This window comes from Leifsonia soli, from assembly GCF_013408745.1.
Lineage (GTDB): Bacteria > Actinomycetota > Actinomycetes > Actinomycetales > Microbacteriaceae > Leifsonia > Leifsonia soli.
The window spans coordinates 2,829,162-2,882,802 of the sequence record NZ_JACCBJ010000001.1; the positions used below are offsets into that span (position 1 = coordinate 2,829,162).

General features: G+C 70.7%; 63 protein-coding genes (2 of these 63 only partly in view). 26 read left to right on the forward strand and 37 right to left on the reverse strand.

Annotated features, from left to right (window positions below):
* Both BJ963_RS13585 and BJ963_RS13590 read right to left on the reverse strand, forming a co-directional pair.
* On the reverse strand, window positions 1-589 hold the 5' portion of the coding sequence (locus BJ963_RS13585; RefSeq protein WP_179457188.1) for a phosphatase PAP2 family protein. 236 nt of this gene lie to the left of the window's left edge; only the first 589 of its 825 coding nucleotides appear in the window; the start codon lies at window positions 587-589; its stop codon lies off the left edge, out of view.
* Between the two features lie 68 nt (window positions 590-657).
* On the reverse strand, window positions 658-1,545 hold the full coding sequence (locus tag BJ963_RS13590; RefSeq protein WP_179457189.1) for a DNA-methyltransferase: 888 nt from the start codon (window positions 1,543-1,545) through the stop codon (window positions 658-660).
* A 31-nt stretch (window positions 1,546-1,576) separates the two neighbouring features.
* Between BJ963_RS13590 and BJ963_RS13595 the strand changes: the two genes are divergently transcribed.
* Window positions 1,577-2,455 (forward strand): hypothetical protein, encoded by an 879-nt coding sequence (locus BJ963_RS13595; protein WP_179457190.1) that lies wholly within the window; start codon window positions 1,577-1,579, stop codon window positions 2,453-2,455.
* A gap of 295 nt (window positions 2,456-2,750) precedes the next feature.
* Here the strand turns inward: BJ963_RS13595 and BJ963_RS13600 are convergent, their stop codons facing one another.
* Window positions 2,751-3,227, reverse strand: coding sequence for an ATP-dependent zinc protease family protein (locus BJ963_RS13600; RefSeq protein ID WP_179457191.1), 477 nt, complete (start codon window positions 3,225-3,227; stop codon window positions 2,751-2,753).
* A 26-nt stretch (window positions 3,228-3,253) separates the two neighbouring features.
* Between BJ963_RS13600 and rimK the strand changes: the two genes are divergently transcribed.
* Window positions 3,254-4,480 carry a 30S ribosomal protein S6--L-glutamate ligase gene (gene rimK, locus BJ963_RS13605; protein WP_089907017.1) on the forward strand — a complete coding sequence of 409 codons (1,227 nt, stop codon included), beginning with the start codon at window positions 3,254-3,256 and terminating at the stop codon, window positions 4,478-4,480.
* Between the two features lie 15 nt (window positions 4,481-4,495).
* Here rimK and BJ963_RS13610 read toward each other — a convergent pair whose 3' ends face one another.
* Window positions 4,496-5,074 carry a helix-turn-helix domain-containing protein gene (locus tag BJ963_RS13610; protein WP_179457192.1) on the reverse strand — a complete coding sequence of 193 codons (579 nt, stop codon included), beginning with the start codon at window positions 5,072-5,074 and terminating at the stop codon, window positions 4,496-4,498.
* Between the two features lie 66 nt (window positions 5,075-5,140).
* Here BJ963_RS13610 and BJ963_RS13615 point away from each other — a divergent pair, with 66 nt between their 5' ends.
* Window positions 5,141-6,127: an NAD(P)/FAD-dependent oxidoreductase gene (locus BJ963_RS13615; RefSeq protein WP_179457193.1), complete on the forward strand. Its 987-nt coding sequence runs from the start codon at window positions 5,141-5,143 to the stop codon at window positions 6,125-6,127.
* On the opposite strand, the gene BJ963_RS19230 is transcribed toward BJ963_RS13615, so the two are convergent.
* Window positions 6,087-6,680, reverse strand: a complete 594-nt coding sequence (locus BJ963_RS19230) for a PrsW family glutamic-type intramembrane protease (RefSeq protein WP_246298313.1) — start codon at window positions 6,678-6,680, stop codon at window positions 6,087-6,089. The genes BJ963_RS13615 and BJ963_RS19230 overlap by 41 nt on opposite strands.
* A 20-nt stretch (window positions 6,681-6,700) precedes the next feature.
* Here BJ963_RS19230 and BJ963_RS19235 point away from each other — a divergent pair, with 20 nt between their 5' ends.
* Window positions 6,701-6,907 carry a hypothetical protein gene (locus tag BJ963_RS19235; protein WP_246298064.1) on the forward strand — a complete coding sequence of 69 codons (207 nt, stop codon included), beginning with the start codon at window positions 6,701-6,703 and terminating at the stop codon, window positions 6,905-6,907.
* Between the two features lie 131 nt (window positions 6,908-7,038).
* Here the strand turns inward: BJ963_RS19235 and BJ963_RS13625 are convergent, their stop codons facing one another.
* On the reverse strand, window positions 7,039-7,602 hold the full coding sequence (locus BJ963_RS13625) for a TetR/AcrR family transcriptional regulator (RefSeq protein WP_179457194.1): 564 nt from the start codon (window positions 7,600-7,602) through the stop codon (window positions 7,039-7,041).
* A 105-nt stretch (window positions 7,603-7,707) separates the two neighbouring features.
* On the opposite strand from BJ963_RS13625, the gene BJ963_RS13630 reads away from it, so the two are divergent.
* Complete coding sequence (locus tag BJ963_RS13630; RefSeq protein WP_179457195.1) at window positions 7,708-8,613, forward strand: SDR family oxidoreductase; 906 nt, start codon at window positions 7,708-7,710, stop codon at window positions 8,611-8,613.
* A 35-nt stretch (window positions 8,614-8,648) separates the two neighbouring features.
* Here the strand turns inward: BJ963_RS13630 and gadC are convergent, their stop codons facing one another.
* The 5 genes from gadC to BJ963_RS13655 all read right to left on the reverse strand — a co-directional run bounded on the left by gadC (window position 8,649) and on the right by BJ963_RS13655 (window position 13,870).
* Window positions 8,649-10,298: a glutamate/gamma-aminobutyrate antiporter GadC gene (gene gadC / locus BJ963_RS13635; RefSeq protein ID WP_179457196.1), complete on the reverse strand. Its 1,650-nt coding sequence runs from the start codon at window positions 10,296-10,298 to the stop codon at window positions 8,649-8,651.
* A 59-nt stretch (window positions 10,299-10,357) separates the two neighbouring features.
* Window positions 10,358-11,791: a glutamate decarboxylase gene (gene gad / locus BJ963_RS13640; RefSeq protein ID WP_246298065.1), complete on the reverse strand. Its 1,434-nt coding sequence runs from the start codon at window positions 11,789-11,791 to the stop codon at window positions 10,358-10,360.
* Between the two features lie 202 nt (window positions 11,792-11,993).
* Window positions 11,994-12,368, reverse strand: coding sequence for an META domain-containing protein (locus BJ963_RS13645; RefSeq protein WP_246298066.1), 375 nt, complete (start codon window positions 12,366-12,368; stop codon window positions 11,994-11,996).
* 69 nt (window positions 12,369-12,437) lie between these two features.
* Window positions 12,438-13,124 (reverse strand): esterase/lipase family protein, encoded by a 687-nt coding sequence (locus BJ963_RS13650; RefSeq protein WP_179457197.1) that lies wholly within the window; start codon window positions 13,122-13,124, stop codon window positions 12,438-12,440.
* Entirely contained in the window at window positions 13,121-13,870 is a 750-nt protein-coding gene (locus BJ963_RS13655; protein ID WP_179457198.1) for an alpha/beta fold hydrolase, read from the reverse strand. Before BJ963_RS13655 ends, BJ963_RS13650 begins: the two co-directional genes overlap by 4 nt.
* Before the next feature lie 135 nt (window positions 13,871-14,005).
* On the opposite strand from BJ963_RS13655, the gene BJ963_RS13660 reads away from it, so the two are divergent.
* From BJ963_RS13660 to BJ963_RS13675, 4 genes are all read left to right on the forward strand, one after another.
* Window positions 14,006-14,407, forward strand: coding sequence for a ChaB family protein (locus BJ963_RS13660; RefSeq protein WP_179457199.1), 402 nt, complete (start codon window positions 14,006-14,008; stop codon window positions 14,405-14,407).
* A gap of 2 nt (window positions 14,408-14,409) precedes the next feature.
* Complete coding sequence (locus tag BJ963_RS13665) at window positions 14,410-14,583, forward strand: hypothetical protein (RefSeq protein WP_172824153.1); 174 nt, start codon at window positions 14,410-14,412, stop codon at window positions 14,581-14,583.
* Window positions 14,584-14,652: 69 nt separating this feature from the next.
* Window positions 14,653-15,591 carry a helix-turn-helix domain-containing protein gene (locus BJ963_RS13670; protein WP_179457200.1) on the forward strand — a complete coding sequence of 313 codons (939 nt, stop codon included), beginning with the start codon at window positions 14,653-14,655 and terminating at the stop codon, window positions 15,589-15,591.
* A 136-nt stretch (window positions 15,592-15,727) separates the two neighbouring features.
* Window positions 15,728-16,624, forward strand: a complete 897-nt coding sequence (locus tag BJ963_RS13675; RefSeq protein ID WP_179457201.1) for a glucose 1-dehydrogenase — start codon at window positions 15,728-15,730, stop codon at window positions 16,622-16,624.
* A gap of 13 nt (window positions 16,625-16,637) precedes the next feature.
* Here the strand turns inward: BJ963_RS13675 and BJ963_RS13680 are convergent, their stop codons facing one another.
* From BJ963_RS13680 to BJ963_RS13710, 7 genes are all read right to left on the reverse strand, one after another.
* Entirely contained in the window at window positions 16,638-16,973 is a 336-nt protein-coding gene (locus BJ963_RS13680) for a histone-like nucleoid-structuring protein Lsr2 (RefSeq protein ID WP_179457202.1), read from the reverse strand.
* Window positions 16,974-17,047: 74 nt separating this feature from the next.
* Complete coding sequence (locus BJ963_RS13685) at window positions 17,048-17,587, reverse strand: DUF6328 family protein (RefSeq protein ID WP_179457203.1); 540 nt, start codon at window positions 17,585-17,587, stop codon at window positions 17,048-17,050.
* A gap of 31 nt (window positions 17,588-17,618) precedes the next feature.
* On the reverse strand, window positions 17,619-17,825 hold the full coding sequence (locus tag BJ963_RS13690) for a CDGSH iron-sulfur domain-containing protein (protein ID WP_089906989.1): 207 nt from the start codon (window positions 17,823-17,825) through the stop codon (window positions 17,619-17,621).
* Window positions 17,822-18,859, reverse strand: coding sequence for an iron-containing redox enzyme family protein (locus tag BJ963_RS13695; protein ID WP_218857091.1), 1,038 nt, complete (start codon window positions 18,857-18,859; stop codon window positions 17,822-17,824). Before BJ963_RS13695 ends, BJ963_RS13690 begins: the two co-directional genes overlap by 4 nt.
* A gap of 31 nt (window positions 18,860-18,890) precedes the next feature.
* Window positions 18,891-19,865 (reverse strand): glycosyltransferase family 2 protein, encoded by a 975-nt coding sequence (locus BJ963_RS13700; RefSeq protein WP_179457204.1) that lies wholly within the window; start codon window positions 19,863-19,865, stop codon window positions 18,891-18,893.
* 113 nt (window positions 19,866-19,978) lie between these two features.
* Window positions 19,979-20,284: a hypothetical protein gene (locus BJ963_RS13705; RefSeq protein WP_179457205.1), complete on the reverse strand. Its 306-nt coding sequence runs from the start codon at window positions 20,282-20,284 to the stop codon at window positions 19,979-19,981.
* Between the two features lie 161 nt (window positions 20,285-20,445).
* Window positions 20,446-23,403: a hybrid sensor histidine kinase/response regulator gene (locus tag BJ963_RS13710; protein ID WP_179457206.1), complete on the reverse strand. Its 2,958-nt coding sequence runs from the start codon at window positions 23,401-23,403 to the stop codon at window positions 20,446-20,448.
* A gap of 259 nt (window positions 23,404-23,662) precedes the next feature.
* Between BJ963_RS13710 and BJ963_RS13715 the strand changes: the two genes are divergently transcribed.
* Window positions 23,663-24,310 carry a response regulator gene (locus BJ963_RS13715; protein WP_179457207.1) on the forward strand — a complete coding sequence of 216 codons (648 nt, stop codon included), beginning with the start codon at window positions 23,663-23,665 and terminating at the stop codon, window positions 24,308-24,310.
* A 274-nt stretch (window positions 24,311-24,584) separates the two neighbouring features.
* On the opposite strand, the gene BJ963_RS13720 is transcribed toward BJ963_RS13715, so the two are convergent.
* A complete protein-coding gene (locus tag BJ963_RS13720; protein ID WP_089916442.1) occupies window positions 24,585-24,803 on the reverse strand; it encodes a hypothetical protein in 219 nt (72 codons plus the stop codon).
* A gap of 230 nt (window positions 24,804-25,033) precedes the next feature.
* Between BJ963_RS13720 and BJ963_RS13725 the strand changes: the two genes are divergently transcribed.
* Genes BJ963_RS13725 through BJ963_RS13735 form a run of 3 tightly spaced genes read left to right on the forward strand, consistent with a single transcriptional unit; the run spans window position 25,034 to window position 29,216 of the window.
* Window positions 25,034-26,242, forward strand: a complete 1,209-nt coding sequence (locus tag BJ963_RS13725; protein ID WP_179457208.1) for an EfeM/EfeO family lipoprotein — start codon at window positions 25,034-25,036, stop codon at window positions 26,240-26,242.
* On the forward strand, window positions 26,239-27,468 hold the full coding sequence (efeB, locus tag BJ963_RS13730; protein ID WP_179457209.1) for an iron uptake transporter deferrochelatase/peroxidase subunit: 1,230 nt from the start codon (window positions 26,239-26,241) through the stop codon (window positions 27,466-27,468). The genes BJ963_RS13725 and efeB overlap by 4 nt, the downstream gene beginning before the upstream one ends.
* 59 nt (window positions 27,469-27,527) lie before the next feature.
* Entirely contained in the window at window positions 27,528-29,216 is a 1,689-nt protein-coding gene (locus BJ963_RS13735; RefSeq protein WP_179457210.1) for an alkaline phosphatase family protein, read from the forward strand.
* 52 nt (window positions 29,217-29,268) lie between these two features.
* Here BJ963_RS13735 and BJ963_RS13740 read toward each other — a convergent pair whose 3' ends face one another.
* The 5 genes from BJ963_RS13740 to BJ963_RS13760 form a co-directional block, all read right to left on the reverse strand.
* Entirely contained in the window at window positions 29,269-30,123 is an 855-nt protein-coding gene (locus tag BJ963_RS13740; protein WP_179457211.1) for an SDR family oxidoreductase, read from the reverse strand.
* Complete coding sequence (locus BJ963_RS13745; RefSeq protein WP_179457212.1) at window positions 30,120-30,491, reverse strand: VOC family protein; 372 nt, start codon at window positions 30,489-30,491, stop codon at window positions 30,120-30,122. Before BJ963_RS13745 ends, BJ963_RS13740 begins: the two co-directional genes overlap by 4 nt.
* 53 nt (window positions 30,492-30,544) lie before the next feature.
* Window positions 30,545-31,759 carry an alpha/beta hydrolase family protein gene (locus BJ963_RS13750; protein WP_179457213.1) on the reverse strand — a complete coding sequence of 405 codons (1,215 nt, stop codon included), beginning with the start codon at window positions 31,757-31,759 and terminating at the stop codon, window positions 30,545-30,547.
* Between the two features lie 70 nt (window positions 31,760-31,829).
* Complete coding sequence (locus BJ963_RS13755) at window positions 31,830-32,234, reverse strand: NUDIX domain-containing protein (protein ID WP_179457214.1); 405 nt, start codon at window positions 32,232-32,234, stop codon at window positions 31,830-31,832.
* Between the two features lie 35 nt (window positions 32,235-32,269).
* Window positions 32,270-32,716, reverse strand: coding sequence for an SRPBCC family protein (locus BJ963_RS13760; protein ID WP_179457215.1), 447 nt, complete (start codon window positions 32,714-32,716; stop codon window positions 32,270-32,272).
* 102 nt (window positions 32,717-32,818) lie between these two features.
* Here BJ963_RS13760 and BJ963_RS13765 point away from each other — a divergent pair, with 102 nt between their 5' ends.
* Window positions 32,819-33,727 carry a 5'-3' exonuclease gene (locus BJ963_RS13765; protein ID WP_179458155.1) on the forward strand — a complete coding sequence of 303 codons (909 nt, stop codon included), beginning with the start codon at window positions 32,819-32,821 and terminating at the stop codon, window positions 33,725-33,727.
* Window positions 33,728-33,747: 20 nt separating this feature from the next.
* On the opposite strand, the gene BJ963_RS13770 is transcribed toward BJ963_RS13765, so the two are convergent.
* Entirely contained in the window at window positions 33,748-34,956 is a 1,209-nt protein-coding gene (locus tag BJ963_RS13770; RefSeq protein WP_179457216.1) for a hypothetical protein, read from the reverse strand.
* A 197-nt stretch (window positions 34,957-35,153) separates the two neighbouring features.
* Window positions 35,154-36,083: an aldo/keto reductase gene (locus BJ963_RS13775; protein WP_089916415.1), complete on the reverse strand. Its 930-nt coding sequence runs from the start codon at window positions 36,081-36,083 to the stop codon at window positions 35,154-35,156.
* Window positions 36,084-36,167: 84 nt separating this feature from the next.
* Here BJ963_RS13775 and BJ963_RS13780 point away from each other — a divergent pair, with 84 nt between their 5' ends.
* A complete protein-coding gene (locus tag BJ963_RS13780) occupies window positions 36,168-36,437 on the forward strand; it encodes a TetR family transcriptional regulator (protein ID WP_089916412.1) in 270 nt (89 codons plus the stop codon).
* Between the two features lie 35 nt (window positions 36,438-36,472).
* Window positions 36,473-37,018 (forward strand): hypothetical protein, encoded by a 546-nt coding sequence (locus BJ963_RS13785; protein WP_179457217.1) that lies wholly within the window; start codon window positions 36,473-36,475, stop codon window positions 37,016-37,018.
* A gap of 1 nt (window position 37,019) precedes the next feature.
* Here the strand turns inward: BJ963_RS13785 and BJ963_RS13790 are convergent, their stop codons facing one another.
* A complete protein-coding gene (locus tag BJ963_RS13790; protein ID WP_179457218.1) occupies window positions 37,020-37,310 on the reverse strand; it encodes a hypothetical protein in 291 nt (96 codons plus the stop codon).
* A gap of 65 nt (window positions 37,311-37,375) precedes the next feature.
* Here BJ963_RS13790 and BJ963_RS13795 point away from each other — a divergent pair, with 65 nt between their 5' ends.
* Both BJ963_RS13795 and BJ963_RS13800 read left to right on the forward strand, forming a co-directional pair.
* Window positions 37,376-37,909, forward strand: a complete 534-nt coding sequence (locus BJ963_RS13795) for a TOPRIM nucleotidyl transferase/hydrolase domain-containing protein (RefSeq protein ID WP_343037285.1) — start codon at window positions 37,376-37,378, stop codon at window positions 37,907-37,909.
* A gap of 9 nt (window positions 37,910-37,918) precedes the next feature.
* A complete protein-coding gene (locus BJ963_RS13800) occupies window positions 37,919-38,434 on the forward strand; it encodes a tetratricopeptide repeat protein (RefSeq protein ID WP_179457220.1) in 516 nt (171 codons plus the stop codon).
* Window positions 38,435-38,441: 7 nt separating this feature from the next.
* Here the strand turns inward: BJ963_RS13800 and BJ963_RS13805 are convergent, their stop codons facing one another.
* From BJ963_RS13805 to BJ963_RS13830, 6 genes are all read right to left on the reverse strand, one after another.
* Entirely contained in the window at window positions 38,442-39,365 is a 924-nt protein-coding gene (locus BJ963_RS13805; RefSeq protein ID WP_179457221.1) for an AEC family transporter, read from the reverse strand.
* Window positions 39,366-40,010: 645 nt separating this feature from the next.
* Complete coding sequence (locus BJ963_RS13810) at window positions 40,011-40,721, reverse strand: ABC transporter permease (protein WP_179457222.1); 711 nt, start codon at window positions 40,719-40,721, stop codon at window positions 40,011-40,013.
* 5 nt (window positions 40,722-40,726) lie between these two features.
* Window positions 40,727-41,635: an ABC transporter ATP-binding protein gene (locus tag BJ963_RS13815; RefSeq protein WP_218857093.1), complete on the reverse strand. Its 909-nt coding sequence runs from the start codon at window positions 41,633-41,635 to the stop codon at window positions 40,727-40,729.
* Entirely contained in the window at window positions 41,622-42,428 is an 807-nt protein-coding gene (locus tag BJ963_RS13820) for a SagB/ThcOx family dehydrogenase (protein ID WP_179457224.1), read from the reverse strand. The genes BJ963_RS13815 and BJ963_RS13820 overlap by 14 nt, the downstream gene beginning before the upstream one ends.
* Before the next feature lie 16 nt (window positions 42,429-42,444).
* Window positions 42,445-43,641 (reverse strand): YcaO-like family protein, encoded by a 1,197-nt coding sequence (locus tag BJ963_RS13825; protein WP_179457225.1) that lies wholly within the window; start codon window positions 43,639-43,641, stop codon window positions 42,445-42,447.
* Window positions 43,638-44,324 carry a hypothetical protein gene (locus BJ963_RS13830; protein ID WP_179457226.1) on the reverse strand — a complete coding sequence of 229 codons (687 nt, stop codon included), beginning with the start codon at window positions 44,322-44,324 and terminating at the stop codon, window positions 43,638-43,640. Before BJ963_RS13830 ends, BJ963_RS13825 begins: the two co-directional genes overlap by 4 nt.
* On the opposite strand from BJ963_RS13830, the gene BJ963_RS13835 reads away from it, so the two are divergent.
* Window positions 44,268-44,657 carry a hypothetical protein gene (locus BJ963_RS13835; RefSeq protein ID WP_179457227.1) on the forward strand — a complete coding sequence of 130 codons (390 nt, stop codon included), beginning with the start codon at window positions 44,268-44,270 and terminating at the stop codon, window positions 44,655-44,657. The two genes, BJ963_RS13830 and BJ963_RS13835, sit on opposite strands and share 57 nt — an antisense overlap.
* A 405-nt stretch (window positions 44,658-45,062) precedes the next feature.
* On the opposite strand, the gene BJ963_RS13840 is transcribed toward BJ963_RS13835, so the two are convergent.
* From BJ963_RS13840 to BJ963_RS13850, 3 genes are all read right to left on the reverse strand, one after another.
* Complete coding sequence (locus BJ963_RS13840; protein WP_179457228.1) at window positions 45,063-45,878, reverse strand: TspO/MBR family protein; 816 nt, start codon at window positions 45,876-45,878, stop codon at window positions 45,063-45,065.
* Between the two features lie 52 nt (window positions 45,879-45,930).
* Window positions 45,931-46,722, reverse strand: a complete 792-nt coding sequence (locus BJ963_RS13845) for a putative protein N(5)-glutamine methyltransferase (RefSeq protein ID WP_179457229.1) — start codon at window positions 46,720-46,722, stop codon at window positions 45,931-45,933.
* Between the two features lie 76 nt (window positions 46,723-46,798).
* A complete protein-coding gene (locus BJ963_RS13850) occupies window positions 46,799-47,410 on the reverse strand; it encodes a flavodoxin family protein (protein WP_179458156.1) in 612 nt (203 codons plus the stop codon).
* A gap of 105 nt (window positions 47,411-47,515) precedes the next feature.
* Here BJ963_RS13850 and BJ963_RS13855 point away from each other — a divergent pair, with 105 nt between their 5' ends.
* The 5 genes from BJ963_RS13855 (at window position 47,516) to BJ963_RS13875 (ending at window position 51,442) form a co-directional block, all read left to right on the forward strand.
* Window positions 47,516-47,854 (forward strand): hypothetical protein, encoded by a 339-nt coding sequence (locus BJ963_RS13855; protein ID WP_179457230.1) that lies wholly within the window; start codon window positions 47,516-47,518, stop codon window positions 47,852-47,854.
* Between the two features lie 82 nt (window positions 47,855-47,936).
* Entirely contained in the window at window positions 47,937-48,218 is a 282-nt protein-coding gene (locus BJ963_RS13860) for a hypothetical protein (protein ID WP_179457231.1), read from the forward strand.
* Between the two features lie 45 nt (window positions 48,219-48,263).
* On the forward strand, window positions 48,264-49,784 hold the full coding sequence (locus BJ963_RS13865) for an FAD-dependent oxidoreductase (protein ID WP_179457232.1): 1,521 nt from the start codon (window positions 48,264-48,266) through the stop codon (window positions 49,782-49,784).
* Between the two features lie 76 nt (window positions 49,785-49,860).
* Complete coding sequence (locus BJ963_RS19240) at window positions 49,861-50,511, forward strand: hypothetical protein (RefSeq protein WP_246298067.1); 651 nt, start codon at window positions 49,861-49,863, stop codon at window positions 50,509-50,511.
* Between the two features lie 25 nt (window positions 50,512-50,536).
* Entirely contained in the window at window positions 50,537-51,442 is a 906-nt protein-coding gene (locus BJ963_RS13875; protein WP_179457233.1) for a hypothetical protein, read from the forward strand.
* A gap of 9 nt (window positions 51,443-51,451) precedes the next feature.
* Here the strand turns inward: BJ963_RS13875 and BJ963_RS13880 are convergent, their stop codons facing one another.
* Window positions 51,452-51,769: a DUF7882 family protein gene (locus tag BJ963_RS13880; protein ID WP_089916380.1), complete on the reverse strand. Its 318-nt coding sequence runs from the start codon at window positions 51,767-51,769 to the stop codon at window positions 51,452-51,454.
* Window positions 51,770-52,177: 408 nt separating this feature from the next.
* Between BJ963_RS13880 and BJ963_RS13885 the strand changes: the two genes are divergently transcribed.
* Together BJ963_RS13885 and BJ963_RS13890 are read left to right on the forward strand one after the other, a co-directional pair.
* A complete protein-coding gene (locus tag BJ963_RS13885) occupies window positions 52,178-52,951 on the forward strand; it encodes an ATP-binding cassette domain-containing protein (RefSeq protein WP_179457234.1) in 774 nt (257 codons plus the stop codon).
* Window positions 52,933-53,641, forward strand: the 5' portion of a protein-coding gene (locus BJ963_RS13890; protein ID WP_179457235.1) for a transporter. Its footprint extends 863 nt past the window's final position; the window shows 709 of its 1,572 coding nt (coding positions 1-709); it begins with the start codon at window positions 52,933-52,935; the stop codon falls past the right edge of the window. The genes BJ963_RS13885 and BJ963_RS13890 overlap by 19 nt, the downstream gene beginning before the upstream one ends.

Sequence of the window (53,641 nt, forward strand, 5' to 3'; positions counted from 1 at the left end):
AGAGCACGATCCCGGCGAGGCAGCCCCAGAACGCGACCACCAGCATCCCGGCCACCACATCGCTCGGCCGGTGCCACTGCTCCACGAGAGTGGATGCGCCGGCAGCGATCGCGAAGACCGATCCGACGACCGCTGCCACCGGACGGAGGCGCGGCGACGCGACCAGGAAGACGACCAGGGCCGCAGAGGCGGCGACCGCGGTGTGCCCGGAGGGGAGCGAGTTGGACAGGCCGACATCCACGCCCTTCTCGGGCCGCGACAGGATGGTGTACTTCAGCACCTGCGTGCTCACGTTCGCCCCGATGGCCGCACCGACGGCGACCGCGAAGACCAGCCAGTTGCGCCGGACCAGCACGATCGCGATGGCCGCGACGGCCCCGATCACCACCGATGCGACCGGCAGCGCATTGAGGAACGTGTGCGCGAACTCGATCACGTCGCCCTTCCAGGCGTCCGCCCCGGCGAACGCGCGCTCATCGATCACCTGGCCGATATAGCTCTGCACGAACACCACGTAGACGGCGACGAACGAGCCGGCGGAGACGAGCGCACCCCAGAGGAAGGGGAGGGTGCGGAGGCTCGATCGCATAGTGCATCCACCCTTCCACACACGACTCTGAGATTTCCGGACGAACGCCGAGGATCGGGAGGATGCGCTCAGCCGACGAAGCGGACGCCGGGTTCGCAGGCCGCCAACCGGTCACGCATGACCGCGACGGCCGCCGGGTTGCTGTCGACCAGGAGGAACCGCCTCCCGAGAGCCGACGCCACGGCGCCGGTCGTGCCGCTTCCCGCGAAGAAGTCGAGCACCCAGTCCCCCTCGCGGCTCGACGCCTGCACGATGCGCCGCAGCACGCCCTCCGGCTTCTGCGTCGGGTAGCCGGTCTTCTCGCGGCCCGTCGGCGACACGATGGTGTGCCACCAGACGTCGGTGGGGAGCTTGCCGAGCTGCGCCTTCTCGGGAGTGACCAGGCCGGGGGCCATGTACGGCTCGCGCTCGACCGCGGCGGAGTCGAAGTGGTACGCCGACGGGTCCTTCACGTAGACGAGGATCGTGTCGTGCTTGGCCGGCCAGCGGTTCTTCGGCTTCGCACCGTAGTCGTAGGCCCAGATGATCTCGTTGAGGAAGGACTCCCGGCCGAACAGCGCATCCAGCAGCACCTTGGCGTAGTGCGACTCGCGGTAGTCGAGGTGGAGGTACAGCGTTCCGTCGTCGGCGAGCACCCGCCAGGCCTCGATGAGCCGTGGCTCCAGGAAGCCCCAATAGTCCTCGAAGCGGTCGTCGTAGCTGAGCAGGTCGCCTTTGATGCGCTCGTAGCTGCGGCCCTTGAAGCCGATCACGCTGCCCGCGCCGCCCTCGGATCGCACCGAGGTGAGGGTCTGCCGCGCCTGCGGCCGCCCGGTGTTGAACGGCGGGTCGAGGTAGATCAGGCGGAACGACGCGTCCGGGAGGTCGGCCACCACCGCGAGGTTGTCTCCCTGAACGACGGTGCTGGGCGCATCCGGATGCCACAGCGGCGGGACTGCGGGAGCGGGCTGCGACATGCGACCATTCTCGCAGCGGAGAGAATGGACTGTGCACAACCTCGGCCTCCTCTTCGACGTCGACGGGCCCCTCGCGAGTCCCGTCACCCGTACCATCGCCATCCGCAGCATCGTCACCGATCTGGTCGCGATGGCGGCAGCGGGCGTCCCGATCGCGTTCATCACCGGGCGATCCGGCGACTTCATCCGCAACCAGGTGGTGACGCCGCTGTGCGACGCCGGCCTGGGCGACGCGCTCGACCAGCAGGGGGCGCGGATGTTCGGCGTGTTCGAGAAGGGCGGCGCGTGGGCGCCGATCACGGGCGAGGGGATGGGCGAGGTCACCGTGGACGAGACCGTCGCCTTCTCGCCGGAGGCCGTCGACGCGGTCCGCCGCCTGGTGCGCGACCGCTTCGCCGACACCATGTTCTTCGACGAGACCAAGCGCGCGATGATCTCCGTCGAGCAGCGCACGGACGTGGATGCCGACACCTACGCCGAGGCGCAGTCGCGCTTCCAGGACGCCGCCTTCGACGCGCTGACCGGCCTCGGAGTCGGCCTGCGCTACGGCGACCGGGTGGCGCCGGACGCCGACGGCGCCGTGCCCTACCGGATCGACCCGACGATCATCTCGACGGACATCGAGTCGGTGCTGCTCGACAAGGACCGCGGTGCGCAGCGCGCCTTCGACTACTTCGCGGCGCGCGGGCCGCTCCCCCGCCGCTGGCGCTCGGTCGGCGACTCGCGCAGCGACTACAAGATGGCGGACTTCGTCCACGACGCGGGATACGACGTGGCGCACGTGGACGTGCGGCCCGCCGACGGCGTGCTCGACCGGCCGTACCAGGTGATCACGATCGGCGACGCCATCCACGACGATGCGGGCGCCGAGTTCCTGGCCCACTGGCGGCGCGAGCTCGGCCTCGATTGAGCGCCGCGCCCCTTCCGGCCGCCTCCCCTCCGGCTTCTCGAACGAAGGAGACGAGCCGAGTTCCCGGTGCGGATGTCCTCCGTTTCCGTACTCTCGCGGCGCGTCGAGCATCCATCGCCTCCGTTTCGCACGGCCTGCGACCGCAGCGATCTGGGTACGGAAACGGAGGCGAAGCGGGGATGGGATGGGTGATTCGGCCAGAAACGGAGGGGCTGGCGGCCGAAACGGCCGGAAACTCCTCCGTTTACGCCAGCGCGCGGCAAGGGAGGAGAAGCGGCGACGGGAGGTGCGCGCGTCAGGCGAGCTCGCGGCCGCGGTTGCGGCGGCGGATCTCGCGCGGGGCGCGGCCTCCCAGGAACGAGCGGGCCGGGTCGACCGTGAAGCCCTGGCGCAGCGCCTCGCGCCCGACCAGCATCCGGAAGCCCATCTGGTCGCGGTTGGTCAGCGTCGTCTCCGCTGTGACCGGCCGGCCTCCGAGCACGACGTCGAGCAGCACGACGATCCGCTCCTCCGTGTGACCGGACGAACTGCGCACCACGCGGCGGTCGTGCACCGGGCACTCGGCGGCGACCGCATCCCGGTCGGAGTCCTGCCACGGCTGCACCCGGAATCGCACGCGGTCGCCCGGCAGCTCCTCGATGTCGAAGGCGTGCAGGGACGAGCTGCGGGCTCCGGTGTCGACCTTCACCTTGATCCACGGCACGCCGATACCGGGAAGGCTCACCCACTCACGCCAGCCGACCATGTCGGTGGTTGGATGGAGGTCGGTCATTTCCCCATCTTCGCAGGAGCAGCCCCGTGAAACTCGCCATCCTCTCGCGCGCCCCGCACGCGTACTCGACGCAGCGGCTGCGCTCGGCGGCCGAGAACCGCGGTCACACGGTCAAGGTGCTCAACACGCTGCGGTTCGCGATCGACCTCTCCGGCGACGAACCGGACCTGCAGTACCGCGGCCGGCTGCTGTCCGACTACGACGCGATCCTGCCGCGCATCGGCAACTCGATCACCTACTACGGCACTGCCGTTGTGCGGCAGTTCGAGCAGATGGATGTGTACACGCCCAACACGGCGAACGGCATCACGAACTCGCGCGACAAGCTGCGGGCGACGCAGATCCTCTCGCGCCACAACATCGGGATGCCGCGCACGGCGTTCGTGAACAGCCGCGCGGACGTGCGCATGGCGATCGAGCGCGTCGGGGGTGCGCCGGTGGTCATCAAGCTGCTCGAGGGCACGCAGGGCATCGGGGTCATCCTGGCGCCGGAGGCGAAGATCGCCGAGTCGATCATCGAGACCCTCCACTCGACGAAGCAGAACGTGCTCATCCAGAGCTTCATCGCCGAGAGCCGCGGGCGCGACATCCGCGCGCTCGTCGTCGGCGACCGCGTGGTCGCCGCGATGCGGCGCGTGGCGAGCGGCGACGAGTTCCGGTCCAACGTCCACCGCGGCGGCACCGTCGAGAAGGTCGCACTGACCCCGGAGTTCGAGGAGGCCGCCGTCCGATCGGCGCAGATCATGGGACTGCGGGTCGCCGGCGTCGACATGCTCGAGGGCAAGGACGGCCCGCTGGTCATGGAGGTCAACTCCTCGCCGGGCCTCGAGGGGATCGAGCGGGCGACCGGGCTGGATGTGGCCGGGGCGATCATCGACTTCATCGACAACCAGGTGGCGTTCCCCGAGATCGACGTCCGTCAGCGCCTCACCGTCTCGACCGGCTACGGCGTCGCCGAACTGCTCGTGCACACCAACGCGGACCTCGTCGGCAAGACGCTCCGCGACTCCGGCCTCGGCGACCGCGACATCTCGGTGCTCACCCTGCACCGGGGCGCGTCCGTCATCCCGAACCCGCGGAGCGGCGTCGTTCTGGAGGCCGGCGACCGGCTGCTGTGCTTCGGCCGCCTCGAGGAGATGCGGTCGATGATCCCGGACCGCCGCAAGCGCCGCGCCAAGGTGCGGAAGCTGCCGAAGGAGGCGCAGGAGGCGCTGACCGAGAGCGAGAGCGGAACCGCAACCGGGACGGAGTGAGCCGCCGCGTCGGCGTCAGGCCTGCTCCGCGGTCGTCCGGGCACGGACGTGCGCGCGCTCTCCCTGCGCGCCGAACAGCGAGAGCAGCTCGACCGCCCCGCCGGTCTCTGTCCCGAACCAGTGCGGCACCCGCGTGTCGAATTCGGCCGCCTCGCCGGGCTCCAGCACGACCTCCTCGTCGCCGAGCTTCAGGCGGAGGCGGCCGCTGAGCACGTAGAGCCACTCGTAGCCGTCGTGCGTCCGCTGCCGCGGAACCGTGCGGGCGCCGGCCGGGATGACGATCTTGAAGGCCTGCAGCCCCGCGGCCTGCCGCGACAGCGGCAGCATCGTCATCCCGTCGCGCCGGATGGGCCGCGCGCGCACGCGCGGGTCGGCGGCCGGAGCCCGGACCAGCTCGTCGAGGGTCGTGCCGTAGACCCGCGCGAGGGGGAGCAGCAGCTCGAGCGTCGCCCGGCGTCGCCCGGACTCCAGGCGGCTGAGCGTGCTGGCCGAGATCCCGGTCGCCTCCTCGACCTCGGCGAGGGTGAGGCCGCGATCGTTGCGCAGGCGACGCAGGCGCACTCCGGCGGCCGCGATGGCGTCTTCCGTGTCCATCGCCCCAGTTTGCCACTTCGGCAAGAAGAGTTGCCGATTCGGGGACATAGCGTCGACACTGGCGGCATGACGGACCACTGGGGACAGCAGGACGAGACGACGGACGCCGTGGTGATCGGCGGCGGCGCGGCGGGGCTCAACGGCGCGCTGATGCTGGCGCGCTCGCGACGGGACGTGCTCGTGATCGACGCGGGCTCGCCGCGCAACGCTCCCGCCGATGGCGTCCACGGACTCCTCGGCCGGGAAGGGATGCCGCCGGCCGAACTGCTGCGGACGGGGCGGGACGAGGTGCGACGCTACGGCGGCCGCATCCTCGACGGCGAAGTGACGGACGCGGTGCGTGCGGGCGACGGATTCGTCGTCACCCTGAACGACGGCCGCACGATCGGGGCCCGTCGCCTGCTCGTGGCGACGGGGCTGCGGGACGTGCTCCCCGACATCCCCGGTCTCGCCGATCGCTGGGGACGTGACCTCGTGCACTGCCCGTACTGCCACGGCTGGGAGGTGCGCGACCGCGCCATCGGCGTCGTCGCGACCGGCGACGGCTCCGTCCATCAGGCGCTGCTGTTCCGGCAGCTCTCGGACGACGTCGTGTACCTGGCGAACGGTCACGAGCCCGACGACGCGGCCCTGGCCCGCTTCGACGCGCTGGGCATCCCCGTGGTCGCCGGACGCGTCGCCGCGGTCGAGACGGCCGACGACCGCATCACGGGCGTCCGGCTCGACGACGGCGCCGTCGTCGCCCGCGACGTGCTCGCCGTCGCGTCGCGGATGGAGGCGCGCACGCAGGGACTCGCCTCCCTGGGCCTTCGCAGCGTCGAGCTTCCCGGCGGGATGGGCACCAGCATCCAGGCGGACGAGTTCGGGCGCACGGGCGTGCCCGGCGTCTGGGCGGCAGGCAACGTCGCCGATGCCAAAGCGCAGGTCGGCGCAGCCGCGGCCGCCGGCGCACTGGCCGGCGCCCAGATCAACGCGGAGCTCGTGATGGAGGACGCCGACCGCGCCGTGACGCTCAGACGATCGGCCGCTGCGGAGGCGCCGGCGGGTCGCTGACCGCCGGGTCGCTGACCGCGGGGTCGCTGACGGCCGGCTGCCCGACGGCCGAATGCGCGACCGCCCTGGCACGTTCGGCACGCCGGTAGTGCCGCAGCACGAGCCAGAGCGTGAGGATGCCGCCGGCCGCCACCACGATCAGCACGACGATGTAGAGGATGCCGGCCAGCGCGGTCACGGCCGATGCGGTCTGAGCGCTGAGACCGCCCGCGGTGGTGAGCTCCTCGATCGCCCGGCCGTTCGCGAGGAGGGCGATCACGGCGGCCAGGTCGCTCGCCGAGTCCCACAGCCCGTGCAGGACGGCGACGCCCACGTAGGTCACCACGATCCAGATCGAGAACCGGAAGCGGTCGCGGCCGCGCGCGGCGCCGAACAGCACAGCGCCGAGCACCGCCGTCCAGAGCACGTGCCCGACGGGGGCGAGGATGGCGCGCAGCACCTCGGTCTCCAGCAGGGAGACGAGGTCGATTCCGCGCGCCGTGATCGCGGCGTTGAATGCGTATCCGGCCGACTCGAAGGCGGCGAAGCCCGCACCGACCGTCGCACCGAGCAGCGCGCCCGAAGATGCCGCCGATGAAGAACGCGAGCACGAGCTGCAGCGAGCTGACGCTGCCGCTGACGCGTTCGATGGCGAACAGGACGACGCAGAACGGGACGAGGAAGCTCCCGAGCAGAATGAGCGTCGGGATCAGGTTGGTGTTGCCCGTCACGATCGTGACGACGATCGTCAGGATACACAGGGCGAGGCCCGTGAGCAGCGTCTTCCACCACCAGCCGTGATGGTGGTGCGGGTGCGGTGCGGCCGCCGGGCCGCCCGTCCACGTCTGTGCTGTCATCCGACTCCCCTTCGCTCGATGCCGCGCCCACCGCCGACCGTGCGATCATCCTCCCACCGCGGCGGGCGCGCCCGGTCAGGCGAGCGAACGGAAGCGCGCGACGCCCTCGGCGAGCAGCTCGCGGAGGTCGAGACCGCCGTCGGAGGCGATCCAGCGCTCGAACGCGAGCCGGAACGCCGCCATCGCGGCCTCGGCGGCGATGGCCGCCTCCTCCGGCTCGAAGCCGCGCGCCGTGAGCGCGGTCGCGGAGGCGGACGCCACCGTCGCGAGCTTGAGCAGCTCGCGCTCCTGCAGGCTCGCATTGGCCGCGATGACGGCCGCGCGCCGACGTGCGAACGTCGGGTCGGGATTGCCTGCGATGAAGGCCGCCGCGGCATCCATCCCGGCGGCGGCGACGGCGAACGCGGTCGAGCCGTCCGGCTGGGCGGCGATGGCATCCAGCACCGTCTCCTGGAACGCGGCCGAGCCGGCGAACAGCACCTCGCGCTTGTCGGCGAAGTGGCGGAAGAAGGTGCGCTCGGTCACGCCCGCGCGCGCGGCGATGTCGGCCACCGTCGTCTGCTCGTATCCCGGGTCGAGGTAGAGCTCCAGCGCGGCGCGCCCGAGACGGCCTCGTGCGTCCGGCTCCCAGCGTCCCATAGGACCAGTGTAGTGATGACAGTTGCTGACATGAGTGCTACGCTGACGTCAGTCTCTGACATCGTCGGCCGTTCGACCGGCAGAGACGTACGAAAGGAGCACATCATGCGGGTATTCATCACGGGAGGATCGGGGTGGATCGGGTCGGCCGTCGTCCCGGAACTCCTCGCCGCTGGGCACGAGGTCCACGGGCTGGCCCGATCGGACGAGTCCGCCGCCCGGCTCCGCGCCGCCGGCGTCGAGCCGATCGTCGGCGGGCTGGGCGACCGGGAGGTGCTGCGCGCCTCCGCCGCCGCGTCCGACGCCGTGATCCACCTGGGCTACAACCACGACTTCGGCGACCAGGCCGGCGCCGGCCGCACCGAACGCGGCGCCATCGAGACCTTCGGCGACGCCCTCGCCGGCACCGGCGCTCCGCTGCTCTTCGCCTCTGGTGTCGCCTTCGTCGCGCCCGGCCAGGTCGCCACCGAGGAGGTCCTCGCGCCGTTCGCCGGGCCGGAGGCCCCGCGCGGCGGCGCGGAGGAGCTGGCGTTCGGGTTCGTCGACCGCGGCATCCACCCGGTCGCCGTGCGCTTCGCTCCGACCGTGCACGGCGCTGGCGACCACGGGTTCATCGCCGAGCTGGTGCGCGTCGCCCGCGAGAAGGGCGTCTCCGGCTACGTCGGAGACGGTGCCGGCCACTGGCCCGCCGTGTACCGCGGGGATGCGGCCCGCCTGGTGGCCCGTGCCCTCGAGAACGCGTCCGCCGCGACCATCGTGCACGCGGTGGGAGAGCAGGGCGTGCGCACCCGCGACATCGCCGAGGCGATCGGCGCAGGGCTCGGGCTGCCCGTCGCCTCGATCGACCCCGACGATGTCGGAGAGCACTTCGGCTGGATCGGGCGGATCTTCGCCCTCGACCTCCAGGCCTCCAACGAGCTCACCCGGCGCCGCTTCGACTGGGAGCCGACGGGCCCGACCCTCCTCGAAGACCTGGCCGCCGGCTCCTACTTCGCCCGCGCCGCCGCCTGACCCCCGCCCGCGAGGTGCTCGCGGGAGCGAGCGCCTCAGGGGGTCGCGGACGGAGGCGGAGGGGTGGACGGCGCCGGAGGGGTGGACGGCGCCGGAGCCGACGATGCCGGCGGCGCGGTGGTGCTCGGGTTCACCAGCACGTCGTCGAACGTCGCCTTCTCCGCCGCCGACCGCTGGTCCCATCCGGGACGTCTGGCCGCATAGAAGATCAGCGGGGGAACGCCCAGCAGGATGACGATCGCCGCGACCAGGGCCGGGTACGCCCATCCCGGTGCGCCCGCCGCGAAGCCCGAGGGCGGCACGAAGCCGAGGGCGAACGCCGCGAGGCAGGCGAGGAAGCCGATCGTCGCGATCAGGCCCATCGCTGGAGTGCGGTAGGTGCGCGTGACGCCGGGCTGGGTTCGGCGGAGCCGCATGGCCGCCGCGAACATCATCATGTACATGATCAGGTAGAGCGCCGCCGCCATGTCGACCAGCAGGATGAACGCCGTGTTGATGTTGGGGACGAAGATGAACAGCGCGGCGAGCAGGGTGACCACGATCCCCTGCACGTTCAGGATGCCGACCTGCACGCCCGCCTTGTTGCGGCGCTGCAGGAACGGCGGCAGGTAGCCCGAGCGGGCAGCGGCGAGCAGGCCGCGCGACGGCCCGGCGATCCAGGTGACCACCGAGGCGAACGCCCCGAGCGCGATCAGCAGGGAGATCAGCGGGGTCGCCCAGGCCATCCCCCAGGTGTCGAAGTAGGTCTGGAACGCCAGGTTGATGCCGGTGGTGAGCCCGAGCTCGGACGACGGCACCGCGACCGCGATTGCGACGGTCGGGAAGATGAAGATCCCGAGGATGAGGATCGATGCGATGAGCACCGTCTTCGGGTACCCCTTCCCGGGGCTCTTCAAATCGTTCGCGTGGACGGCGTTGACCTCCATGCCCGCGTAGGCCAGCACGTTCGACACGATCAGCACGATCGAGGCGATGCCGGTGAACGGCGGGATGATCGCCGACGCCTCGAGCGGCGTCTGGCTGGGCTGGCCCGACCCGAGCCAGATCGCGCCGAACACGATCAGCAGGAGGCCAGGGAAGATCGTTCCCGCCAGGCCCGACCACGATCCGACCTTCGCGAAGAGGTTGCCGCCGCGCAGCGTGATGAACGTCGAGAACCAGTAGATGACGAGGATCACGATGGCGGTGTAGAGGCCGGAGTTCGCCAGGTTCGGGTCGAGGAACACGAACGCCAGCGACGCTGCGATGAACGCGATCTGCGTCGGATACCAGACGACGTTCTGCACCCATTGCAGCCAGATCGCCTGGAACCCCCAGCGCTCGCCGAAGGCCATCCGCACCCAGGTGAAGACGCCGCCCTTCCAGCCGGTGGCGAGTTCCGCCGCGACGAGCGCCACCGGGATCAGGAAGAAGATCGCCGGGATGATGAACAGCGTCACCGAGCCCAGGCCGTACCCGGCCATGGCGGGGAGGCTGCGCAGGGAGGCGACGGCGACGACGGTGAGCATGGCCAGCTGGGTGATGCTCATGAACTTGGTCGCCGTCGTCCCTGGCGACCCGATCGCCGGCTTGTGCGCCACCGAGGCGAAGGGGTGCGGCTTGACGTGATCGGGCCCGGGCGCCGGCGTGCCGTCGGCTCGGGTGTGCCCCGAGGTCGCCTTCTTGGGCTCGCTGGTTGCAGTCATGGTCTTCTCCCGCTCATCTGGGGGCGCTCTGCGCCGGGTCTCGTTCGCCGGTCCGGCGGTCAGTGGGTGAAGGAGGCCGTCTGGCCCTCCGTCGGCATCGGGCCCTCGAGCTGATCGAGGTACTCGACGGCCTCGCGGATGTCGCCGATCAGCGACTCCGCCAGGTTGCGGCTCAATCCGTTGCGGACGACGATGCGCTGCACGGTCAGGTCGCTGAGGTCGTCGGGCATCGGATAGGCGGGGATCAGCCATCCCTTCAGGCGCAGCCGCTCCGAGAGGTGGTACAGGTTCCAGTTCTCGGTGTGGCCCTTCTTCAGCTGCCACGCGAAGACGGGGATGTCGGAGCCGTCGTTCCACAGCTCGAACGCGGGCATCGTGGCGATCTCCCCGGAGAGGTAGAGCGCCACATCCTGCGACGCCTTCTGCACGCGGTAGTAGCCGTCGAAGCCGAGCCGCAGGAACAGGTAGTACTGCAGCAGCACCTGGGCGCCCGGCCGCGAGAAGTTCAGCGCGAAGGTCGGCATGTGGCCGCCGAGGTACGTGACGTCGAACACGAGGTCGGCCGGCAGATCCTCGACGGTGCGCCAGACCACCCAGCCGAGCCCCGGGTACACCAGGCCGTACTTGTGTGCGGATGTGCTGATCGAGACGACCCGGTCGACGCGGAAGTCCCACGACAGCTCGGGCTGAAGGAAGGGCGCGATCATGCCGCCGGAGGCACCATCCACGTGGATCTTGATGTCGAGTCCCGTGTCGGCCTGGATGCGGTCGAGGGCCTCGGAGATCTGCGCGACCGGTTCGTACATCCCGGTGTAGGTGACGCCCATGATGGCGACGACGCCGATGGTGTTCTCGTCGACGTACTTCTCGAGCTCGTAGCCGTCGAGGACTTTGTGGTCGAGGCTGATCGGCACGTAGCGGGCCTCGACATCCCAGTAGTTGCAGAACTTCTCCCAGCACACCTGGACGGCGCTGGAGAGCACGAGGTTGGGCTTGTCGGTGGGCTTGCCCTCAGCCCTCCTGGCCTGCTGCCAGCGCCGCTTCAGCGCCAGGCCGCCGAGCATGCACGCTTCGGAGGAGCCGATGGTGGAGGTGCCGATGGCCTTCTCGGGGTCCGGCGCGTTCCACAGACCGGCGATCATCTTCCAGCAGCGCGTCTCGATCGCGGCGGTCTGCGGGTACTCGTCCTTGTCGATCATGTTCTTGTCGGCCGACTCCGAGTACAGCCGCGCGGCGTGGTCGTCCATCCAGGTCCCGACGAAGGTGGCCAGGTTGAGCCGCGCGTTGCCGTCGAGCATCGACTCGTCGTGGACGATCTGGTAGGCGGTCTCCGGCAGCGATTCGTTGTCGGGGATGCGGTCCACCGGCAGATCGGTGTCCTCGCCCGGGCGGGCGAAGATGGGGTTGAGCTGGGTGCGGTCGCTGATCCCCGTGTAGGCGGTCGTCGGCAGGTGCGAGGCCGCCGCCCGCTTCTTCGACTCTGACATGGTCATTCGCTTCACTCCTCGGACGGCGCGGGCACCGGCTCGCGCAGTGGACGTTCGCTTCTCCGTCGTCCGGCCGATCGGTCCCCGACCGGGCCGGACAGCGTCACCGTAACGATGCCGCGTTTCGGCGCGCTAGACAGTTCTCGCGGCTTTCCGCCGCAGAAGCTCCGCGAAGCGGCGTCAGGAGTCGGGCGTCGGGCGCCTGGCGTCAGGCGCCGGAGCGCTTGAGCGTGCCGATGGTGGAGCCGCTGCCGTCGAGGACGGTCATCGTGTCGCCGGAGACGTTCCCTGTCGCGGCCTTGCCCAGCCAGGTGTCGACGTTCTCGCACGCCATGAGCGTTGCGGCGATGGGCCCGAAGGTGATCTCGTCGCCGTCGATCTGGCCCTTGCCCGAGAGGGTGTTGCAGCCGTCGGAGCCGGCGAAGGTGCCGTCGTTCTGGATGTCGAGGTTGGGCTGGCCCGCCGAGGTGGAGCCCCATCGGCCCACCACCGCCTGGCCGCTCGGGGTGCCGGCGCAGCCGGCGAGCAGCAGGACCGCGGCCGCGACCGCGGTCAGGCGGTGCATCCGTCGCTGGCGCAGCATGATCCCTCCCCGGCTTCTGGCCGCCAGAGTAGCGCCGGAGCCGCGGTGGGCGACAGGGGGAATCGATCCTCAGTCGGCCGGGGCGAGCACCTCGTCGACGATGGCGAGCAGTTCGGGCCGGGCGAGGATGCGGAAGTGGCCCCCGACGTCCAGCTCGATGTTGCGGGCGCCCTCCAGCCGGCTGCCGGCGGGGACGTGCGGGTCGAACCAGCCCCAGACGGAGACGATCTGCGCGTTCACCGCCCGGTTGAGCGCGAGCCTCAGCACGCCGGGGGACGACGGCATGAGGGCCCGGACGCTCGAGACCGGGATGAATCGGGCGAGCGACGAACCGCCGAACGGTGTGGCCACGGCGACGGTGGTGCGGATGCGCGGCCCGGAGTCCGGCATCCCCATCAGGTACTTGGCGATCAGGCCGCCCTTGCTGTGCGCGACGATCACGACGTCCGTGAGGTCGTGATCGTCGAGGTGGCGCTGCACGAGCGCCGCCGCCTGCGGCACCGAGATGCGGTTGTCCTCGAGGGCGGTGACGACGTGCACGGGGTGGCCGGAGGCGTGGATGTGCTGGGCGAGCGGGCGGAGGAAGCGCCACGTCTCGAAGATGCCCGGGATGAGCACCACCGGCGCACGGTGTCCCTCGCCGGCCACGAGCCCGTCGGGCGTGCTGCGGTCGAACGCGGCGCGCAGCTGGTGACGCCCGGCGTAGAGCCAGTCCAGCGCGAGTACGCCGGCGCGGCGCAGCAGCGTGCGTCTCATCGAGGGACCCGCACGAGCCGGGTGATCAGGGCGGCAGTCCGCCAGGGGGCGCGGTGCATCACCACGTGGGCGGCCGCCGGGATGCGGGCGGCCTCCCCGCCGGTGCGTCGTGCGAGCTCGGAGACCCAGTGGTCGCGCGCGATCGGGTCGCGCGCGCCGCGAACGACCACGGTCGGCACCTGGGCGTGCTCCAGCTCCTCCTCGATGCGGTACTCCAGCATGGCGGGCAGCGTAGCGAGATACCAGGCGAGTCCGCAGTGCAGGTAGTCGCCGACGACGATGCGGTTGGCGCGGCGGTCCTCCCGCAGGGTGTCGAACGCGAGGAGGGCGCCGGCCCTCAGCGGATTGCGGTCCTGCGGGGCCATCACCGGATCGAGCAGTGCGAGCGTCTGGACGAGGTCGGGCCGGCGGGCGGCCAGGCAGACCGCGACCTGGGCCCCCATCGAATGGCCGACCACGATCGCGTCCGCGATTCGGGCATCGTCGAGCAGCGCCGCCACGGAGTCGGCGAAGTCGGCCATGGCGAGCGGGTGGCCCGGCCGGAACGGCTTCGCCTTCCCGAACCCCGGCAGGTCGATGGCGACGACCCTCCCTTCCCCGGTGAGCGCCGGCACCAGCCGCTCGAAGTACCGCGAGCTGACCCCGATCCCGTGCACCAGCAGGAAGACGGGACCATCGCCTCCGGTGTCGACGGTGACGACGGAGCGCGGCGCGGTCGGAGCGGGGGCGGGGCGGTCGTCGATCACGTCCCCACGCTACCCGCGTGCCTGCCGCTGCCGTCGCGCGGGGCCCCCGGCGGGACCCGGTTGAAAACCGGCGCGAGCGGGGTAGCTGTGGAGAGGTACTAGCCCGGACGGGAAGGGAAGGAGTACCACAGGATCATGCCCGCATCGCAGGAGCTGCCCTCCACCCTCGAGCGATCCGAGAAGCACGCCCAGGCACTCTGGTCGAAGGCGCACGACTCGGCGGTCGAGGAGTACGGGGAGGGCGAACGGGCCCACCGCACCGCCTTCGCCGCACTCAAGAACGAGTACGAGAAGGTCGGCGACCACTGGGAGCGCAAGGCCGAGAACGGGCCGTCCGACCGCAAGGCGGCCGGCGGCCGCGACACGGACGCGCCGACCGAGGAGGGGGTCGACGCGAAGGCGTCGAAGACCCACCTGCTCGACATCGCCAAGCGCCTCGACATCCGCGGCCGGACGCGCATGTCGAAGGACGAGCTGGTCGACGAGATCAAACGCGCCAACCGCCGCAAGACGGCGGCATCACGAAAGAAGGGCTAGCCATGGGCGACGTGCTCGCGTTCATCGGATGCTTCATCCTGTTCCTGGTGGGGATCTTCCTGCTGGGACTCGCCGACACCCTCCCGGCGTGGCAGGGTCTGGTGTTCTTCGCGGGCATCGTCTGCATCGCGCTCTCCTTCGGGATCCCGGTCGGCGTCCTCGGCCGTACCGAATAACGAACGTCCCCTCGGCACCCTCCTCGCCGCCCCCTCCCTTTCCTCAGAGGGGCGAGGTAGCGTTGGCGGATGGCTGACTTCTCACGGCTGCGCAGCCAGACCTCCGATCCGGCGGAGGCCGACGCGCTGGTCGCCGCGGGCGGCGGTCGTTTCGCCTTCGCGTCGGAGCCGGACGCCGGTTTCTCCTTCGAGGTGGACCAGGCCATCGACGCCTCCTTCTCCGTCGCCCGCTATGAGATCGGCGGCGAGTGGGAGAGCTCCGGGGGATTCGACGACCTCGTCATCGCCACCGTGGTCAGCGGCACGTACTTCTGGGAGATCGACGGCGACCGGGCCTCCGGAACGCGCGCGCCGTTCCTCGTGCGCCCCGGCCACGACTTCAGCTGCTCCTCCGAGAACAGCGAGGTCGTGAACATCTTCCTCTCGCCCACCACGCTGCAGGACGTCGCCAGGACCACCTTCGCCGACGACGACCTGACCGTCGTCTTCGACTCCGCCCAGACGCGGAGCGCCCGCCACTCCGAGTACATGCTCACCGCCGCGACCGTGGCCGCCGAGTACATGGAGTCGGGAACCTTTCGGCATCCGCTGGTGCGCGCCAGCCTGTTCCACACGCTCTCGCTGGCCGCCCTCAGCTGCTTCCCGCTGAGCACCGATCCCCGGGAGCGGGTGCAGACGCCTGCCGCGCAACTCGACTCCTATCGCCGCGCGGTGCGCTTCATCGACGACTACGCCTCCCTGCCCATCACGGTGACCGACATCGCCGGGGCGTCCGGCGCGACGATCGCGCAACTCCACGCCGCCTTCCGCACCAACGCGGGGACGACGGCCCAGGGCTACCTGCAGCAGGTGCGGCTGTCGGCGACGCACACCGAGCTCCAGGTGGCCGACCCCGCCACGGTCGACCTCGCCGACCTCGCCGGACGCTGGGGTTTCGCCGACCTCGACCGCTTCGCCCGCCGCTACCGCGAGACGTACGGCCGGCATCCCGCGGCCCTGCAGGCCTAGATTCCGCCGTCGAGGCGTGAGTCGTTGCCGCAATCCTCGGCGAGTGGTGACCAGATGCCGCAACTCGGGGCCTACCCCGGGATCCGGAAGCACGCAGCCCCCTGGACGCGTGCGGGTGGAGTGGTTGCGTGGAGGTATGCCAGAGAATCAGTACACCTTCGACAACCCCGTTGACCGCTACCCCGCCATCTCGCCCGACGAGGAACAGGTGCCGGAGCCCGGGCTCGAGAGCGACCTGAGCCCGCGCGCGGACCTGGGCGAGGACAGCTACGTCGGCACCGGCCGCCTCACCGGCCGCAAGGCCATCGTGACCGGAGGCGACTCCGGGATCGGCGCTGCCGCCGCCATCGCCTTCGCCCGCGAGGGCGCCGACGTGGCGATCGTGTACCTCCCGGAAGAGGAGGAGGACGCGCAGCGCGTCGCCGGCCTGATCCGCGACGCCGGCCGGACCGCCGTCACCATCCCCGGCGACCTCAAGGAGCGCGCGTTCAGCGACGAGATCGTGAAGCGGACGCTCGATGAGCTCGGCGGCATCGACATCCTCGTGAACAACGCCGGGAAGCAGATCGCGGCGGAGAGCCTCACGGACATCCCCGACGACCAGTTCGACCACACGATGAAGACCAACGTCTACGCGATGTTCTGGCTGACGCGCGCAGCACTTCCGCACCTGCCCGCGGGCGCGACGATCATCAACACCACGTCGATCCAGGCGTACCAGCCGGGCGAGCAGCTCGTCGACTACGCGACGACGAAGGCCGCGATCAACGCCTTCACGAAGGCCCTCGCGCAGCAGCTCGCGCCGAAGGGCATCCGCGTCAACGCGGTGGCGCCCGGACCGATCTGGACGCCGCTTCAGGTCAGCAAGGGACAGCCCGCCGAGGCGATCCCGGAGTTCGGCCAGCAGACGCCGCTCGGGCGCCCGGGACAGCCGGCCGAGCTGGCGCCCGCGTACGTCTTCCTCGCGTCGCCCGAGTCGAGCTATGTCATCGGCGAGACGCTCTCCGTCACGGGCGGCATGCCCACTCCGTGAGCCGGAACGAGGGTCAGCGCGCGGTCGGCCGCCCCGTCCGGAACGCCTCCACGACATCCCGCGGGATCTGACCGCGCGCGCCCACCTCGACGCCGTTCGCCCGCGCCCACTCGCGGATCGCGCGGCGCTCGTCGGCTGAGGGAGGGGCGTCGGCACCGGGTGCGGCGTTGCGGCCGGCCGCCTCGATCCATTTGGCGAAGTCGGCGCGCAACTGCTCGGCGTGCTCGGAGGACAGATCGATCACGTACGGCGTCCCCGAGAGGGAGAACTCGATGGTCTCACCCTCGCCCTCCGGAATCACGGACTGATCGAGGTCGTCGATCAACTGATAGGTGACTCGCTTCGCCATGTCCATCCCGCCACTTCGCCGATCGGATGCACCCGCGGGTGCGCTTGTCGCGAAGCCTATCGGGGAGGCGGCCGTCAGCGACCGCTGACGTGCGCCCTCCGCTGAGCCCGGATCACCAGGGGCAGCACGACCCAGATCACGATCAGCACGACGAAGACGCAGCCGGCCGCGATCACCCCGGCGGGCGGTGCGAGCAGGAAGTCGACGATGAACAGCACGATGCCCGTGAACAGCAGGGATGCCGCAGCCAGGCACACGATGAGGATCTTGCTGCCGAGACCGACCAGCTCGGTCTTCGCCTTCTGCCGGAAGAGCAGACGGTGCAGGGCGACCGGCGCGAGTGCCAGGAGCGTCACGGTCACCGCGAGGAAGACGAGCACGAGGTAGACGACGACGTCGAACGGCGCCAGCTGCTGGAAGCGCTGCTGGAACGGCAGCGTCAGCAGGAAGGCGGCGAGGATCTGCGTGCCGGTCTGGAAGACGCGGAACTCCTGCAGCAGTTCGTTCCAGTTGCGGTCGGCGCGCTGGGCCGCCGTCTCGTCGCGACCGTCGCCCGGGTCGGCGTCCTGGCCCTCGCCCTCCGGCGCGTCCCACACCTCGGGGTACTCCGTCATGCAGGAACCTTAGCCGTTGTCGCCGTCGCCCTCAGTGGTCGGTGCGGAAGTGCGCCGCCTTGTGGCTGCCGTCGCAGAACGGCTTGATCGTCGAGATGCCGCAGCGACAGAGCGCCACCGTGCGCCGGTGCTGCTCGATGGGCGTCCCGTCGGGGGTCGTCAGATCGATGTGCCCGCGCACGAGCAGCGGACCGTCCGGGCATGCGACGATCACCGGCTGCTCCTCGTGGGCGGTCATGCGGCCACCGCCAGCGGCTGACGGAGCGAGCTGCGGCCCGCCTCGAAGCTCTCCAGCAGGTGCTGCGCGGCCAGGCCGTCCACGTACAGGCAGGCCGCGGCGCCGAAGACGATGTCGGGCAGGAGCTCGGGATGCTGCTCCGCCAACCCGCCCGCGAGGTCGCGTCCGGCGATCTGCTCGTGCACCGCATCCGCCTCGACGTGCTCGTCGTAGTACCAGGTCACGTCGTCGTCGTGGCCGAGCCGCCGGAAGCCGTTGCCGTAGAAGCGGTTCGGGGTGGACGAGGTCATCTCGAACGCGGCGAGGTGGCCTGTGATCGCGCCGCGGAGGCTGCGGTTGAGGCCGAACATCGACATCATCGTGAACGACGCGAGGGTGATCGCCGGAACGTTGTCGACGTAGGCGGCGTAGCCGTCGTCCAGTCCGAGGCCGCGCATGGTGCGTCCGAAGATCTCCGCGTGGATGCGGTCGGGTCGCCCGGCTCCGTACTCGTCGGACTGCACCTCCACCAGCGCGGCCTTCGCCCGGCCGCTGAGGCGCGGGATGGCCCAGGAGTGCGGGTCCGCCTCCTTGCGCGTGTAGATGGAGCGGTGGATGACGAACTCCACCGCCTGCTCCTCCGTCGCCTTCTTGGCGAGGAACCGCGAGAGACTGGGGCCGCCGTCCTCGGAGGTCAGCTCGAACAGGTACGCGGCGACGGCGTCCGCGTTCGCCGCAGGCAGCTCGCCGACCCGGATGCGACGGCGCAGCTGGCTCTCGAAGACCCGCTCGATGGTGCGCCGGGTGCGCAGCAGCTCCGGGTTCCATTCCCACTCGTCGTCGGCATCGACGGTGTCGCCGTAGTGCAGCCCGTAGAGCAGGAAGAGGGTCAGCTGGAGGTCCTCGTCGGTGAGCAGGTCGGGGTGCGGTGCGAGCGCGGCGGCGGCGTTCCCGGTGAACCGGACGACGTCGTCCGATGCGGCGGAGGGCTCGGCCTTCAGCGCGTCCAGCAGCGCCTCGCTCACCGGCCCCCGCGGGGTGATGCGTGGTGTCATCCCTCCACGGAACCGGGGGCGGCAGACGCGGTCAAGTGGTTGCCTGAGCGGCCCTTCGGTGCATGTGGCGGCGGACGACCCGGAGCGGAGTCGCAGCACGCCGGAGCCGGCCGTCCGAGTAGCGGACGCCGCCGCGCACCCGCGCCCCCACGGCGAGCCACGCGCAGACGGCGCGCTCCGCCAGCCACGCCGGAGCCCACAGAGAGGCGGTCGCCGGGAACAGACGGCGGCCTCCGGCCCGGCGGCGCCCCACCTCAGCGAGCGCAACGACGGCGAGCACGCCGGCCAGCAGGCGCCGCGGTCGCCGAGCGGACGCGAGCGCGAGGGGCAGCACGGCCAGTTCCGCGACCAGCCGCGCGGGCTGGGCGAAGTCGTCGTACGCCTGGCGCACCCGCTGCCGCAGGAAGTGGCCGAGCTCGGGCGGCCGCCGGACCACGCCGATCCGATCCGCCGCGATCACCCGGCCTCCCGCCGCCCGGACGGTGCGGATGAGCTCGAGGTTCTCGAAGAGCACGTCGCCGTCGTACCCACCCGCGTCGAGGACGAGCGAGCGTCGGACGGCGAGCGTGCCGGGATAGTCATGGCCCAAGGCGCGGTTCAGGAGGCTGCGCCCGGTGTCCCAGCGTGCGTGCCAGGGCGCGGGGTCGAACACGTTCTGGGGACGCACCAGGTCGGCGGCGTCGAGCATCCCCACGAGGGCGCGGAGTGCGCCGTCGTCGTACCGGACGTCGTCGTCAGCCAGCACGACGCGGTCGTGCCGTGCGGTGCGGAGCCCCGTCATCACACCGGCCACCTTGCCGTTGTGCCCCGGCCACGGCTCGGCGGGGAGGTGGCGGACGCCCGGGGGGAGCGCGTGCGCGTGCGCGCGGAACCGCTCCGGCTCCGATCCGTCGACCACCGTGACGTCGATGAGGTCGCGCACCCCCGTGAGATACCCGACCAGCTCGGCCAGCCCGGCATCATCCGTCCACCGGAGCGGCAGCACGTATTCGGCGTCGAGTCTCATCCGGCCGCCGTCAGACCGGGGCGGCGTCGAAGCGCGATCGGCCGATGGTTCACGCCGGGGACTGTACGCGCGCGGTGCGCGAGCGACGGCTTTCCGCTGCGGTGCCGCCCCTCCTACATGTCGGGCGCCGTTCTCACGGGGACGTCCGGGCGGAATCCCGCGGTCGCCTCCTCGTACGTGGTGTGCCTCCTGGCGGGATGCGAATCCACCGGCGGAGGCACGTCGGTCCGGCTCAGCGCGTGCAGCACCAGCTTCTCCACCAGGGCGGCTGCTGTGGTCTCGCGTGAGCGTGCGATCCGGACCAGGGCGGCGTACTCCTGCTCGCCGAGGCGGATCGTGAGGGGCATCCCAGCCGGGGCGCGGCCCGGCCCGTGAACGGACGCCGGTTCCGTCAGTTCGGCGCTGTGAGATTCCTTCATGTCCGAAGCTTTGCATAAGAGAGCGCTCTCCTCTGCTAGCCGATTTTGTTCGCACGACGCACAGGCCACGCGAGAGGCCGTTGCATGCCGACGGCGTCGCCGGGCAATATCGTTTCGGTCGTTCGTCGATGCCGTCCCGTTCCCCCCGGTCCACGGCGGTGTCAACGCAACGTCTCAGCGGCGGGATCCTGGTCTTCGGGTGGCCAGGATCCCGCCGCCACCAGTCTCAAGCCCTCCTCCAGGCGCCCCACGACATCCGTCGACGCGACGAGGTCTGCGCCGAACGAGAGCGCCATCGCGGCCGACGCGGCCGCCCCGACGATGCGGTGGATGCGCGGATCCGATGCACGCTCGCCCAGCGCCAGCTGCGACGACTCCGCCGCCGCGGTCAGCGCGGCCCGGAGGCGCTCGCGCTCCGCCTCCGACGGCGCCCCGTCGGAGAGAACGGCCACGGCGTCGCGCAGTGCCGGCTCGACGAGCGTGCGGAGGATCGCGTCCGGGTCGAGGCTCCTCTGCTTCTTCAACGCCGAGTCCAGCGTCGCGAGCAGCGCCGCCGGGGTGAACGGCTTCGCGAGGAAGGAGGCGCCGTCGCGCTCCACCGAGGCCCGCGCCGATGGCCCGGGCAGCATCCCGCTCATCAGGACGATCGCCGCATCGGGCTGCTGCTCGGTCACGAGCCGGGCGATCCGCTCGCCCGGGACGCCGGGCATCATGATGTCGGTCACGACCGCGTCGAACCGCCGGCCGGCGACCAGCAGCTCCAGCGCCTCCGCGCCGCGAGCGACCTCCGTCACGAAGCCGTTCTGGTCGAGCGTCTGCCGCACCAGCTCGCCGATGGCGGCCTCGTCGTCGACGACGAGAACGCGGCGGCCGCCCCCGCGCGGTGCCGCCGGCGCGTGCGTGGAGGGACGCCCGCCTCCCTCGCCGCGCGCACCGGGGAGGACGAAGGCGACCGAGGTGCCGGCGCCGGGCGTCGTCGTCAGCTCCAGCTCGCCGCCGTGCGCCGTGACGATGGCCGCGGAGGTCGGCAGCCCGAGGCCCGTGCCGGTCTCCTTCGTCGTGAAGAACGGCTCCAGGATGCGCCCGGCAGTGCGTTCGTCCATCCCGCACCCCGAGTCGCGCACCTCCAGGCGGACTCCGTCGGCGTCGGCCGCCGCCCGAACGGTCAGCACCCCGCCCTGCGGCATGGCGTCCCGCGCATTCGCGATCAGGTTGACCAGCACCTGGAACAGCTCCGTGTCGTCGCCGGTCACGGCCGGGAGCTCGGTGGGCGCATCCACCACGAGCTCGATGGCGGGCGGCAGCGTCTCGCGGCAGAAGCGCTCCACCTCGCGCAGCAGGGCCACCAGGTCGACCGGCTCCCGGCGCCCCTCGGAGCCGCGCGCGAACGACAGCACCTGGCGGATCATCCCGGCACCGCGCTGCGCCGCCGCGTCCAACGTGTCGAGAAGCTCCCGCTTCCGTGCATCCGGCTCGTCCTGGCGCAGCAGCTGCACCGACATGAGGATCGGGGTGAGGACGTTGTTGAGGTCGTGCGCGATGCCGCCGGCGAGCGTGCCCAGGCTCTCCAGTCGCTGTGTGCGGATGCGCTGCTCCTCCTGCCGGCGGTACTCGGTGATGTCCGAATCGACGGCGAAGACGGTCACCTCGCCGTCCTCTCCACGCGAGAGCTGCCAGCGGCAGTCGGCGATCAGCTGCGACCCGTCGACGCGGCGCTGCCGCAGCTCCCCCACCCAGTACCCGTCGCGCATCAGCGCTTCGGTGGCCGCGTCGAACTCCGCCGGGTCGTCGTACAGCAGGTCGCGCACCGAACGGCCGACCGCCTCGGTGGCGGGGATGCCGTAGATCGCCTCCGCTCCGCGGTTCCAGTACCGGATGACCCCGTCCAGGTCGCGCACCAGGATCGCGTCGCGCGCGGCATCCAGCAGGGCGGCCTGCGACGCCACCCGACGCGTGTACTGCTCGAGGGTGCGCCGGGCCTCCTGATCCTCGGTCACATCCCGGACGATGATCGCGATGCCCTCCTCGGTGGGATGCGCATCCACCTCGAACCAGCACCCCCACTTCGGCGAGAACGCACGGGCGCTGCCGGCGATCCCGCGATCCATGGCGTCGCGGTAGATGCCCTCGAACGCACTGCCGAGAGCCGTCGGGAACATCTCCCACACGGTCCGGTCACGCAACCGCGCCTCGTCGATCCCGCCGAGCTCCAGCGCCCAGGAGTTCGCGAAGGTGAACCGCCAGGAGCGGTCGACGAAGCCGATGGCGTCGTGCACCTGATCGAGCGAGCTGCGCAGCAGGCGCGCCATCGCCCGCTGCTCCTCGCGGTGTCGCACGAGCGCGGTGACGTCGTGGAATGCGCCGTGGATGCGGACCACCTCGCCATTCTCGTTGCGCTCCGGCTCGCCCACCAGGTGCGCGTGGACCAGCCGACCGGTCGCGTCGACGATCGTGGCCCGCACATCCAGCGGGTCGCCGTGCGTTGCGGTGCGCTGGAACGCGGTCCGCACCGCCCGCCGGTCCTCCGGCTCGAACAGCGCGAGCTGCTCGGCGTCCTCCGGCATCCGGCCGGGCTCCATCCCGAGCAGGCGGAAGAGCTCTTCGCTCCATTCGATGCGGCCGGTCGTCACGTCGACCGCCCAGCCGGCGAACCCGGCGATGCGGGCCGCCATGCGGACGAGGGCCTCGTTGCCTGCGGCCTCCGCGGCGGACCGCTCCACGTCCCCGATGTCGCGGGCGATCGAGAGCACGGCGGCCACCTCGCGGTCGGTGCCGCGCAGCGGGATGATCGTCACATCCAGTGAGCGGATGAGGCCGTCGGGTGTGACCACGCGCGTGACGTAGCGGCGGTTCTCCCCGGCGAGGGCCTCCTCGAACCGCGCGAGAGTGTACGCGAGGGAGTCCGGGTGCAGGAGGCGCGCGAACGACATCCCGGTCAGCTCCTCGGCCGGATACCCGGTGAGGGCGGCGAGCGCGCTGTTGCACTCGACGAAGGTGCCGTCGACGTCGATGACGCACACGCCGTCGGGGTGCCCGTGGAACAGGGCGTCCAGGCCGTTCAGCCGCAACGCGTCGGACGGAGTCGTCTGCGACGCACGAGATGGCTTCGGCTGGGGCATGGGGGGATTGTAGGCGGACTTTCGGGCCTACACTGACGGCCATGGGCACGGAAACCCCGGGCCGGGAGGTCCTCGCGGTCGCTGACGACCCGCTCTCCTGCGGATGTTCGCTGCGCGAACGCCCGCGCCTCCTCGGCCGCCCGCGGCGCGGCAGCCTTCGACCGATACTGGTCAGGAGCGGCTGCCTGACCCGAACTGCTGAGCCCGCTGCGTGGCGTCCACCTCTGGGACGGTGACACAAGGGGCAGGAGCCAGAACCATGACCGACACATCCGCACGAACACGGACCCTGCGCGCCGTGGTGGCCGACGACGATGTCTTCACGGCGTCGATGGTCGCCTCCGCCCTGCGGTCGACCGGCATCGAGACCGCTCAGGCGACGAGCGCCGCCGACGCCTGGGAGATCATCGCCGAGGTCGAGCCGAACGCCGTCGTCACCGACCTCGACTTCGGCGGAGGGGACTCGGGCGCGGAGCTGCTGTGGCGCGTCCACCGGGAGCAGCCCTGGGTCGGCCTCGTCGTGCTCACCTCGCACCTGTCGCCGCAGCTCGCGGTCGGCGACGGCACGCTGCCGCCCTCGGTCGTGTACCTCGTGAAGTCGCAGGTGAAGGACGTGGATGTGCTGGTCGCGGCGGTCGACGCCGCGATCGTCGGCGGCGACCACCAGCCGGCCGAGCCGGACGACGACGTCCGCACGGTGACGCGCGCGCAGGCGGAGGTGCTGCGCCTTGTCGCCTCCGGCGCATCCACCCGACGCATCGCCGCCGAGCGCGGGACCAGCGTCCGCGCTGTCGAGACCATGCTGGGCCGCCTCTACACGGCGCTCGGAGTGGACGCGGACGAGCAGGCCAACCCGCGGGTCACCGCCGCGCGGCTGTGGCAGCAGGGCCGGGTGCGGATCCGCTAGCGGCCGATCCCCCGCACCACCCGGCCTCCCTCCGCCCTGCCTCCCTCCGCCCTGGCCGCAAACGGAGGTGGACGCGCGAGGAAGCAGCCCGGTGTCCTCCGTTTCCCGCGACACACCGGGCGCGCGTGAGGCGGCGCCTCCGTTTCCCGCATCGACGGAAAGGGAGGAGCTGCCACGCGACACACCGGAAGGCGGCGTCGAACGGAGGCGCTGGCACGGCGACGAGGAGGCAGACACCTCCGCTTACGCACGGGCTCGGCCGGGTGCGGATCCGCTAGCGGCGGGTGACGAAGCGCAGCAGGCGACGCAGGGCACCCTCGCGCGGCGGCGGCGCCGCCTCGTCCGGCGCGACGTCCTCGTTCTCGGCGAAGCCGGAGTAGCCGCAGTCCTGGCAGACCAGCAGGTCGCGGTGCACGGCGAGGCCGGCGCCGTAGTAGGGGTTGCTCACGAGTCGGGCGACGCCACGGCACTGCGGACAGCTCGCCTCGCGCATGACCCCTCCTCTCCTCCGTCCCCATCATCCGCCCACGGGATGTGCGCATCCGGCCGGTCTGTTCGGCTCCCGAACGTACTCGCGGAGCTCAGACCCCCCGTCCGGGGGCATACCGGTGACGGTCTCGTGAACAGCGGGTGAAGCCGGGGACGACGGCCCGGGGAGCGCTTCTAGGATCGCTGACGCCGGACCGTCGCCGGCGTCCCATCCCCCACAGGAGTCATCCCCCGATGTCGACCCGCGCCCGGCTCGCCGCCTTCTTCGCGGCCCTCGGTGCGCTGGTCGTCGTCGCGACGATCCTGACGATCGCGCTGCGACCGGTGGCTGTCGCGCCCACCGCACCCGACGCCTTCGACATCACCGCGGGGATGGACGACTGCGGCCGGGGCTGGGGCGAAGCCGGCGCCGCAGAGACCGACAGCGCTGCCGCGGCCGCGGCCGTGCGCGGCGGCGACCAGACCTTCACGGTGACCAATACGACCGTCGGCGGCATCGAGGTCTACGTCCAGGCCGTCGACAGCAAGCGCGTCTACCTCGACCTCGAGAGCATCGGGGCCGGCGCCCACGCCACGGCCCGCGTGACGCTCGGCGCCGGCCGCTACCGCTTCGTGTGCCTGCCGGCCGACGCCGACCCCGTCCGCGGTCCCGTCGTCACCGTCGGAAAGGCGCCGCCGGGCTCACCGCTCACCCCCGGAATCGTTCCCGTCACACGCACCGATCTCATCCCCGTGGCGAAGGCCTACACCGCCTGGGTCGCCTCCCGGCTCCCCGCGCTCCGCCAGCAGGTCGCCGCCGTCGCGGCCGACGCCGAGGAGGGCGACTTACCGGCCGCACGACGCGACTGGCTGACGGCACACACCACCTACGAGACGCTCGGCGCGGCGTATGACGCCTTCGGCGAGCTCGGCGACCAGCTCGACGGGGTGCCGCGCGGCGAGCCGACCGGGTTCCACCTCGTGGAGTCGCAGCTCTGGCAGGGGGATGCGGCAGCGACCGTCGCCGTCTCCGCCGACGCGCTGCTCGGCCTGGTCGACCGGCTGCAGGCCGAGTTCGCCGACGTGCAGCTCGATCCCGGCGACGTGGCGCTCCGGGCGCACGAGATCGTCGAGGATGCGATCCAGGACACGCTGACCGGCGCGACCGACGCCGGCTCCGGCACCTCGCTGGCGAGCGCCGACGCCGAGCTGACCGGAGCCGAGCAGGCGCTCGCGCCGCTGGAGCCGGTGCTCGCCGGCCGCTACGACCGCCTCGGCGACACGCGCGCCGCCCTCGCCGCAGCCCACGCGGTCGTCGAGACGCACCGCGCCTCCGACGGCACCTGGACGCCGCTCGCGCAGCTCAGCCGGGCCGATCGGGAGCGGGTGGATGCCGCGCTCGACCGCGCCGCGGAACTCCTGGCGCCCGTCGCCGCGATCTGCGACCCGAGGAGGGACTCATGACGCCCATCGACCGCCGCGGCTTCCTCGCCGCCGGTGCGGCCACCGTCGCCGGAGCAGGGCTCGCGACGGGAGCGCGTCCCCCGGCAGCGGACCGGCCCGCCGCGGACCGGCCCGCCGCGGAGCGGCCCGCCGCGCTTCCGTTCCACGGCCGCCACCAGCAGGGCATCCTCACCCCGCCGCAGCGCGAGGCGTCGTTCGTCGCCCTCGACGTCACCGCTGCATCCCGCGCCGAACTCGCCGACCTGCTGAAGACGATCACCGAGCGCGCCCGCTTCCTCACCACCGGGGGAACCCCGCCCGACCCGGGTCTCGCCGCGCCGCCGCGCGACTCCGGCGTGCTCGGGCCGACCGTTGTGCCCGACGCTCTCACGGTCACGCTCTCGGCCGGGGCATCGCTCTTCGACGAGCGGTTCGGGCTGGCCTCCCGCAGACCCGCCCGGCTGCGGACGATGGACGAGTTCCCCGACGACGCCCTCCGGCGCGACGTCTGCGACGGCGACCTCCTGCTGCAGGTGTGCGCGGCCGACCGGGATGCGGTCACGCACGCCGTCCGCGAGATCGCCCGGGCGACCCGCGGCGCGATGCAGGTGCGCTGGCGGCAGGACGGCTTCGTCTCGCCGCCCCGGCCGAGCGGCACCCCGCGCAACCTGATGGGGTTCAAGGACGGCACGAGCAACCCGGACACCGGCGATGCCGCCGAGATGGCGCGCCTGGTCTGGGCGAAGGCCGGCGACGAGCCCGCCTGGGCGGCCGATGGCAGCTACCACGTCGTCCGCGTCATCCGGATGCTGGTCGAGTTCTGGGATCGGGTGAACCTGCACGAGCAGGAGAACATGATCGGCCGGCGGCGCGACAGCGGCGCCCCGCTCACCGCGTCCGCGGAGTTCGACGACCCCCACTTCGAGAACGACCCGACCGGCGATGTGATCCAGCTCGACGCGCACATCCGGCTCGCCAACCCGCGCACGAAGGGGACGGCGGACCAGCGGATGCTGCGCCGCGCCTACAACTACGACGGCGGTCTCGACGCCAACGGCAACCTCGACATGGGCCTCGTCTTCGTCGCCTTCAACCAGGACCTCGACCGGCAGTTCGTCGCCGTCCAGAAGCGGCTCGCCGGCGAGCCGCTCACCGACTACATCCAGCCCTTCGGCGGCGGCTACTACTTCGCGCTGCCCGGAGCCCGCGACTCCTCCGACTGGCTCGGGCGAACGATGCTCGCCTGACCAGCGGAGGCCGCCCGTCACGACCGTGCCGGGATCAGTGAAACAAGGAAGAAGGAATCGTGTTCAGACCCTCCCGTCTGCGCCGCTCCCCGATCGCCCTCGCGGGCGTCGCGCTCGCCGGCGCGGCCGCCCTCGCCGGCGCCGGAATCCTCGCGGGTGCGCCCGCGGTCGCCACGGCCGGCGGCTCGCACGCCGACCACTCCGCCCAGACCCTCACCCCGATCAAGCACCTCGTCGTGATCTTCGACGAGAACGTCTCGTTCGACCACTACTTCGGGACCTACCCGAACGCCGCGAACACCGACGGGACGCCGTTCCACGCGTCTCCGCGCACCCCGCGCACCGACACCCTCGCCTCCTCCGGGACCCTGACGAACAACCCCAACCTGTACGCGCCGAAGCGGCTCAGTCCCGCCCAGGCGGTCACGTGCGACCAGAATCACGGCTACGCCGCCGAGCAGGGCGCCGTCGACGGCGGGAAGATGGACCTGTTCGTCCAGAAGACCGAGACCGACACCTGCACCGGCGCGTACGGAGCGCCGGGGCTCGTCATGGACTACTACGACGGCAACACCGTCACCGGTCTGTGGAACTACGCCCAGAACTACGCCATGAGCGACAACAGCTGGGACACCACGTTCGGCCCGTCCACGCCCGGCGCCCTGAACCTCATCTCGGGTCAGACGCACGGCGGCACGGCCTACGACCCCAAGACGGGCGCGGTGCTCACCGCCTCGACGGCCATCCAGTCGCCCGACGCGAAGGGCGTCGGGACCGTGATCGGCGATCCCGACCCCGCCTACGACGACTGCTCGGACAACGACCACACGTCGTCCTCCGCAGTGGTCGGCATGTCGGGTCGCAACATCGGCGACCTGCTCAACGCCCGGGGCGTCAGCTGGGGATGGTTCCAGGGCGGATTCACGCCGACCACCCCGTGGAACGGCCAGGCCGGGTCGTACGCCAAGTGCGACGCCGTGACGGCCACCATCGCGGGCGCGACTCCGAAGGACTACTCGCCGCACCACTCGCCGTTCCAGTACTACAGGTCCACGTCGAACCCGCATCACCTGCCGCCGACCTCGGTGAAGGCGATCGGGCACACCGACCAGGCGAACCACCAGTACGACCTGACGTCGTTCGACGCGGCGCTGAAGGCGGGCAACCTGCCGGCCGTGTCGTTCCTGAAGGCCCCGGAGGCGCAGGACGGCCACGCGGGCTACTCGAACCCGCTGGACGAGCAGAAGTTCCTGGTGAACGAGATCAACGCCCTCCAGAAGTCGGACAGCTGGTCGAGCACCGCCGTCGTCGTCGCCTACGACGACTCCGACGGCTGGTACGACCACGTGGCGCCGAAGGTCGCGAACGGGTCCGCCGACCCGGCCGTCGACCAGACGGTGTGCACGAGCGTCAAGCACGCTGCAGGCGGCTATGCCGACCGCTGCGGGCCCAGCCAGCGCCTCCCGATGCTCGTCATCTCGCCGTGGGCCGCCCAGAACCGGGTCGACCACACCCCGGTCGAGCAGACCAGCGTCCTGCGGTTCATCGAGAACAACTGGCTGACGGGCCGCATCGGCGACGCGTCGTTCGACACGCGTGCCGGCTCGCTCGGCGGGATGTTCGACTGGTTCCACCCGCAGCAGCGGGAGGTGCTCCTCGACCCGGCGACGGGAGCGGTCAGCTCGATCGTTCCCACCCGCCCGCACTGGCCCGCGCCCCCGCGCGGCGGCTGGTCGGCGCAGCCGTAACGTCACCTCGGAGGGCGGTCCGCAGTGCGGGCCGCCCTCCGTCGCGCCGCGATCAGGCGGAGGCCCCGCGCAGGACCTCGTCGAGCGAGAGCGGCCGGCGGCCGGTCACGCGCTCCACATCGTCGGTGACGCCGGCGAGTTCGCCCGCCGCGATGGCGGTGTAGGTGGAGACCCACGCGTCGACCTGCCAGTCGGGGGCCTTCCACTTCGCGCGCGACTCATACGCCTCGGGGAGGGTCTCGTCGTGGAACGAGACCGCCCGGCCCCCGTGCGCGCTGAGCTTCTCGGCGACCTCCGCGAGGGTGAGCTCCTCCGGACCGGTCAGGTCGTAGGTGACGTCGGCGTGGTCCCCCGGATGCTGCAGAGCGACGGCCGCCACGCGCGCGACGTCGGCGCGGGCGACCATGGCCGCACGGCCGTCTCCGGCCGGACCGCGGATGACGCCGTCGTCGCCGACCAGGAACTCCGCGAAGTCGAGGTACAGGTTGTCGCGCAGGAACGTGTGGTGCATCCCGGACGCCCGGATGCGCTGCTCGGTCGCGTAGTGGTCGCGGGCGAGGGTGAAGGTGGCGTCCGGGGCGGCGCCGAAGAACGACGTGTAGACGATGTGGCGGACACCTGCCTCCTCCGCGGCGTCCACGAAGGCGAGGTGCTCTCCCAGACGCTCGGCGTTCTCGGCGGCGGAGACCATGAGCAGGGTCTCCACACCGTCGAGCGCGGCGAGCACCGCCTCACGGTCGCTGTACGTCGCCGCGGCGACGGTGGTGCCCGGGAATCGCGGCGCGCGCTCCGGAGACCGCGCCAGCATCCGGAACGGGACGCCGGCGTCGGCGAGCAGGTCGGCCGTCATGCGGCCGACCGCCCCGGTGACCCCGGTGACGGCGAGCGAGGGAAGGTCGGCACTCATGTCAGCTCCCAGCACAGGCAGAAGGGATGGCCGGACGGGTCCGCGTAGACCTGGAACCCGTCCGCGGCATCGAGGTCGGCCGCTTCTCTCAGCAGCGTCGCACCGACGGCGATCGCATGCTCGTGCGCCTCGCGGATGTCGTCGACGTAGAGGTCGAGGTGCAGCTGCTGCTGCGGGCCGTCCGGCCACGCGGGCCGCTCGTGGCCCGGAGCCAGCTGGAACCCGAGCCGCGGCTCGCCGTCCACGTCGACCGTGCGCCACGCGTCCTCGTCGCCGCGGACCTCCCCACCCATCAGGTCGGCCCAGAACGCGGACTCGCGGTCGATGTCGGACGTGTCGAACACGACGATCTGGCGTGTGATCCGCATGACAGCATCCAAGCCCACGCCGCCGACACCGGCAAGAGCCGGCCGGGAGCCGGTCAGCGGCCCAGCCGGTCGTCCAGCCAGTCGAACATCCTCTGCTCGGTGAGCGCCCGCGCGAGGGGCTGGACGTGGAAATCCGCCCCCTCCGCCTCGGTGAACCGGACGAGCGTCGAGACGTCCGGCGTCAGGGCCGCCAGCTGCTCCGACTGCCCTGGCCAGAACTGCTCGTGCTCGGGATCCGTGATGAGCAGCGGAGTGGTGATTCGAGCCGCGACCTCCGCGACGTTGTACTGGAGAACCGCGCGCATCGTCTCGGCGTAGCCCGTGGTGCCGTACGGACGGGCGCGGAACGTCCAGGTGGACGCGAGCTCGTGCGAGAACTTCATGCCCAGCTGCATGTCGCGGTCGAACTTCTCGTCCTGCCCCTCGTCGAGGAGGGTACGCATGTTCGCGGGGAGGTGCTCGGTCCAGGAGGTGGAGACATCCACCACACCCGGGTCGGCGATCGCGGCCGCGAACCGGTGCTCGAAGGCGAGCGCGCGCGGGACCCAGTAGCCGGCCTGACTGATCCCGTAGAGGGCGACGCGGTCGGCGTCGACGCCGTCCTGTGCCCGGACGAAGTCGAGGACCGGCGTCAGCACGGCCTCCCAGTCCGGGCGGAACGGCACGTTCCGCTCGAACAGCATGGACTGCTGCCCCGGGCCGTCGAAGACGAGCGCGTGATACCCGCGCCGCAGCGCCCCGGACACCGCCGACGACCACAGGCTGGTGAGCGCCCCGTCGCTGCCGTTGGCGACGACCAGCAGCGGGCGGCTCTCCCCGGCGGCGCCGGGGGCGCGGAACAGGTAACCGGGCATCGTGGTGTCGTCATAGGGGATCTCGACCCGGGCGATGTCGTGGTCGACGAGGTCCACCCAGCGATCCCAAGCCGCCCGGTGCTTACGGAAGGTCGGCAGCAACTCGTCCTCGGTCGGCAGGGAGGCCACCGCGTTCAGGGCGGTCGCGTAATACGAGGCCGCACGCAGGTACGCACTCGCCGCACTGACCGCGTGACCGGCCGTCGCCGACGCGTCCGCCTGCGCGGCGATCCGGTCGCCGAGGCCGAGCCACGCCCGGAACCAGCCGTCGTGGTCCTTCTCGCCGACCCCCTCGACCGCGGCGAGCACCTCGCCGATGTCGGCGGCGCCGCTGAAGGCCTGACCGATCGTGGTGCGGATCTCGAAGTCGAAGTCGGCATTGCCGGAGAACCGGAACTCGTGCGTTCGCGCCATGGCACCAGCCTGGCCGCCCCGGGGCGCGGTCACCAGCCCTCGCGTAGGGCACATTTCCGTGGATGCGACCTCAGTCGATGAGGCCGAGCCCGACCAGCCTGCGCAGCACCTCTCGGCCGGCGGGCGGGCAGCGGCCGGCATCGGCGCTCGTGGTCCAGTGGACCGCGTCGACTTCCGCCGACGGCGCCGGCTGCTCGTCGGTGTACGCCCGGAAAACGCGCATGTGCACCTGGCGGCCGTCCGGCTCGCCGTGCGCCTGCGTCCGCACCTCGAACAGCTCCTCGAGGTCGTCGGGCGCCAGCCGGAGCGCGACCTCCTCGAACGCCTCCCTGGCAGCCGCCTCCGCCGCGGTCTCGCCCGCATCCACCTTGCCGCCCGGCATGTAGTACACGTCCCGCCGGCGGGCGGTGACCATGAGCACGCGGCGGTCGCGCACCACCGCGACGGCGGACACGATGAGCGGGGCGGAGATCACTCCCCCACGCTAGCGAAGCGGGAGGACGCGCGCGGTCACGCCGCCTCGGCCACCTGCTTCAGATTGCGGAGACCCTTCTCGAAGTCGCCGCCGACGAGCTTGTCGAGGCTGACGAAGCGCGTATAGAGCTTCTGCGGGGTCTCCATGCGCCAGGTGACCCGCGTCGCGTCGCCCTCCGGCTCGAGCACGAACCGCAGCTCGTTCGACGAGCGGAAGGGGCGGGTGAAGTCGAGGTGGATGCCGACGCCGTCGTCGACGGCGGTCACGCGCATCGCCCCCGCGCCGGCCTTGCGGTTGCCCGACCAGGTGTAGGTCGACCCGATCGCGCCCGGTTCGCCCGCGTACTCGCGCTTGAGGTCCGGATCCATGTCCTCCCACGGCGACCACTTCGTCCACTCGGGAAGCCGGGACAGCAGCGGCAGCAGCCTCTCCCTGCTCGCCTGGATGCGGGCGGTGCGTTCGACGACGACGGTTCCGGCCATGCGCCGACCCTAGCGCCCGCGCGCGCTCCGGCGGAAGCGTTCGGCGGAGGCGTTCCTGTGGACGGCCGGACGTGTCAGGATCGGGGCGTGACCGGCCGAACGATGCTGCTCGACAGCGCCTCCCTCTACTTCCGCGCGTTCTACGGCGTGCCCGACACGGTGAAAGCGCCCGACGGCATGCCGGTCAATGCGGTCCGCGGGTTCCTCGACATCATCGCCAAGCTGGTGACCGACTACCGGCCGGATGCGCTCATCGCCTGCTGGGACGACGACTGGCGTCCGCGCTGGCGCGTCGATCTCATCCCGAGCTACAAGGAACACCGGGTGGCGCATGTCGTTCCCGGCGGCGTCGACGTCGAAGAGACACCCGAGGCCCTCGTGCCGCAGGTCCCCGTCATCCGCGAGGTGCTGGATGCCGTCGGCATCCCGATCGTGGGGGCGGCCGAGCACGAGGCCGACGACGTGATCGGCACGCTGGCCACGACCACCGCAGGTCCCGTGGATGTGGTGACGGGCGACCGTGACCTGTTCCAGCTCGTGGATGACGAGCGCGAAGTCCGGGTGATCTATACCGCTCGCGGCATGAGCAACCTCGAACTCGTCACCGGCGACGTCGTCCTGAGCAAATACGGCGTGCGCGCCGACCAGTACGCCGACTTCGCGGCGATGCGCGGCGACACCTCGGACGGCCTTCCCGGCGTCGCGGGCGTCGGCGAGAAGACCGCGGCCGCCCTGCTCGCGGACTACGGGGACCTCGCCGGCATCATCGCGGCGGCGGAGGATTCCTCCAGCGGCATGAAGCCGGCTGCGCGTGCGCGGTTCGCCGCCGCTTCCGACTATCTGGCTGTCGCTCCGCGCGTCGTCGAGGTCGTCCGCGACCTGTCGCTGCCGACGGTGGACGCGGGTCTTCCCGCACCGTCTCCCGAACGGCGCGCCGCTCTGACGCCGCTCTCCGAGCGCTGGGGCCTCGGCGGTTCGCTCGACCGCCTGCTCACCGCGCTGGAGCGCTGACCGCGCCACCGCAGGGGTTCTCAGACCTCCGCGGTCGGCTCCCAGCGCCACAGCTCGCGCTGGGCCAGGAGCGCCAGCTCGCGCAGCACATCCAGGTCGGCCTCGCCGTCCGCCCGCTCCCGCGGCGCGCGCCCGAAGACGCAGAGCGCCCCGATGCGCGTCCCGTCCGGGGCCTCGACCGGGTAGCCGGCGTAGTACCGCAGGCCCGCGGGGCCGGCCACGAGGGCGTTGCCGGCGAATCGCTCGTCCTCGACGGCGTTCAGCACGACCATCCCGTCGGGCGTCTGGATGGTGTGGATGCACGCCGACTGCTCGATCGGGATCGACTCCAGCACGGAGCCGGTGGACGCCAGCGGCCACTCGCGCGCGTCGTCCAGCACGGTGAACATCGCGATCTCCGTGCCCAGGGTGCGCTTGGCCGTTCCGACGATTCCCTCGAGGCGCACATCACCCCCACGGCGACTCAGCTTGAGACGCTCGATCGCACCGACGCGGGCGGCGGCCTGCGGGGTGGGCACCGCCCGCTGGGCGGCGCACTCCTGGAGAGCGGGAGCCAGCGCGTCCACGATCTGCCTGGCCCAGAACAGATAGTCCCCGGGAGTGCGGTGACGGCGGCCGCCGACACGCGGGGGTGCGGCGAGCGGCACGAACAGGCTGCCGGTGTCGTGGCAGGTTGCGCGGGCGACGGCGTTCAGGAGCTCCGCGTGCGCGTCGGCCAGCCGGCCGGACGGCGTGTCGTACGGGCGGATGGAGCGGATCGGCTGAGCCCCGAGCCACAGCACGGTTCGGGGACCGCGCCGATGCGCGTCGGTGAGCAGCCGGTGGAGCTGCGTCCCCCAGGCGTGCGGCTCGGCGAAACGGAGCGCGTCGGCGACCGCGGCGCTCAGAACGACGGCGTCGTAGCGGTCGATGTCCGCTGCATCCAGCATCCGGTGCAGCTTGCGAACGCCCCCGGACGGGTGCGGCACGACGTCGACCACCGCGCCGCGGTCGGTCGCAGCGGCGAGCGACCGGGCCACCGCGCCGGGGAGTGCGAGATCGTGACTCCCGACGCCCCAGCCGACCACCGGTCCGGAGCCGATCAGCAGGACGCGCAGCGGGTGGCGGCCGGCGACGGAGCCCTGACGGCCGTCGAGGGGACGCACCAGGCGCGCGCGGATGGCGGCCACGTGTGCGAGTCGCACGCGTCTCGCGAGCCGGCGCGGCAGGGACACCCGTTCGTCGTCCACGCCTCGACCGTATCCCGGCGCCGCTCGCGTCCCCAATCCGCCCCGCCGGGGGTGTTCGCTGGGGCGACGCCCTTGGCCCACCCGCCGCGGGTGTCGGGACGGAGGAGATCCGGCTCCGAACCGCCGCGGGAGACGCGAAAGGGAGGAGGATGCCGCTCCCGGGCGCGCATCCTCCTCCCTTCCCGCCTCGTCGGTGGCTACGGCAGGATGTGGCCCGCCGACGTGAACAGCCGGTACCACTCCTGGCGCGTCAGCGGGATCTCCGATCCGGCCGCCGAGTCGCGCACGCGCTGGTCGTTGGTCGTTCCGAGCACGACCTGCATGCCGGCCGGGTGCCGCGTGATCCAGGCGACCGCGATCGCCGTCGGGGTGACGTCGTACTTCTCCGCCAGCTCGTCGATCACGTCGTTGAGCTCGGCGTAGTTCTCGCGGTCGCCGAGGAAGACGCCGTCGAAGAAGCCCTTCTGGAACGGCGACCACGCCTGCAGCACGATGTCGTGCAGGCGCGCGTAGTCGAGGATCCCGTTGTCGCGCGAGATCGACTGGTCGAGCCCCGCCATGTTGGCGGCCACGCCCTGCGCGATGAGCGGCGCGTGGGTGATGCTGAGCTGCACCTGGTTGGCGATGAGCGGCTGCGACAGCGACCGCTGCAGCAGCTCGATCTGACCCGGCGTCTGGTTGGAGACGCCGAACGCCCGGACCTTGCCCGCACTCTGCAGCTCATCGAAGGCGAGAGCGACCTCGTCCGGCTCGACCAGCGTGTCCGGGCGGTGCAGCAGGAGGATGTCGAGGTAGTCGGTCTTCAGGGCCTCCAGCGACTCGTCCACCGAGCGCAGGATGTGCTCGCGCGAGAAGTCGAAGAAACCGTCGCGGATTCCGACCTTGGACTGGATGACGACCTGGTCGCGCTCGGCGGCCGGGATCGCACCCGCGTCGCCGAACCGGCGCTCGCAGCCGTGCCGCTCGGTGCCGTAGATGTCGGCGTGGTCGAACATGGTGATGCCCTCGTCGCGGGCGGTGCGGACGAGCGTGCGGATCTGCTCGTCGTCGAGGGACGAGATCCGCATCAGGCCGAGCACGATGTTGGAGGCGGTGATGTCGGTTCGGGGGAAGGTGAACGTCTTCATGTCTCCCATCTAACCCCGCGTCAAGCCCCTGTCCGTCCCTGTTCCCGGCGACTACCGTCGGCCGGGCCAGAGAAGGAGCCCCCGATGACCATGACGCCAGATTTCCACCTCGCCGTCGACGACTTCGCCCAGGAGACGGCGCTGGGTCGCCGTCCCTCCACCCGGTCGAGGTACATCGTCAACGCTCTGGGCCGCGACTTCCGTGTCACGGACGAGATGGCCCGCATCTTCCTGAACCAGGTGGAGCGCGTTGCGGCGACCGACGCGTCGGCCCTGGTGGTGCTGCGTCACGAGGAGGGCGTCGAGCTCCTGCTGGTGACCGACGACAACTCGTTCTCGATCCGGACGGCGTGATCGGGAGATCGTCGGCACGCCCGTAAGCTTCTGGCGTGGGTTCTGAGAGGGACGGCACCGAGGACGACCGGGCTGTCGAGCGCATCCGCGCGGCCGTCGCCGGCGCCGTCGCGACGCTCACCGCCGTGGGCGCCCGCGACGAGGCGCTGGCCGAGTACGTGCCCGCCCACCGCCGGTTCCTGATCCGGCGCGAGCCCGTGCTGCGCGGGATCGGCCGGGTCTGGCGTCTCGGCGTGTTCCTCCTGGATGCGGACGGCACGCTGCGCGCGACCGGCACGCTGGTGCGGGCGACGCCTCCCGGCCGCCCGCAGTACCAGTCGGCGTCGGCGGAGGAGCGGCGGTCCCTCCGTGCGGCCGCCGCCCGCGGGCGCTTCCGCGACGGGGAGACGGTGAACTTCGACGCGCCGGTCATCCCCCTCGACGCGTCCGCGCTGCGCGCTGCGACCGGTCCACTGTTCCTCCGCGACGGTCAGCCCTGGGTGCGCTGGAGCCCGGCCGCGGGGGATGCGGGAGCCCGCGGCTTCGAGGCGTACCTGGCCGAGCGGGTGGACCTGCTGGCCCACCCGACCGAGGGAGCCTGACTCAGGCGGTGGGCGACGCCGAGGCGGAGCCGTTCCCGCTCTTGCCCGTGACCTCGTCGATCTTGGAGGTCGCCTTCTCGGTGACCTTGCTGACGGTCTCGCTGACCTTGTCTCCGACGTCGGACGCCGCACGTCCGGCGAAGTCCTTGACGTCGCCCTTCACGTGCTGAACGGTGTCTGAGTCGGCGAATCCGCGCCACTTGCGGCGCAGGTCCTCGTACGCGCCGCGTCCGGCGCGCGATCCGATGATGAAGCCGACGGCTACTCCTGCGGCAAAGGTGATGATCTTCATGGTTCGCACCGTACGCGCGGCGCAGCGACCGCGACAGGGGTCGACGGCGAGGGCACAATGTGACCGTGGCCGGACAGTGGGTGGATGTCAGCACGGCGATCCTGGTCGAGGGCGCGAGCGACCGGGCGGCCGTGCTCGCCGCCGCGCGCATCCTCGACGTCGATCTGGCGGCCGGCGGAGTCGCGGTCGTGCCCATGGGCGGTGCGATGAGCGTGCGCCGGTTCGCCGCGGAGCTCGGCCGGGACGCCGGGCTGCGGCTGCGCGGGCTCTGCGACGCGGCGGAGGTGCGCTTCTTCGAGCGCGCCGGCCTGGCCGTCGACGCGGTGTTCGTGTGCCGGCCCGACCTCGAGGCCGAGCTGCTCCGCGCTCTCGGGCACCGGCGGACGGAGGAGGTGCTCGAGCGGGAGGGCGACCTCCGGCTGTTCCGGATGTTCCAGCAGCAGCCCGCCCAGCGCGTGCGGTCGCTCGACCAGCAGCTGCACCGCTTCTTCGGCACGACCTCCGGCCGCAAGGAGCACTACGGGGCCGTGCTCACGGCAGAGCTCGCCGCGCACGAGCTGCCCGCGCCACTCCGCGGTGTGATCGGAGCGGGCCAGTAGGGTGGGCGGGTGCCTGAGACGACCGACCCCGCGCTGCTGCAGCGACTCAAGGATCTGTTCGACGCCCGGGATCGCGACGATATGGCGCCGACGATCACCGCGCTGCGTGCCGTGCTGGCCGAGCATCCCTCCGATCCGCACGTGCTCTACGAAGTGGGCGGCGCGTACGACACCGCGGGCGAGGAGCAGACGGCGGCGGAATACTACGAGCGGGCCCTCGACGCCGGCCTTGAGGGCGACACGCTGCGGCGCTGCCTGCTCCAGTACGGAAGCACGCTCCGCAACCTGGGCCGCTTCGACGAGTCGCTCGCCCTGCTCGACCGTGCGCGCGAGCTGTTCCCGGAGTCGGAGTCCGTTCTCGTCTGGCACGCCCTCTCGCTGCATGCGGCCGGGCGCAGCGACGGCGCGGTCGCCGAGCTGATGGAGCTGGCCGCCGACCGCATCCGCACCCCGGATCTGCTGCGCTACGAGGCGGCCATCCGCGGCAACGCCGACTACCTGCGATCGCTCGACGCCGACCACTGAGCGACGGTCAGGGCGCCAGGAGCGCCGCGATCACCAGCAGGGATGGCACGGCGAAGATCGTCGTGAACAGCACGATGTCGCGCGCGACCGGCATCCCCCGCTCGTAGCGCGCGGCGAAGTTGTAGACGTTCTGCGCGGTGGGGAGCGCGGCGAGCGCGACAGCCGCGAACAGCGCCTGCCCGTCGAGGCCGAAGACGAACCGGGCCACCAGGAAGGCCAGCAGCGGCATCACCGCCGACTTGAGCGCGACGGCCACGACGATCGGGGTGCGGCCGGTGCCCGCCTGCAGCGGCTTCGAGCCGACCAGCGACATCCCGAACGCCATCAGCACGAGCGGGACCGCGGCGCCGCCCAGCAGCTCGAACGGCTGGTACACGGCATCCGGCAGCTGGATGCCGCTCAGGTCGACGAGGATGCCGAGCACCGACGCGATGATCATCGGGTTGCGGATGGGCTGGGTCAGGATCGAGCGCACCGACATCGCCCCGCGGCTGGTGGTGTCGAGAACGGTGAGCGCGATCGGTGCGAACACGATGAGCTGGAGGAGCAGGACCGGCGCGACGTACGAGGCACTGCCCAGCACGTAGACGGCGACCGGGATGCCGATGTTGTTGGCGTTGACGTATCCCGCGCCCAGCGCTCCGATGGTCGTCTCGGGCGCGGGCGACCGGAAGAACGCGCGGGAGAGCGCCACGAACACGGCGGCCGACGCGACGGCCGCGATCGCGGCGACGAGCAGCTGGGTCGAGAACACGACCCGCAGGTCCGCGTGCGCGAGCGTGACGAACAGCAGAGCGGGATTCGTCACGAAGAACGCGATCCGGTTCAGCACGAACGGGGCGGTCGGACCGCCGATCCGCATCCGGCCGGCGATGTAGCCGACGAGGATCACGAAGGCGATGATCCCGAACCCGGTCAGTACGCCGCCCACGGGTCCAGCGTACGGGAGGGCGTGGGAGCCGCGTCGCTTAGACCGCGAGGAAGCGGATGGATTCCCCTTCACAGCCAACAGGACCCCCACGAGTCGCGGTCTGAGCGCTGGCGAACAGCGGCGACCAGTGAGACCTCGACCCTGGTGACGAAACGATCGTGGGCTTCGCGTCGAAAACGTGCGAGTAGAACGACTCGCTAGCCGACGGGTCCGGCGTGAGCAGCGCGCTTGTCGCGATCCGCGCGGGGCCGGGACCGAGGGATGGCTGGACCCCAGGCATGGTGAGGCCCTGCCACAATCCAACTGTCGCGCCGACGGCGTCAGAAATGACTGCAAACGCTCCGAGCTCTCCCAATTCGACCGGAGGCGTGAGAACTCGGCCACCGTTGCGAATGGTGAGCGCAAGCGAGTCCTCGAGAACCGGACTGTGCAGGAACGTTGCCCAGGCCGTGGTCTGCGTCAAGCCGAAAACCTTTGGACCGATCGCCCCGATCTCTGATCCCTCGGTGTCGAGTGCAACGCAGTACTCAGCCCGAGCCGGTTTCGACCTGTACGTCCAGCCGAAGCGACGCGCGTAGTACGCAGTCGCGGCAACAACGTCGTCGGCCCGAAGTTCCCACCAGCACGGGGTGCCTGGAGTGATCGTCACGCGAACACCGTCCGTTCTACGCGGCGATAGCCCACGGTGGCTGCGACGCCGAAGAGGACGGCATAGAGGCTCAGGATGGTGAGCGGAACAGGCGCGATCACACTGAAAGTGGCGGCATACAGGAGGTCCATCCAGGCGCCCGTCGGAATCCACGGGTGGATCGTCGCTAGCATGCCGTCGTTGATAGGGCCGAAGAGGCCGCCGGCGAACGAGAGCGGGAAGTACACGATGTTCGCGATAGCCACAGCGCCCCGTGCCGGCAGCCAGTAGCCGAGGGCGAGACCCAGGAGGCCGAGCGACACCGCGCCGAAGATGAGCGCGAAGGCGACGAGCACGACGTTCGGTGAGAGCGTGAGCGTTGTGTGCGACGAGGCCAGTCCGGTGACGATTACGGGGAGACAGAAGGTCGCCGAGAACGCCACGCCGGAGATGAGCATGGCTGCAAGCCGTTCCGAGGCTCTGCCCGGCAACGTCTGTACATAGATGCTCCAGGGTTCGTTTCGACTGGTGGCGACACCGACGCCGAACTGGAACATCATCGTGCCAAGAATGGCGAAAGCGCAGTAGCCGAGCATGATGAGCGACCGGTCTCCGGATTGTCGCAATCCGATGGTCACGTAGAGCAGTGTGGGAAAGATCGCCAGCGGCAGAAGGAACGAGGGCAGCCGGATGAGTTCGACGATACTGATGCGGACGAAGCCGAACATCCGTCTCATCGTTCGATTCCGATGCTAGCGAGCGCGTCGACGGCCTCGGCGAGCGACGGTTCTCGCACGTTGATCCTGGGGTGCGACCAGGTTTCGAGTACGTACCGTGCGACGGCATCGGCGTCGTAGGTCAGAACCGAAATACGCGAAGGACGCCCGGATCCTGGACGGAGCTCCTCGACGGTTCCATTCGGGTCGATCTGCGACACCGCAGCGCGGGTCGGATCGTGGTCGCCATCGAACTCGACACGTCGCCATCGGAGGCCGCCTCGGATGTCATCGACCGATCCCGTTGCCACCACGCGCCCGTGGGCGACGAGCGAAAGCCGGTCCGCGATCGACTCGATTTCGAGAAGGTCGTGGGAGCTGACGATGACGACGTCGCCGGCCTCGCCGCGTTGACGAATCAGCTTGTGCAGAAGCTCCTGTCCGTCGCGGTCCAGTCCGGCGACCGGCTCGTCGAGGATGACCACTCGAGATCGGCCGACGAGCGCACACGCAAGTCCCAATCTGCGCGTTTCTCCACCGCTGAGCCCACCGCACAATCGATCTGCACAGTGCTCCAGGCCGACCGCGGCCAACACCTCCGTTGTCGACAGCCGATCTGGGTAATGGCGACCCACGAAATCAACCACCTCGCGAACCTTGAGTGTCTGCGGGAAGGAAACACTCTGAGGCTGGCTTCCCACGGCACGTGCCGCCATGCCGCCGCGACGAACGACGATCCCATCGACCGTCACTGACCCTTCGTCCGGCCGACGCGCCCCCGTGAGCACAGAGAGCGCTGTGGACTTGCCCGCACCGTTTGCTCCAAGCAAGCAGTGAACTCCCGCGCCAACGCGGAGAGAGAAACCATCGAGGGCTTGGACCCGTCCGAACTTCTTCGTGACGGCGTTCCACTCAATCACTGACACGGGTCACCTGCGGGCGTCCGAACGAGGCGCCGTGAATGACGGTCTGGTCGATGCCGTTCAGACCCAGTTCATCGTCGACCATCTGGTCGAAATATCCGCCGACGCTACAGGAAGCGAGGTTCTCGGCAACGGCGAGCAGAATCATGCTCTGGATCGAGTGCCCGGCTTCCAAAAGTGCGAAGCGATAGGACCGCTGTCCGTACTTCACGCGCACCCGATCGAACGAGGCGGCCACGAAAACATGGAACGCGGCAGTTTCGGCCAGCCGTTGGTACGCAAGCACTCCATGGAGCCACTCCCTCGGCGGCGCGGAGATGGCCATCGCGACCAGTTCTCGACGGAAGGTGTCGTAGCCATAGAAGCCCGGTTCAAGTCCGTCGACATTCAGAACGATCACGAAGAAGTCAAGCGGGTAGAGCTTGCCAGGCGATGGCGTCCCTCGGCCGAATTCGCTACTTATGCCGACAGACTCATCCAGGATGCGGAAGAGGGAGCCTTGAGGAATCGATTGCTCGGGCGCGAAGGCGCTGGCCGAACTCCGCAGGCGAAGCGCGTCAACGAGAGGCATCGGTGACGACACGTGCTTGCAAGTCGACACTGTCCGTTGGCCGCGCCCTTCGATCGTTGACGGGATTCCAAAACGTCCGAGGGCCTCGGTGTCAGTGGCGAATTCGTACCCGTACGCTTCCGAGTACGATGCGCTGACCAGGCCGCTCATTTTGGAGGCGACGAGAAAATTCTCAGCAGGGTCGTCAAGCCGGGGCCGAGGCAAAGGACGAAAGGTGTCGTTCATCGTGGACTCCCTCTGCTCAGGGGAACGGATGGGGAGCGGTGGTGACGAGATTCCGATGCTGCCGCTCGTGGATCTCTGTCACATCGAGGGTTGCCGCCTGCGGGCTGAGAGCACGAATGACGTGCCAGCCCGCCTTTCGCGCATCAGATGAGGTCACGTCCGCCAGGTAGATCGACCACCCCGCCTCATGACAACGGTTGATCGCGCCTTCGAGACTGACCGGCACGCCGGACAAGAACGTCGCGAGGTTTGTCCGGCTTCCACTGTCGATGAATCGACTGGCCGGAGCGTTCGCTGGGTTGGAATGAAAGGCAATGTGAGACTCGAGTGAGTCAATTCCGGAGGCGGCAGTTCCAGGCGACATAGTGAGTGCCCAGTTGTAGGTTTGCACCGCTTCGACGATCGCTGAGTGGACCGCTTCGGCCATCGTCGGCTTAGCTGCGCATCCAACGGCGAGCCCGATACGTGACGAGCGAGCGCAGGCCAAGACTCCGAAGAGGCCGCCGGCTGCGGGCATCTTCACGAGGGTGAGTGAAACTGCAGAGCGAACCACTCGCCGTATCAAGTCGAGGAGCGACGGCGACAGCCCCCATCGGCCATCGGCCTCAGCGAGAAGGGTTCCAGCTTCGAGCACAGGATGGCTCAGCCCTCCGTACCACGAACGAAGAAAGCTGTCGCGTTCGATCAGCTCAAAGACGGCGGCTCGTGCGGCCGCGCCGGCAGAACGATGCGCGGCGAGTCCGTTGGAACTGATCGTGCACCACTCCTCACCGGTGGCGCGGAGGTAGACGAGGTCGGCGGGCACTCCGACGCTCGAACCTTCGACTGGATCGAACGCCCAGACATACTTGATCTCCGTTGTTCTCGGGTCGATGAAAGGAAACCCGGACCGGGCGTACTGCCGATCTGAAAAGGGAATCCATCTTTCAATGTCCACTCGACGGTCGTGCGATATGTCGGGCAAGTCGTCTGGCACTATGGCCGCCGAGTACCGTTCGACGACTTCACCGGTTCCGGACCCGATCAACCTGGATGCTGAGAAGCCGAACCCAGTAGCCGGGCGGTCAGGCGCGTCGGACTTCGTCCATGTGGCGAGCTTCGGCATGCTCATCATGACAGCAGGGGCGGAGATGGTGCCCGGTCGCCCCCGCGTCTGCCGGACCCCGGAGATGACCCCGAGGTCTGGCGAGATGAGCCCTTCCTCGATCGTCATGGGCGCAACCACGGATAGGCCGTCGAGTAGGTTTCGATCACGGAACAAGTCGGACATCTCGGCACACTCCAAACGCGCGACGTATACAAGGTCAGGTCGATCGAGTTGAGGACGCTCACGTGTCCAATCGCGTCGTCATCGCGGTCAACAAGAGCTCGGTGAACCATCCGGCCTGCGAGGTGGGTCGCAAGCTCCGGATCACCCGAAGCCCAGTCGAGCGTCGAACGTTCTGAGTGAGCGAGTTCCCAGTGCTCATTCGCCCACTGCGTCGTCCCTCCCTCGCGAAGAAGCACGCAGTCCAAGCAGGCCGTCAACGGGGGAATTGCCAATGGGCCCACGGTGAGAATCCGACCGTTTCCTTGCCGAAGCGGCAGATGAACGAACCCGCCCTTCCATGCCTCTGAGCTGAGTCTGGCCAGTTCAGCCGGACGTGAAGCGATGATGATCGAGACGTCAGCGGCGTCTGAACCAACCTCCATGTCGGGCAGCGTCGCCAACGTGACCTCGACGCGTTCGCGGAGCTGATCATCGTCGCTGATGACCGCCGTTCGAACGTTGCGCGCTTCGTCGATCGCGAAGTCGTAGGTGGTTGCGAGTCCGGGAGTCGATTCGCGTGGGCGCGCGGGATGTGTGACGACGACGCCGACGCTCAGAAGCCGTTCAACCAGTTCCGTCGTGTCCAAGGCGGGAAACTCGCGGGCGAGTTCCGCCACAGTGGTTCGGGAAGCGAGTCGCTCGAAGACAGTCCTAACGGCGGGATGGTCCGAGAACCGAAGGAGGGTGCGATCCCGGACGACGTACAGGCCGTCGCGGAAATCGCACCATCCGACCCCCGGAGCAAGCCGGAGTTGTTCGCTCAATTCGGCTTCTTTCCTCCGACACAGGTAGTGGTCGTCGTCGACGTGCACAGCGAGAAGTCCATGGTGTACGTATCCGGCGCCGGGCCGATCATGTCGAATTCCAGCTTCTCGAACGCTGAGTGCGGCGTCATTGCCACGGTCGTGGAGTTCATCTGAGCTTCTTCCTTTCACGTGATACGGGATCGTCCCGCGCGGGGATGATCGGGATCGCAGTTTTCGATCCGTCAGATGCACATTATTTTGTTTTTCGCGTTTAAGCAATGAATATATACACGCATTATTTTTGATGCGAGCCACGGCTCTCCTGCGCGCACATGCGCGACGTGCACCGGCAAGAGATCGACGGCGAGAGCTGGGTGTGAGCGGCCGACTGGCGGAAGCGCGATGACCGTGACCACCTAAAGCGGCAACTGAGTGACCAGCGCGCAATGTCTCCGCAGCTGGAAGAGGTCCAGCGCCTCGCCTCGCGACCTCGCATCGCCGAGCCGAACGTACCTGCGGACCCGCGACCGGTCCAACGTTCAGGAGCGTCCGAGGGGATGTGAAGTCCGCGTCAACCCGTCAGGTGCGGGCGCGGCGCGACGGCCGGGCCACCCGCACGGCCAGGGCGACCAGGAGCAGCAGCAGCGCCGCGGCGAAGGCCGTGATGGCGACCGGCGCAGAGAGGAGGGAGCCGGTCAGGCGCGAGACGCCGATCCAGGCCAGACCCCACGCGGAGGCGATGGCAGGAGCGAAGCGGCCGCCGTCCCAGACCGCGAGAGCACAGCCGATGACCGCGAAGATCGCGAGCAGGGCGATCGCCCAGCCGTGCGGGCTGCCCCCGAAGCCGTCGAAGCCGGCCACCTGCAGCAGCGACGTGATGTTCGCGACGGTCGCCACCATCACCCAGCCCAGGTAGAGGCCCATCACACCGTCCAGGAGCACGGCGTCCGCCGTCGAATCGCCCGGGTGACGGCGCAGGACGACGAAAGCGACGATCAGCACGACGAGCAGCGCGGCGATGGCGATCACCGAGAGCGCGAGCTGCCCTGCCTGGACGGACAGAATCCAGGCGGCGTTCAGGAGCAGGGAGGCGAGCACCCAGAATCCCGCGCGGCGCTGGCGGTCGCGGGCCGCCTGCGAGGGCAGCGCCTGCCAGATCGCGTAGGCGACGAGGCCGCCGTAGATCACCGACCAGATCGCGAACGCGGGGCCGGCGGGGGCCAGCAGCGTCGCATCCGCACTGAGAGCGCCGCCCGCGACCTCGGGGATGGGGGTCCCTCCGGCGAACCCGGAGCCGACGACCGCACCGATCAGGGCCACGACGGTGCCGGCGATGACGAGGGACTGACGGACGCGGTCGGCCGGCATGGGCCGCGCGGCGGCGAGCGTGCTCATGGCACGCACAATAGTCCCGTCGTCCGCGGCGGTGAAGGGATGCGGCGGAGCGCTAGGCGGATGGCGCGGACGCCACGACCACCGTCGCGCCCAGGTCGTCGTCCGATTCGATGCGCGGGCGAAGTCCGGCTGCGCCGAACAGGGCAGCCGAGACGGCCGCCTGCTCCTCCCCCGCCTCGATCAGGAGAACGCCGCCCGGTGCGAGCCACCCACCGGCCTCCGCGGCGATCCGCCGGTGGATGTCGAGGCCGTCCGCGCCGCCGTCGAGCGCCATGCCCGGCTCGTGGTCGCGCGCTTCCGGCGGCATGAGGGCGATGGCGTCCGTCGGCACATAAGGCGCGTTGACCGCGAGGACGTCGACACGGCCGCGCAGCTCGGACGGAAGCGCCGAGAAGAGGTCGCCCGCGAAGACGCGACCGCCGGGGAGGTTGCGCCGGGCGCACCCGACGGCGACCGGATCCAGGTCGGAAGCGACGACCTCGGCCGCCGGAACGCGGTCCGCCACCACCGCACCGATCGCGCCGACACCGCAGCACAGGTCGACCACGACGGCGGTCCCGGACGTCTCGACCGCCGCAGCGGCGAAATCCGCAGCCCGGCGCGCGAGCAGTTCGGTGCGCCGCCGCGGCACGAACACCCCCGGGTCGACCTGCAGCCGCAGCCCGCAGAATCCGACCCAGCCGAGCAGCGGCTCCAGCGGCTCTCCCGCGACGCGCCGCGACACCAGGTCGTCGAGCTCTTCGGGGGTTCCGGCCGCCTCGATCAGCAGGCGCGCCTCCTCCTCGGCGAAGACGCATCCCGCTGCCCGAAGGCGCGCGACGATCCGGGTGTCGGGTTGGGGCACGCGGCAATGCTAGCCGGGCCGAGCCGAGGCGCGGTCAGTAAAGCGCGGTCAGTACAGCGCGGTCAGTACAGCGCCGTCAGTACGGGCGCTGGGCCAGCAGCCTGGCCAGGTGGGCGGCGTTCTTCGCCACGACGGCGTTCGTGCTCGTCACCGACTCGGGCGTCCCGTCGAGGTCCTTGTAGTCGACGGTCTGCATGGCCTCGCCGTTCCAGTACGTCGCGCCCTGCGACGGGATGCTGAAGCCGACGTCGTTGAGGCCCTGGAAGATGTCGGCGATGATGGCGTGCGCGCCGTCCTCATTGCCCACGACGCCGACGATGCCCACCTTGCCCTCCACGAGGGGCCGCCCGTCGTCGTCCGTCTCGGAGAGCTCGGCGTCCAGGCGCTCCAGCGCCCGCTGCGCCACCGACGAGAGGTGGCCCATCCAGGTCGGGGTGACGATGAGAAGAATGTCCGAGGCGATGATCTGCTCGCGGATGTGCGGCCACTGGTCGCCGTCGCCCTCGTCGAGCTCCACTCCGGGCTTGATGTCGTAGTCGACGAGGCGCACCGCGGTGCCGGTCACATCGTGGGTGGCCAGCTCGTCCAGAAGCTGGCGCGCCAGCAGCTGACTGCTCGACTCGCCCGGCGACGGCTTCAGCGTGCAGACGAGGGCGAGCGCGGTCAACGGTCTGGTCTGGTCGGTCATGCTGGTCTGGTCGGTCATGTCGCGAGTGAACGCGCACCCGTTCTCGTCCGCAAGGGCCGCTCGGCACGCCTTGACCTTTCGGTCAGATGACCGTATGGATTGGTGATGAAGCGCATCCACTATGCGAGCGGTTCCCTCCTCACCGGAGACGACATCGCCGACGTCATCGTGCGCTTCGCCGCCGCGCTGGCGCAGAACAACGCCGCCGCCGAGATCCACGCCCCCGTGGTGGTGGACTCGGGAGGCACCGGGGAGGTCCTGCTGCTCCTCGGCCCGGCCAGCCAGATGCTGGCGGAGGACGCCGAGTACTCCGGCGCCGAGCTCCGCGACGAGTCGTTCGTCGCGGAGTTCGAGCACCGCATCGCGGCCCTCGCGCCGCAGCGGGCGACCTTCGTCGAGCACGGGACGGAGGACATCCCGGACGTCGACCTCGACCTGCTCTGAGCGGCTCCGAAGCCGGGGCCGGGCTGGCACAACGCGGAGGGCCGCGTACTATCGGGCAGGAAACGACGACCGGGAGAGGTTCATGCAGGTGTTCCACGTCTACATCGACGACCTGAGGTTCACCTTCGTCGACCGTGCTCCGGTCGAGGAGCTGAAGGCCCGGATCGTCCAGGCGAGCAGGAACGACGGCGACTTCGTCTCCATCTCGCAGTCCAGCAGGCCCCCCAGCGAGATCTTCGTCACCGCGCAGACGCGCGTGCGGATCGAGACCGCCACCATCCCGCGCGACCCCGTCGCTTCCGGAGCGGTCGCCGGAGAGGACGACGACGACGCGTTCTGGTTCGACTTCGACTCGCTGGCCTGAAGTCAACCGCTTCCCACCGGGTCGTCGACGGGGGATGCTCGTGTCATGTCGACGACGTCCCTCTGGCTCGAGACCTCCCCGCCCATCCCGACCGACGCGTTCGAATGGGACGGGCGTTACGACACCATCGTCGTCGGCGGCGGCCTGACCGGACTCGCGACCGCCCTCATGCTGGCCCGTTCGGGCATGCGCGTTCTGGTGCTCGAAGCGCGCAGCGTCGGCGCGGTCACCACCGGCAACACCACCGGGAAGGTGAGCCTGCTGCAGGGCACGACGCTCTCCTCCATCCGCCGTCATGCCTCCGAGGCCGTGCTCTGCGCGTACGTCGACGGCAACTCGGCCGGACAGGGCTGGCTGCTCGACTTCCTGGAGGAGCAGGCCGTTCCGTATGAGACGCGGGACGCCGTCACCTACGCGACGACGCTCGACGGGCTGGACAAGCTGGATGCGGAACTCGCCGCCGCGCGTGTGGCGGGACTCGACGCCGTCGAGGAGCGCACCACCGAGCTCCCGTTCCCGGTGGAGGGCGCACTGACCCTGGGCGGCCAGGCGCAGGTACACCCGCTGAGGGTGCTTGCCGCCCTCGCAGCCGAGTTCCGGCGGCTCGGCGGCCGGATCGTGGAGGGCGAACGCGTCACCGACGTGTCCGCCGCGAAACCAGCGGTGGTCACCAGCACCTCCGGAACCTCCCGCGCCGACCAGGTCGTCCTCGCGACCGGCACGCCCATCCTCGACCGCGGGCTGTACTTCGCGAAGGTCGAGCCGACGCGCTCCTACGTCACGGCCTTCCGGGTGCCCGGCGACATCCCGGAGGCGATGTACCTCTCGGCCGACGCGCCCACCCGCTCGCTCCGCACCGCGACGGCGGCGGACGGCAGCCGACTGCTCCTCGTCGGCGGCAACGGGCACCCCGCCGGACGGGCGGACTCCCCGGCCGAGAAGCTCGCCGACCTGACCACGTGGGCCGAGCGCACCTTCCCGGGGGCGGAACGCACGCACTGGTGGGCGGCGCAGGACTACCGGTCGGCCAACCGCATCCCGTTCGTCGGCTGGCTTCCGCGGGGACGCGGCCGCGTCTACCTCGCGACCGGCTACGACAAGTGGGGGATGACGAACGCCATCGCCTCCGCACTCAGCCTCACCGCCGACCTGACCGGGGAGACGCTGGAGTGGGCGCGGGTGATGCACCACCGGGTCACCCGGCCGGCCGACATCGCCTCGGGCGTCGCGATGAACGCGGGAGTCGGCAAGGCCGCCGTGACGGAATGGGCGTCCGCGCAGACCGCTCCCGAGGTCGGCGACGAGCCGGTCGCCGAGGGCACCGGAACGGTCGGCCGCCGCGGCCGGACGCCGGTGGCCGTCTCGACGGTCGACGGGACGACGTGCGCGCTCACCGCCGTGTGCACTCACCTCGGCGGCGTGGTGCGCTGGAACGACGCCGAGCTGTCGTGGGACTGCCCGCTGCACGGGTCACGCTTCGCCCCAGACGGCACAGTGCTGGAGGGGCCGGCCACCCAGCCGCTCTCGCCCGCTCCCGCCGCGCGGCCGGCGGAGACCGGCGCCTGACGAGCCGCCCCCGAGCGCACCGCGGCGCCCAGGCCGGGCCTAGTCAGCCCGATCCGCCCGGGAGTAGGGTCGCGGCATGACGAATCCAGACGACGAGAGCACACCGCGCCCCGCCGGACCCACCGGGGCAGGCGAGCCGGTCAGCCCGCCGCCGGCATCCGACCCGACCCCTCCTCCGCCGCCGCCCAGCCAGGGCTTCCCCGCCGCACCGCCGCCCCCTCCGAGCAGCCCCCCGGCCGCAGGAGCAGCCGGCGCCTCGACGGTCGCGCCGACTGCACCCCCGACCACGGTCAACATCGCCTTCTGGCTGTACATCGTCGGCGCGGTGCTGAGCGTGGTCAGCGGCATCATCACGATCGCCGTCGTCTCGGGCTCGCGCGCGGACCAGGTGCGCATCATCGAGCAGCAGGGCGGCGACCTCAAGGGCCTCACGGCGCAGCAGGTCGCGGACGCCTCCGTCACCTTCCTGGTGACGTGGTCGATCGTCACACTGATCTTCTGGGCCATCGTGTTCGTCCTCTTCGCCTACTTCATGCGTCGCGGAGCGAACTGGGCGCGCATCGTGCTCACGGTGCTCACCGTCCTCTCGCTGCTGAACCTGCTCACCGGATTCGGCACGGGGCTCCTGCAGGTGCTCGCGACGATCGTCGCGGTCGTGCTGATGTGGCTGCGCCCCTCGAGCGCGTACTTCGCGGCGGTCAAGGCCGCAAAGGGACCCCGCGTCTGACCCCTCCCGCGCGTACACTCGCCGCATGGACCTGCGGGAGGTGGCCGGCAAGCTGTACTCGGTGGCACCGGCCGACTTCATCGCCCGCCGCAACGCCGCCGCGGCGGGCGCCGACCGGTCGACGGCCCAGCAGATCAAGACGCTGCGCAAGCCGTCGGCGTCGGCGGCCGCCATCAACGCGCTCACCCGTGAGCATCCCGACCTGGTCGGCGATGTGCTGCAGATCGGCTCGCGGATGCGCGACGCCTTCGCGTCGCGCGACCGCGCTGAGATCCGGGCACTGACACAGGAACGCCAGCGGCTGCTGCAGCGCGCCACCGAGGGGCTGGACCTCAGCCCGGCCGTGCAGCGCGAGGTCGAGGAGACCCTTCAGGCAGCCGTGATCGATCCGGCCGCAGCCGCGGCGGTGCGCAGCGGGATGCTGATCCGCGCCCTGGAATCCACCGGCCTCGAGCAGGTGGACGTCTCGGACGCCGTCGCCCTGCCGATCGACATCGAGGACTTCCCCGCGCCGCGACCGGGCCGCCCGAAGAGCCGGGCTGGGAGCGGCGGCGGCCGTGCAGCCGAGGCGGGCGACGAGACATCGGCCGGAGCCGGGCCCGACGAGTCCGGTGAGCCCGACGAGTCCGATGAGCCCGACGAGTCGCCGAGCGAACGGCGGGAGCGTCAGCGCCGCATCCGGGCCGCCGAGAAGGTACTCGCCCGCGCCCGCGAAGACGCGGAGGCCGTCGACGACGAGCTCGACGAGACGGTGGATCACCGCGGCGACCTGGAGTCCGAGCGCGACGCGCTGCAACGGCGCCTCCAGCGGATCACGGACGACCTGAGCGAGACACGCGCCGCCGAACGCGAGCTGCGCTCCCGTCTGTCGGACGCGCAACGAGCGGTCCGCGAAGCGGAGAAGGCCCTGCGCGACGCACGCGACGACTGAGAGAGGGGGTCAGCCGGGAAGGTGACGGCTGAGTTCGTCCTCTGGCATGATCACCATGCCGCCGGTGCGCTGCGAGGTGTGCATCAGCGCTTCGAGCCACTGCGGGTTGATGGCGGGCGGGCGGCTCCCGCTGAACTGGAACGCCAGCGGAACCTCGCGGCTGATCCAGAGCGAGACGCGGCCCGAACCCTGCTCGACGGGCACATCCCAATTCAGCAGAAAGCTCTCGTGGCGGCGCAGCTTGGCGACGATCGCAAGCTTGACGTGGCTGAGCACTCGATCGTCGAGGTCATACTCCTGGCCTGCGCCGTAGACGAGTTTTCCCATGGTCCTCATAGTGCCCTAACGACGCACGCAAATCCTCTCGCGTCAGGGGGATTGACTCCGGGACCGGACCGTGGTTAAGAGGTCGGCCGCCAGGAGCGCCTGCAGTATGAAGATGCGCAGTTCGCAGTCACGCAACCCGACGAATGGGATCTGAACCCTGGGAGCGGCCTGGCAACAGGGCCGATCCGCCATCCGTTCCCGCCGCGCCTCCGGATGACTCCCCGGCGGGCGGTCCCTCCCCCGCCGGGAACAGGCGCGGCACGCCGATGGCGACCAGGGGCGCGCGGCGTGCCGCGACCTGTGCTCCGGCGTCGAATCGCCCGTACCCCTCGACACCGCGTCGCAGCCCGCCGATAGGGTGGTCGGACGGGCGGTCCGAGGTGCGGGCGGCACGGATGACGTGAGGGGGTGCGCGTGGCGGAGGACGACGGCCTCGCGATCAGGATCCGCGGGCTGCACAAGCGGTTCGGGCAGAAGGTCGCGGTCGACGGGATCGATCTCGACGTGCCGTCCGGCAGCTTCTACGGGCTGGTCGGACCGAACGGCGCGGGCAAGACCACCACGCTGAGCATGGCGACCGGGCTGCTCCGCCCGGACGCCGGCGAGGTGCTCATCCACGGCGTCGACATGTGGAAGGATCCGCTGGCGACGAAGGCCATGGTGGGCGTGCTGTCGGACGGCGTCCGGCTGTTCGACCGCCTCACCGGCCAGCAGCTGGTCGAGTACGCCGGGCTCCTGAGCGGGATGGACCGCCCGACCGCGCAGCAGCGCACCCACGACCTCCTTCAGCTGCTCGACCTGGAGTCGGCCGGCGGCACGCTCGTCGTCGACTACTCCGCGGGCATGACGAAGAAGATCGCGTTGGCCGCCGCCATGGTGCACGCGCCGCGCGTCCTCATGCTCGACGAGCCGTTCGAGTCGGTCGACCCCGTGTCCGCCGCGAACATCCGCGACATCCTCCGCACCTACGTCGACGGCGGCGGCACGGTCGTGGTCTCGTCGCACGTGATGGATCTGGTGGAGCGGATGTGCGACCACGTCGCCGTCATCACCGCGGGCCGCGTCGTCGCCGCGGGCTCGGTGGACGATGTGCGCGCGGGATCCACGCTCGAGGACCGTTTCGTCGCGCTGGTCGGCGGGCGCCGCGTCGGGGAGGGGCCGGAGTGGTTGCGACACTCGTAAGGCTCCGCCTGCTCGTCCTCAAGAACTCGTTCCGCCGGAGCACCGGGCAGCTGGTGGCCGTGGTCATCGGCGCGATCTACGGCGCGGTCGGCCTCGTGGTCGTGCTCGGCGCGCTCGTCGGCCTGTCGTTCGCACCCGCGGAGGTCGCGACGACGGCCGTGGTGCTGGCGGGCTCGGCCGCCGTGCTCGGCTGGGCGGTGCTTCCGCTCCTGCTCTCGGGCGTCGAGCAGACGCTCGACCCCGGGCATCTCGCGGTCTACCCGATCGCCCTGCGGCCTCTGATGATCGGGATGCTGCTGAGCGGCGCGGTCGGCGTGGCGGGCGCCGCGACGACGCTCGCTTCGCTCGGAACCGCCCTGCCCTGGCTGCACTCGCCGGGCGTCGCACTGATCGCCCTGGTGACGGGTGTGCTCGGCGCCGCGACCTGCATCGTCGTGTCGCGCGCGGTCACCTCCATCGCGAGCGGGCTGTCGTCGGGCCGCCGGTTCCGTGAGGCGAGCGGGCTCCTCATCCTGATCCCGCTCATCCTCGCCGGCCCGATCATCATCGGCATCACCAGTGGCCTGCGGTCGTCGGCGGACGCCCTGCCCGCCGTCGCGGAGGGTCTCGGCTGGTCGCCGCTCGGCGCGGTCTGGGCGGTGCCCGGCGCCGTCGCCGCGGGCGATCCGCTCGGCGCCCTGCTGCGGCTGC

Coding starts and splice junctions, on each gene's coding strand:
- BJ963_RS13775 (WP_089916415.1), bottom strand. CDS start 36,083: ATGAAGACGTTCACCTTCCCCCGAACCGACATCACCGCCTCCAACATC.
- BJ963_RS13810 (WP_179457222.1), bottom strand. CDS start 40,721: ATGTTCGGCTTCGTCCGCATCAGTATCGTCGAACTCATCCGGCTGCCC.
- BJ963_RS13750 (WP_179457213.1), bottom strand. CDS start 31,759: ATGGCGCGAACGCACGAGTTCCGGTTCTCCGGCAATGCCGACTTCGAC.
- BJ963_RS13685 (WP_179457203.1), bottom strand. CDS start 17,587: ATGACGGAGTACCCCGAGGTGTGGGACGCGCCGGAGGGCGAGGGCCAG.
- gad (WP_246298065.1), bottom strand. CDS start 11,791: ATGACCATGTCAGAGTCGAAGAAGCGGGCGGCGGCCTCGCACCTGCCG.
- BJ963_RS13825 (WP_179457225.1), bottom strand. CDS start 43,641: ATGACGATCGAGGAAGGGCTCATCTCGCCAGACCTCGGGGTCATCTCC.
- gadC (WP_179457196.1), bottom strand. CDS start 10,298: ATGACTGCAACCAGCGAGCCCAAGAAGGCGACCTCGGGGCACACCCGA.
- BJ963_RS13820 (WP_179457224.1), bottom strand. CDS start 42,428: ATGAACGACACCTTTCGTCCTTTGCCTCGGCCCCGGCTTGACGACCCT.
- BJ963_RS13675 (WP_179457201.1), top strand. CDS start 15,728: ATGCCAGAGAATCAGTACACCTTCGACAACCCCGTTGACCGCTACCCC.
- BJ963_RS13700 (WP_179457204.1), bottom strand. CDS start 19,865: ATGAGACTCGACGCCGAATACGTGCTGCCGCTCCGGTGGACGGATGAT.
- BJ963_RS13625 (WP_179457194.1), bottom strand. CDS start 7,602: ATGGGACGCTGGGAGCCGGACGCACGAGGCCGTCTCGGGCGCGCCGCG.
- BJ963_RS13835 (WP_179457227.1), top strand. CDS start 44,268: ATGTGTGACGACGACGCCGACGCTCAGAAGCCGTTCAACCAGTTCCGT.
- BJ963_RS13615 (WP_179457193.1), top strand. CDS start 5,141: ATGACGGACCACTGGGGACAGCAGGACGAGACGACGGACGCCGTGGTG.
- BJ963_RS13850 (WP_179458156.1), bottom strand. CDS start 47,410: ATGACCGACCAGACCAGACCGTTGACCGCGCTCGCCCTCGTCTGCACG.
- BJ963_RS13645 (WP_246298066.1), bottom strand. CDS start 12,368: ATGCTGCGCCAGCGACGGATGCACCGCCTGACCGCGGTCGCGGCCGCG.
- BJ963_RS13590 (WP_179457189.1), bottom strand. CDS start 1,545: ATGTCGCAGCCCGCTCCCGCAGTCCCGCCGCTGTGGCATCCGGATGCG.
- BJ963_RS13690 (WP_089906989.1), bottom strand. CDS start 17,825: ATGACCGCCCACGAGGAGCAGCCGGTGATCGTCGCATGCCCGGACGGT.
- BJ963_RS13855 (WP_179457230.1), top strand. CDS start 47,516: ATGAAGCGCATCCACTATGCGAGCGGTTCCCTCCTCACCGGAGACGAC.
- BJ963_RS13695 (WP_218857091.1), bottom strand. CDS start 18,859: ATGACACCACGCATCACCCCGCGGGGGCCGGTGAGCGAGGCGCTGCTG.
- BJ963_RS13745 (WP_179457212.1), bottom strand. CDS start 30,491: ATGCGGATCACACGCCAGATCGTCGTGTTCGACACGTCCGACATCGAC.
- BJ963_RS19240 (WP_246298067.1), top strand. CDS start 49,861: ATGACGAATCCAGACGACGAGAGCACACCGCGCCCCGCCGGACCCACC.
- BJ963_RS13875 (WP_179457233.1), top strand. CDS start 50,537: ATGGACCTGCGGGAGGTGGCCGGCAAGCTGTACTCGGTGGCACCGGCC.
- efeB (WP_179457209.1), top strand. CDS start 26,239: ATGACGCCCATCGACCGCCGCGGCTTCCTCGCCGCCGGTGCGGCCACC.
- BJ963_RS13740 (WP_179457211.1), bottom strand. CDS start 30,123: ATGAGTGCCGACCTTCCCTCGCTCGCCGTCACCGGGGTCACCGGGGCG.
- BJ963_RS13665 (WP_172824153.1), top strand. CDS start 14,410: ATGGGCGACGTGCTCGCGTTCATCGGATGCTTCATCCTGTTCCTGGTG.
- BJ963_RS13680 (WP_179457202.1), bottom strand. CDS start 16,973: ATGGCGAAGCGAGTCACCTATCAGTTGATCGACGACCTCGATCAGTCC.
- BJ963_RS13705 (WP_179457205.1), bottom strand. CDS start 20,284: ATGAAGGAATCTCACAGCGCCGAACTGACGGAACCGGCGTCCGTTCAC.
- BJ963_RS13725 (WP_179457208.1), top strand. CDS start 25,034: ATGTCGACCCGCGCCCGGCTCGCCGCCTTCTTCGCGGCCCTCGGTGCG.
- BJ963_RS13790 (WP_179457218.1), bottom strand. CDS start 37,310: ATGAAGATCATCACCTTTGCCGCAGGAGTAGCCGTCGGCTTCATCATC.
- BJ963_RS13840 (WP_179457228.1), bottom strand. CDS start 45,878: ATGAGCACGCTCGCCGCCGCGCGGCCCATGCCGGCCGACCGCGTCCGT.
- BJ963_RS13660 (WP_179457199.1), top strand. CDS start 14,006: ATGCCCGCATCGCAGGAGCTGCCCTCCACCCTCGAGCGATCCGAGAAG.
- BJ963_RS13765 (WP_179458155.1), top strand. CDS start 32,819: ATGCTGCTCGACAGCGCCTCCCTCTACTTCCGCGCGTTCTACGGCGTG.
- BJ963_RS13720 (WP_089916442.1), bottom strand. CDS start 24,803: ATGCGCGAGGCGAGCTGTCCGCAGTGCCGTGGCGTCGCCCGACTCGTG.
- BJ963_RS13610 (WP_179457192.1), bottom strand. CDS start 5,074: ATGGACACGGAAGACGCCATCGCGGCCGCCGGAGTGCGCCTGCGTCGC.
- BJ963_RS13760 (WP_179457215.1), bottom strand. CDS start 32,716: ATGGCCGGAACCGTCGTCGTCGAACGCACCGCCCGCATCCAGGCGAGC.
- BJ963_RS13600 (WP_179457191.1), bottom strand. CDS start 3,227: ATGACCGACCTCCATCCAACCACCGACATGGTCGGCTGGCGTGAGTGG.
- BJ963_RS13865 (WP_179457232.1), top strand. CDS start 48,264: ATGTCGACGACGTCCCTCTGGCTCGAGACCTCCCCGCCCATCCCGACC.
- BJ963_RS13630 (WP_179457195.1), top strand. CDS start 7,708: ATGCGGGTATTCATCACGGGAGGATCGGGGTGGATCGGGTCGGCCGTC.
- BJ963_RS13780 (WP_089916412.1), top strand. CDS start 36,168: ATGACCATGACGCCAGATTTCCACCTCGCCGTCGACGACTTCGCCCAG.
- BJ963_RS13710 (WP_179457206.1), bottom strand. CDS start 23,403: ATGCCCCAGCCGAAGCCATCTCGTGCGTCGCAGACGACTCCGTCCGAC.
- BJ963_RS13650 (WP_179457197.1), bottom strand. CDS start 13,124: ATGAGACGCACGCTGCTGCGCCGCGCCGGCGTACTCGCGCTGGACTGG.
- BJ963_RS13860 (WP_179457231.1), top strand. CDS start 47,937: ATGCAGGTGTTCCACGTCTACATCGACGACCTGAGGTTCACCTTCGTC.
- BJ963_RS19235 (WP_246298064.1), top strand. CDS start 6,701: ATGAAGAACGCGAGCACGAGCTGCAGCGAGCTGACGCTGCCGCTGACG.
- BJ963_RS13880 (WP_089916380.1), bottom strand. CDS start 51,769: ATGGGAAAACTCGTCTACGGCGCAGGCCAGGAGTATGACCTCGACGAT.
- BJ963_RS13670 (WP_179457200.1), top strand. CDS start 14,653: ATGGCTGACTTCTCACGGCTGCGCAGCCAGACCTCCGATCCGGCGGAG.
- BJ963_RS13715 (WP_179457207.1), top strand. CDS start 23,663: ATGACCGACACATCCGCACGAACACGGACCCTGCGCGCCGTGGTGGCC.